This is a genomic window from Lachnospira eligens, assembly GCF_009680455.1.
In the GTDB taxonomy this organism is placed as follows: Bacteria; Bacillota; Clostridia; order Lachnospirales; family Lachnospiraceae; genus Lachnospira; species Lachnospira eligens_A.
In genome coordinates this window covers 1-57,671 of sequence record NZ_WKRD01000004.1, presented here as the reverse complement: position 1 = coordinate 57,671, position 57,671 = coordinate 1, and the positions used below count along the sequence as shown (strand labels likewise).

Annotated in this window: 55 protein-coding genes (1 of these 55 running past the window's edge); 42 read left to right on the top strand and 13 right to left on the bottom strand. The window is 34.7% G+C overall.

All coding sequences use genetic code 11. From position 1 onward, the window contains the following. The 6 genes from GKE48_RS05845 to GKE48_RS05820 all read right to left on the bottom strand — a co-directional run. Positions 1-836, bottom strand: partial view of a DUF4317 domain-containing protein gene (locus GKE48_RS05845; RefSeq protein WP_243083482.1) — the 5' portion only. It extends 337 nt beyond the left edge of the window; 836 of the gene's 1,173 nt are visible here — the first part of the coding sequence; the start codon lies at positions 834-836; the stop codon falls past the left edge of the window. Between the two features lie 424 nt (positions 837-1,260). After that, positions 1,261-2,142 (bottom strand): L-serine ammonia-lyase, iron-sulfur-dependent, subunit alpha, encoded by an 882-nt coding sequence (gene sdaAA, locus GKE48_RS05840; RefSeq protein WP_055214141.1) that lies wholly within the window; start codon positions 2,140-2,142, stop codon positions 1,261-1,263. A gap of 51 nt (positions 2,143-2,193) precedes the next feature. After that, positions 2,194-2,853, bottom strand: coding sequence for an L-serine ammonia-lyase, iron-sulfur-dependent subunit beta (gene sdaAB, locus GKE48_RS05835; RefSeq protein WP_154300639.1), 660 nt, complete (start codon positions 2,851-2,853; stop codon positions 2,194-2,196). Between the two features lie 87 nt (positions 2,854-2,940). Continuing rightward, positions 2,941-4,281: an MATE family efflux transporter gene (locus GKE48_RS05830; RefSeq protein WP_154300638.1), complete on the bottom strand. Its 1,341-nt coding sequence runs from the start codon at positions 4,279-4,281 to the stop codon at positions 2,941-2,943. A gap of 2 nt (positions 4,282-4,283) precedes the next feature. Beyond that, positions 4,284-4,601 (bottom strand): hypothetical protein, encoded by a 318-nt coding sequence (locus tag GKE48_RS05825; protein ID WP_118264745.1) that lies wholly within the window; start codon positions 4,599-4,601, stop codon positions 4,284-4,286. Between the two features lie 82 nt (positions 4,602-4,683). Further along, complete coding sequence (locus GKE48_RS05820; protein WP_154300637.1) at positions 4,684-5,400, bottom strand: acyl-[acyl-carrier-protein] thioesterase; 717 nt, start codon at positions 5,398-5,400, stop codon at positions 4,684-4,686. Positions 5,401-6,019: 619 nt separating this feature from the next. On the opposite strand from GKE48_RS05820, the gene GKE48_RS05815 reads away from it, so the two are divergent. Further along, on the top strand, positions 6,020-6,847 hold the full coding sequence (locus tag GKE48_RS05815; protein ID WP_154300636.1) for a ParA family protein: 828 nt from the start codon (positions 6,020-6,022) through the stop codon (positions 6,845-6,847). A gap of 1 nt (position 6,848) precedes the next feature. Next, positions 6,849-8,045, top strand: coding sequence for a ParB/RepB/Spo0J family partition protein (locus GKE48_RS05810; RefSeq protein ID WP_154300635.1), 1,197 nt, complete (start codon positions 6,849-6,851; stop codon positions 8,043-8,045). Positions 8,046-8,620: 575 nt separating this feature from the next. Here GKE48_RS05810 and GKE48_RS05805 read toward each other — a convergent pair. After that, the gene (locus GKE48_RS05805; RefSeq protein ID WP_334296464.1) at positions 8,621-9,805 is read right to left on the bottom strand and encodes a hypothetical protein; all 1,185 of its coding nucleotides are present in this window, start codon (positions 9,803-9,805) and stop codon (positions 8,621-8,623) included. 727 nt (positions 9,806-10,532) lie between these two features. Next, positions 10,533-11,936, bottom strand: coding sequence for a hypothetical protein (locus GKE48_RS05800; protein ID WP_022097158.1), 1,404 nt, complete (start codon positions 11,934-11,936; stop codon positions 10,533-10,535). 225 nt (positions 11,937-12,161) lie between these two features. On the opposite strand from GKE48_RS05800, the gene GKE48_RS05795 reads away from it, so the two are divergent. Continuing rightward, entirely contained in the window at positions 12,162-13,097 is a 936-nt protein-coding gene (locus GKE48_RS05795; protein ID WP_154300633.1) for a tyrosine-type recombinase/integrase, read from the top strand. 66 nt (positions 13,098-13,163) lie between these two features. Then, positions 13,164-13,583, top strand: coding sequence for an acyl-CoA thioesterase (locus GKE48_RS05790; protein ID WP_154300632.1), 420 nt, complete (start codon positions 13,164-13,166; stop codon positions 13,581-13,583). A gap of 69 nt (positions 13,584-13,652) precedes the next feature. On the opposite strand, the gene fucO is transcribed toward GKE48_RS05790, so the two are convergent. Next, positions 13,653-14,801, bottom strand: a complete 1,149-nt coding sequence (fucO, locus tag GKE48_RS05785) for a lactaldehyde reductase (protein WP_022097155.1) — start codon at positions 14,799-14,801, stop codon at positions 13,653-13,655. Between the two features lie 221 nt (positions 14,802-15,022). Here fucO and GKE48_RS05780 point away from each other — a divergent pair, with 221 nt between their 5' ends. The 5 genes from GKE48_RS05780 to GKE48_RS05760 are packed head-to-tail and all read left to right on the top strand — an operon-like array spanning position 15,023 to position 21,715. Then, positions 15,023-16,180: an FprA family A-type flavoprotein gene (locus GKE48_RS05780; protein ID WP_022097154.1), complete on the top strand. Its 1,158-nt coding sequence runs from the start codon at positions 15,023-15,025 to the stop codon at positions 16,178-16,180. 53 nt (positions 16,181-16,233) lie between these two features. Beyond that, complete coding sequence (locus GKE48_RS05775) at positions 16,234-18,564, top strand: coiled-coil domain-containing protein (RefSeq protein WP_154300631.1); 2,331 nt, start codon at positions 16,234-16,236, stop codon at positions 18,562-18,564. Between the two features lie 37 nt (positions 18,565-18,601). Next, positions 18,602-20,002, top strand: coding sequence for an alanine/glycine:cation symporter family protein (locus GKE48_RS05770; RefSeq protein ID WP_022097152.1), 1,401 nt, complete (start codon positions 18,602-18,604; stop codon positions 20,000-20,002). Next, a complete protein-coding gene (locus tag GKE48_RS05765) occupies positions 19,999-20,970 on the top strand; it encodes an asparaginase (RefSeq protein WP_022097151.1) in 972 nt (323 codons plus the stop codon). The genes GKE48_RS05770 and GKE48_RS05765 overlap by 4 nt, the downstream gene beginning before the upstream one ends. A 4-nt stretch (positions 20,971-20,974) precedes the next feature. Beyond that, complete coding sequence (locus tag GKE48_RS05760; protein ID WP_055287517.1) at positions 20,975-21,715, top strand: DeoR/GlpR family DNA-binding transcription regulator; 741 nt, start codon at positions 20,975-20,977, stop codon at positions 21,713-21,715. Positions 21,716-21,727: 12 nt separating this feature from the next. Here the strand turns inward: GKE48_RS05760 and GKE48_RS05755 are convergent, their stop codons facing one another. Then, a complete protein-coding gene (locus GKE48_RS05755) occupies positions 21,728-23,503 on the bottom strand; it encodes a GGDEF domain-containing protein (RefSeq protein WP_055287520.1) in 1,776 nt (591 codons plus the stop codon). Positions 23,504-23,663: 160 nt separating this feature from the next. On the opposite strand from GKE48_RS05755, the gene GKE48_RS05750 reads away from it, so the two are divergent. The 28 genes from GKE48_RS05750 (at position 23,664) to GKE48_RS05615 (ending at position 48,874) form a co-directional block, all read left to right on the top strand. After that, positions 23,664-24,377 (top strand): LytR/AlgR family response regulator transcription factor, encoded by a 714-nt coding sequence (locus GKE48_RS05750; protein WP_022098757.1) that lies wholly within the window; start codon positions 23,664-23,666, stop codon positions 24,375-24,377. Between the two features lie 11 nt (positions 24,378-24,388). Continuing rightward, a complete protein-coding gene (locus tag GKE48_RS05745; protein WP_022098756.1) occupies positions 24,389-25,486 on the top strand; it encodes a sensor histidine kinase in 1,098 nt (365 codons plus the stop codon). Between the two features lie 176 nt (positions 25,487-25,662). Next, positions 25,663-26,088: a hypothetical protein gene (locus tag GKE48_RS05740; protein WP_154300630.1), complete on the top strand. Its 426-nt coding sequence runs from the start codon at positions 25,663-25,665 to the stop codon at positions 26,086-26,088. 12 nt (positions 26,089-26,100) lie between these two features. Then, the gene (locus tag GKE48_RS05735) at positions 26,101-26,868 is read left to right on the top strand and encodes a hypothetical protein (RefSeq protein WP_154300629.1); all 768 of its coding nucleotides are present in this window, start codon (positions 26,101-26,103) and stop codon (positions 26,866-26,868) included. A gap of 181 nt (positions 26,869-27,049) precedes the next feature. Next, positions 27,050-27,478: a hypothetical protein gene (locus GKE48_RS05730; protein ID WP_022098754.1), complete on the top strand. Its 429-nt coding sequence runs from the start codon at positions 27,050-27,052 to the stop codon at positions 27,476-27,478. Positions 27,479-27,490: 12 nt separating this feature from the next. After that, a complete protein-coding gene (locus GKE48_RS05725) occupies positions 27,491-28,261 on the top strand; it encodes a hypothetical protein (RefSeq protein WP_154300628.1) in 771 nt (256 codons plus the stop codon). A 348-nt stretch (positions 28,262-28,609) separates the two neighbouring features. After that, the gene (locus tag GKE48_RS05720) at positions 28,610-29,191 is read left to right on the top strand and encodes a hypothetical protein (RefSeq protein ID WP_022097306.1); all 582 of its coding nucleotides are present in this window, start codon (positions 28,610-28,612) and stop codon (positions 29,189-29,191) included. 162 nt (positions 29,192-29,353) lie between these two features. Further along, the gene (locus GKE48_RS05715) at positions 29,354-29,782 is read left to right on the top strand and encodes a hypothetical protein (RefSeq protein ID WP_055287528.1); all 429 of its coding nucleotides are present in this window, start codon (positions 29,354-29,356) and stop codon (positions 29,780-29,782) included. Positions 29,783-29,794: 12 nt separating this feature from the next. Then, positions 29,795-30,565 carry a hypothetical protein gene (locus GKE48_RS05710; RefSeq protein WP_055287531.1) on the top strand — a complete coding sequence of 257 codons (771 nt, stop codon included), beginning with the start codon at positions 29,795-29,797 and terminating at the stop codon, positions 30,563-30,565. Between the two features lie 31 nt (positions 30,566-30,596). Further along, the gene (locus GKE48_RS05705) at positions 30,597-31,031 is read left to right on the top strand and encodes a hypothetical protein (RefSeq protein ID WP_154300627.1); all 435 of its coding nucleotides are present in this window, start codon (positions 30,597-30,599) and stop codon (positions 31,029-31,031) included. Positions 31,032-31,184: 153 nt separating this feature from the next. Next, positions 31,185-31,946, top strand: a complete 762-nt coding sequence (locus GKE48_RS05700; protein ID WP_022097309.1) for a hypothetical protein — start codon at positions 31,185-31,187, stop codon at positions 31,944-31,946. A 165-nt stretch (positions 31,947-32,111) separates the two neighbouring features. Then, on the top strand, positions 32,112-32,537 hold the full coding sequence (locus GKE48_RS05695) for a hypothetical protein (protein WP_022097308.1): 426 nt from the start codon (positions 32,112-32,114) through the stop codon (positions 32,535-32,537). A gap of 12 nt (positions 32,538-32,549) precedes the next feature. Next, positions 32,550-33,314 carry a hypothetical protein gene (locus tag GKE48_RS05690; RefSeq protein WP_055214190.1) on the top strand — a complete coding sequence of 255 codons (765 nt, stop codon included), beginning with the start codon at positions 32,550-32,552 and terminating at the stop codon, positions 33,312-33,314. 29 nt (positions 33,315-33,343) lie between these two features. Next, positions 33,344-33,778 carry a hypothetical protein gene (locus tag GKE48_RS05685; RefSeq protein WP_055214192.1) on the top strand — a complete coding sequence of 145 codons (435 nt, stop codon included), beginning with the start codon at positions 33,344-33,346 and terminating at the stop codon, positions 33,776-33,778. A 113-nt stretch (positions 33,779-33,891) separates the two neighbouring features. Beyond that, positions 33,892-34,656 (top strand): hypothetical protein, encoded by a 765-nt coding sequence (locus GKE48_RS05680; RefSeq protein ID WP_022098751.1) that lies wholly within the window; start codon positions 33,892-33,894, stop codon positions 34,654-34,656. 43 nt (positions 34,657-34,699) lie between these two features. Further along, positions 34,700-35,545 (top strand): hypothetical protein, encoded by an 846-nt coding sequence (locus GKE48_RS05675; protein ID WP_022098750.1) that lies wholly within the window; start codon positions 34,700-34,702, stop codon positions 35,543-35,545. Then, positions 35,532-36,077: a hypothetical protein gene (locus tag GKE48_RS05670; protein ID WP_022098749.1), complete on the top strand. Its 546-nt coding sequence runs from the start codon at positions 35,532-35,534 to the stop codon at positions 36,075-36,077. The genes GKE48_RS05675 and GKE48_RS05670 overlap by 14 nt, the downstream gene beginning before the upstream one ends. 14 nt (positions 36,078-36,091) lie before the next feature. Next, positions 36,092-36,862 carry a hypothetical protein gene (locus tag GKE48_RS05665; RefSeq protein ID WP_154300626.1) on the top strand — a complete coding sequence of 257 codons (771 nt, stop codon included), beginning with the start codon at positions 36,092-36,094 and terminating at the stop codon, positions 36,860-36,862. 68 nt (positions 36,863-36,930) lie between these two features. Next, entirely contained in the window at positions 36,931-37,680 is a 750-nt protein-coding gene (locus tag GKE48_RS05660; RefSeq protein WP_154300625.1) for a hypothetical protein, read from the top strand. Between the two features lie 11 nt (positions 37,681-37,691). Beyond that, positions 37,692-38,342, top strand: coding sequence for an ATP-binding cassette domain-containing protein (locus GKE48_RS05655; RefSeq protein ID WP_022098746.1), 651 nt, complete (start codon positions 37,692-37,694; stop codon positions 38,340-38,342). Between the two features lie 105 nt (positions 38,343-38,447). Then, entirely contained in the window at positions 38,448-39,284 is an 837-nt protein-coding gene (locus GKE48_RS05650; RefSeq protein WP_055287539.1) for a Cof-type HAD-IIB family hydrolase, read from the top strand. A 349-nt stretch (positions 39,285-39,633) separates the two neighbouring features. Further along, on the top strand, positions 39,634-41,292 hold the full coding sequence (gene gltX / locus GKE48_RS05645) for a glutamate--tRNA ligase (RefSeq protein ID WP_012740630.1): 1,659 nt from the start codon (positions 39,634-39,636) through the stop codon (positions 41,290-41,292). A gap of 44 nt (positions 41,293-41,336) precedes the next feature. Next, positions 41,337-42,194 (top strand): NAD(P)/FAD-dependent oxidoreductase, encoded by an 858-nt coding sequence (locus tag GKE48_RS05640; RefSeq protein WP_012740631.1) that lies wholly within the window; start codon positions 41,337-41,339, stop codon positions 42,192-42,194. A 21-nt stretch (positions 42,195-42,215) separates the two neighbouring features. Beyond that, a complete protein-coding gene (locus tag GKE48_RS05635) occupies positions 42,216-42,719 on the top strand; it encodes an NUDIX hydrolase (RefSeq protein WP_022098743.1) in 504 nt (167 codons plus the stop codon). Between the two features lie 25 nt (positions 42,720-42,744). Then, positions 42,745-44,472, top strand: a complete 1,728-nt coding sequence (locus tag GKE48_RS05630) for an ABC transporter ATP-binding protein (protein ID WP_154300624.1) — start codon at positions 42,745-42,747, stop codon at positions 44,470-44,472. A gap of 47 nt (positions 44,473-44,519) precedes the next feature. Then, positions 44,520-46,343 carry an ABC transporter ATP-binding protein gene (locus tag GKE48_RS05625; protein ID WP_022098741.1) on the top strand — a complete coding sequence of 608 codons (1,824 nt, stop codon included), beginning with the start codon at positions 44,520-44,522 and terminating at the stop codon, positions 46,341-46,343. A gap of 27 nt (positions 46,344-46,370) precedes the next feature. Continuing rightward, positions 46,371-47,945, top strand: a complete 1,575-nt coding sequence (gene cls, locus GKE48_RS05620) for a cardiolipin synthase (protein ID WP_154300623.1) — start codon at positions 46,371-46,373, stop codon at positions 47,943-47,945. A gap of 56 nt (positions 47,946-48,001) precedes the next feature. After that, on the top strand, positions 48,002-48,874 hold the full coding sequence (locus GKE48_RS05615) for an NUDIX hydrolase (RefSeq protein ID WP_012740636.1): 873 nt from the start codon (positions 48,002-48,004) through the stop codon (positions 48,872-48,874). Here the strand turns inward: GKE48_RS05615 and GKE48_RS05610 are convergent. Then, entirely contained in the window at positions 48,817-49,710 is an 894-nt protein-coding gene (locus GKE48_RS05610; RefSeq protein ID WP_243138451.1) for a DegV family protein, read from the bottom strand. The genes GKE48_RS05615 and GKE48_RS05610 overlap by 58 nt on opposite strands. Positions 49,711-49,947: 237 nt before the next feature. Between GKE48_RS05610 and GKE48_RS05605 the strand changes: the two genes are divergently transcribed. Then, a complete protein-coding gene (locus GKE48_RS05605; protein WP_012740638.1) occupies positions 49,948-50,580 on the top strand; it encodes an MBL fold metallo-hydrolase in 633 nt (210 codons plus the stop codon). A 127-nt stretch (positions 50,581-50,707) separates the two neighbouring features. Continuing rightward, a complete protein-coding gene (locus GKE48_RS05600) occupies positions 50,708-52,045 on the top strand; it encodes an MATE family efflux transporter (protein ID WP_154300621.1) in 1,338 nt (445 codons plus the stop codon). A 44-nt stretch (positions 52,046-52,089) separates the two neighbouring features. Here GKE48_RS05600 and GKE48_RS05595 read toward each other — a convergent pair whose 3' ends face one another. After that, complete coding sequence (locus GKE48_RS05595) at positions 52,090-53,085, bottom strand: zf-HC2 domain-containing protein (protein ID WP_022098735.1); 996 nt, start codon at positions 53,083-53,085, stop codon at positions 52,090-52,092. Positions 53,086-53,087: 2 nt separating this feature from the next. Further along, a complete protein-coding gene (locus GKE48_RS05590; protein WP_416388733.1) occupies positions 53,088-53,543 on the bottom strand; it encodes an RNA polymerase sigma factor in 456 nt (151 codons plus the stop codon). 186 nt (positions 53,544-53,729) lie between these two features. Here GKE48_RS05590 and thiE point away from each other — a divergent pair, with 186 nt between their 5' ends. From thiE to GKE48_RS05575, 3 genes are read left to right on the top strand one after another with little or no spacing between them, the layout of a single operon-like run. Next, positions 53,730-54,992 carry a thiamine phosphate synthase gene (gene thiE, locus GKE48_RS05585; protein ID WP_243138450.1) on the top strand — a complete coding sequence of 421 codons (1,263 nt, stop codon included), beginning with the start codon at positions 53,730-53,732 and terminating at the stop codon, positions 54,990-54,992. A gap of 9 nt (positions 54,993-55,001) precedes the next feature. Continuing rightward, on the top strand, positions 55,002-56,069 hold the full coding sequence (gene mnmA / locus GKE48_RS05580; RefSeq protein ID WP_154300619.1) for a tRNA 2-thiouridine(34) synthase MnmA: 1,068 nt from the start codon (positions 55,002-55,004) through the stop codon (positions 56,067-56,069). A gap of 28 nt (positions 56,070-56,097) precedes the next feature. After that, entirely contained in the window at positions 56,098-57,297 is a 1,200-nt protein-coding gene (locus GKE48_RS05575; protein ID WP_154300618.1) for a cysteine desulfurase family protein, read from the top strand. Positions 57,298-57,671 lie beyond the last annotated feature (374 nt).

The window sequence follows — 57,671 nt, the reverse complement described above, 5'->3', positions numbered from 1 at the left end:
ATAACCGGTGCCGGACTTTCCTGCTTCTTCTCTTCTATAATCTGCTCAAGATTCTCATGAATATTCTTCACAATCTCAAGGTCAGCCTCTTCACCAAGTGCCTCATTAACAAGTGATGTAAATGTTTCCTTCTGCTGCTTTGCAGGAAGCGGAACCGCACAGTCAAGCAGGCAGTCGATAAGCCCGTCCTCAAACTCACTGACATCTTTAGTATAGAAAAGAGTCATATCCTCATCTGCACTTCTTTTATTAAATGCCGGGAACAGAAATCCGACATCCGGTACATCTACCATATGATTCTGCTTCTTATCGTGGAAATTATTGTCCTCCTCATCATACCCAAGCCCCGGCTTAGAAAGATTTACATGACATATACTGCATAAAATGTAGCTGTAAACCTCATCAGATGCATCATCCATCTCTATATTATCAGTAGTAACCGCCGGAATATCATATACCTGATTAATTAGAAGAATCAGATAATTACCAACATAGCTGTAATTATTGATAATCCTGTCATAGAATTCGTTAAGAAGTCTGTCATCCTTAAGTCCGCTGTCTCTTAAGTTCATTAAAAATGTTCTTGCGCCCTCATCAGCATACGCATCGACATTAAACTTCATATCAACCAGATTCTTTCCTGGTGTTCCTGAAAGAGTCTTCTTAAATATATCAAAATATTTATGCTTCTCCTCTTCCGGAAGATTAAGAAAATTCTCATTAAACTGTGTTATCTTATTTCGCTCGCCATCAACATAACAGCCGCATAACCTTAATATTCCACAGTCCTCTAATGTATATTGTGATTTAATTTCATTAAGTTCTTTTCGTGTCATAACTAACTCCATCCTCTGATTATTTATTCACTCATAGCCAATATTATCTGAATGTAAACATATTGTGTAATTATAGCATATACTGATGCGCAGATGTAGAAAAATGTTTTAATTCATGCAAGCATGATTACAGCGCATTTTTATATTCTTCTCGCTATCCGCACATAAAAAACTTCCCCGGTTCTGGGGGAACCGGGGATGAGTAGAGGGGATAGAAATATAGTCAAATATAAGGAATTATGGAGTTATCCTTATATCTGTGTGTAATGTTAATTGTAAAATCATTCAAATTCATTCAAACAAATTCAATCTCTTTTACAATCATCTATATTATAGCATATTATTTTTGTCAATCAACAGATTTTTTGCCATTTTTTTAAAAAAAACAGTATTTTTTGTCAGTTTTTCGTCAACTTTTGTGACATTAGTTGTCAATATTATTTAACTTTTGCTTATACACTTTTGCAGTTGGTGTTATTGCCAGTCCCCCTTCACCTGTTTCTTTAAGACATACCGGCATATCATTACCGATTCTTCTCATGGAATCTATAACCTCGTCTGCAGGAATTACGCTCTTTATACCTGCCATTGTCATCTGTGCCGCCGTAATTGCGTTGACTGCCCCAGAAACATTTCTCTTTATACATGGAACCTCAACTAATCCGCAAACCGGATCACATGTCAGCCCCAGCATACTCTTTAAAGCAAGTGCCAGGGCATTTGCACATCCTTCACTATCTGCTCCCTGCATATAAGCCAGTCCCGCCGCTGCCATTGCACTTGCCGAACCAATCTCTGCCTGACAGCCACCTGCTGCTCCTGCAATAGATGCATTTTCAGCAATTACCGCACCTATTCCTGCCGCAATTAATAACGCTTTTACACATTCATCTTCTGTAACACCAAAACATTTTTCATAAGACAGTAATACAGCTGGAATAACACCGCATGAACCTGCTGTAGGAGCTGCTACAATTCTCTTCATGCATGCATTCGATTCCCCCATCTTTAATGCTTTTTCCATAACCACACCAATAAAATCACCACATATATTTCTGCCAGACTCATTATAAATGCGCATTTTATATCCATCACCACCAGCCATTTTACTTGGTGACCTCAACTGCTGGTCATATTGCTCATCTGCGCTCTTCATAGCCTGATACATCTTTTTCATCTGTGCAAATACATCTCTTTCAGACATAAGCTTGTCATGTGCCTGTCCCGTAAGAACAACCTGCCATAATTCCTGCTTATTATTAATACTTAATTTCACAAGGTCACTGATTGAATGATATTCTGCCATAAATCCTCCATTTTTCACCAATAATTATGCTAATCAAATTCTGCATTATGATTATTCCAAGCCAAGATAAGTCACCTTGACAACACCTTCTGCATGTCTTAACCAGTTAATTCCCTCCTCTGGCACTTCCTGGTCACACTCAAGCACCATAACTGAATTGCCGCCTCTGCCAGCCCTGTACAACTGCATGGCAGCAATATTAACTGATTTGTGTGCAAGCATTGATGTAACTTCTGCAACATGTCCAGGCTGATCCATGTTATGCACAACAATTGTCGGATAATCACCTGAAAAATTCGTAGATATTCCGTCAATCTGAGCAATATTAATTCGTGATCCTCCAAGTGATTCACCAACAACTTCAAGCTTCTTATCAGTTACAGATGTCAGGAAAATCTGGGCTGTATTCGGATGTGCATCTCTTAATGCTGATTCTCCGAAAGCAACCTCTATGCCATGCTCCTTAGCAATCTCAAAACTGTCCGGAATTCTCATATCATCCGGTTTCATTCCAAGAAGTCCGGCAACGAGCGCCTTTCTTGTTCCATGTCCTTTTCCTGTTGCCAGAAACGAACCATATAAAAGGATTTCTGCTTTTGCAATTGGCTCTCCCATAAGTTTTCCTGCAATATAACCAATTCTGACAGCACCTGCTGTATGTGAGCTTGACGGACCAACCATCACAGGTCCTATTATGTCAAATATATCCATAAATTATCCTTCTTTCCAAGATTTTAAAAAAGCCACCGCTCCCTATACAGAAGCGATGGCACCTTTGCTATCATTGTCTTTAGAATACTATTCCGGCAGTTTTTTGTAAAGTGTAAAATACATTGTTGTAAAGCTTGCCAGACCGCCTATTGCATTAGATACCGGCTCGGCAATAAACACTCCTTCAACTCCAAGTCCAAGCATAGGAAGAATAATTGTAAGCGGAACAACTATAATTACTTTCCTGAATATCGAGAAAAATACCGCCCTCTTTGCACAGCCAAGTGCTGTAAATGTCGACTGTCCCACAAACTGGAATGACATAAAAAAGAATCCAAAAAAATACAGCTTTAACGCATGTTCTCCTAAAACTATCATAGCCTTATCAGTCGTGAATACCGACAGAATCTCTTTCGGAAATATAATTACAGTAAGCCACGCAATGAGCATGTATAAAAATCCTATTGCCGCCGTGAATCTAATTGCTTTTCTGACTCTTTCATACTGCTTTGCACCATAATTGTAGCCAAGAACAGGCTGTGCACCACTTCCAAGCGTACTACCGGGAACAGAAAGAATCTCCCTGACTGAATTAATTACAGTCATAATTCCTACATACATATCCCCGCCATACATAAACAGCATTTTATTACATACAACCTGTACGAGGCAGTTAGTTCCCTGCATAACAAATCCTGATATTCCAAGAGATGTAATCTTTCCAACCATCCCTGCTTTAAGAATCAGATTTTCCTCTTTTATATGGTAAAATGTTTTCTTTCCCATAAAAAAGCTTAAAACCCACATAAAAGACACACCCTGGCTTATTACTGTGGCTATTGCTGCACCATAAACTCCCATATGAAGCCCATATATGAACACTGGATCAAGAATGAGATTAATAATTGCACCAAGCATAACTGTCATCATGCCCTTTTTAGGATATCCCTGTGCATTAATAAATCCGTTAAGTCCCGTTGAAAGCACTGAAAATATCGTTCCCAGAAGATATATTTTAAGATACTGGTCAGCATATACATAAGTTTCTTCACTTGCTCCGAAAAGGAACAGTACTGGTCTTTTAAATATATAGCATAACGCCATAAGTGCCAGCGATGTAACAAAAAGCAATGATACAACCTGTCCTAGTATAAGTTCCGCTTTCTTTTCTTCTTTTGCTCCTCTTGCCATAGAAAAGAGCGGCACACCACCTGTTGAAAACAGATTTGTAAATGCCGCAACAAGTGTTGTAATAGGAAAAACCAGCCCTATTCCTGTTAAAGCATTGCTTCCAATAACAGGAAGATGCCCAATGTATATCCGGTCAACAACATTATACAGAATCTGTATAAGCTGAGCGACCATAAGCGGAATTGCCTGATTAATAACATTTTTCCAGACTTTTCCCTGTGAAAAATCACTTTGCATTACTATTCCTCATCACTTACATGTTCTTTAATATCTTTGGCATCTACAATGATATCTGGTGCTGTGCTGCCTGTAGAAGAAGTACCTGAAGAAGTACCTCCCGCCTTACTTTTATAACCTGCCACGATTTCTCCTGCAACCTCTCCAATCTTATTTCCTGCTATTTTGATACCTTTTTCGGCAGTTTTCGCAGCTTTCATAGCTTTCTTGTCAATTTCCTTTTCTTTGACAAATGAAGAAGCCTTATCTGCTGCTTTGTTAGTAACATCTACAGCCTTTCCTACACCATTTAAAACCTTTTCTTTATTAATCAAACTCATAAAAATACTCCTTTCAAAACAGCTAATCCCCAATATAACTAATATATACTGGACTCCAGCAGTTTTATATAACTGTCTTTCGCTAATATTTCAGTGTAATTACTGAATTTATCTTTTCCGTATTTAATGATATTATACATCCGTTGTCAATTCGGTAAAAATGTGCTTTTACTTCGTCATTTTTCAATAATTCTTTACAATAATCGATACTTATATAGTTAAATTGTGGACCATTAAAGTATTCTTCTGGCATAATCTCATATGCCGCATCAAGATAACTTATATTATGCATATGTCCAAGATAATCGACATCTCTTCTTAAAATATTATACGAAATCTCTTTATATTTTGTATCGGGAATCTCATTTTTAGTAATTTCTTCTGAGAACACACGTCTTTCTGGCTCAGATTCATACCTATCCATAATTTCAGCGGTTATTCTGACTGGTCTTCTTTTGTTAATATCCATATATATCCATCGTGAAGTTGCAATAATAACTGTCTCACCATTATTATCAAGCACTTTAAAATCTCTATCAGCAAAAAGCTTATTTGCAGATGTTGACCATGTATAAACATTTAATTCATCATTATATTCTGGACGCTTGATAATCTGTACCTGCCATTTCAAAATCACCCACGCACAGCCTGTTTTATTAATTTCATTGAGTCCAAGTCCTACTGTTGCTGAATGTAAGCCTGCAATATCCTCAAGAATTGTAAGAATTGCTTTGTTAGTAGCTTCATTTTCTTTCCCGCAATCTTCAAGTCCAATTCTGTATGTATGATTAAATACCATAATAACCTCATTAATCTGTTTTTTATTCAATATTTTTGTTAATTATACAGTCACAATTACAATAACTCAAGAGATGTAATAAAGAATTGTGGTTACAGATTCCCTCAAATACTATATATAGTAATAATGTTTCACATGAAACATGCAGAACTCATGTTCTATTGACCTACTTGTGTTTATATAAAATTTGAACTCAGTTCATTTTTTATATAATTTTTTAATATACCAGTATTTAGTTATATTTTGAACTGAGTTCAAATTTTATTGAGTAATAATATTTTATGCACTTTTATATTATAAATATAATTTGAACTCAGTTCAAAGTGTTTTAATAATATCTTTTGTGTTCTTACTTATCTTGTCTTATATAATTTTTTATATAATAAATCTTTATTATATAATTATTAATTAAGACATAAATTTCAGGATATAATATATCTATCTTAAAAATTAATCCATATATTAATTATTGAACTTAGTGCAAAGTTATTATAAAAAGTATAATTATGTCAAAAAATGAACTCAGTTCAAATATTTCTCAAAAACATTTCTAAAAGCAATTGAAAAGAAACCAAAATGTTGTATAATAAACTTATATTAATATGCGAAAGGAAAAACTATGACAGAAGTAATTAGTTTGATTAATGAAAAGGGTGGAGTAGGCAAATCAACATCAGCAATTACAATAGCACAGATTCTTGCTATCTCAGAATACAAAGTATTGCTTATTGACCTTGATCCACAGATGAATACAACCAAAATGTATGGTCAGGCAGAAGCTAATCCAGATATAGATTACGAACGTCTGTTTTGTGAAAAACAAAAAAATAAAAATGAAGTAATGAGCTACATAACTGAAACTGAATATAAAAACATTTCTATACTTACAGCATCACGAGAACTTAACAGTCTTATTTACAAAATATATGACAAAATGAAAGAGATTAATGTTGAATTATATTTACGCTATAACTTGAATTTAATTAAGGACGAGTTTGATTACATAATTATAGATAATTCTCCGTTCAAATCATATCTAACATCATGTGCAATGTGTGCCAGTGATAAGATTATTACTCCAATTTGTGTAGATAATTTCTCGTATGATGGTCTTATGTCACTTTTCGATACTATAGAAGAACTAAACGATAAATATGCTTTAAGTATTGAATTTGCCGGTATCTTTATGACAAGGGTGGCAGGAAGAACAACTCTTTTCAGACAGATGTATGAGAGTTATGAAAATATGTTCGGTGATAGATTTCTTCCAATATCTATCAGAAACTGTATAGCTGTTAATGAATCAAATACGACATTTGAACCATTATTATCATACGATAAAAAGTGTCCTGCATCTCTTGATTACGTTGAACTTGTAAACTATCTTGGACTTATGGACACAGCTCATTACCGCAAGCTTGCAAAATATCTGAAAGGAGAGAAGTAATATGGCTAAGAAAAATTTTAGTGCTGGATCAACAAAATCTGGTGTACTTAATAATGATGGTGGAGAAAAACTCAGAGAAATCCAAGCTAAGACACAATACAATTTTAAATATATTCCAAAAGATAAGATTATTCCTAATCCTAAGAATGAACAGTATACACAAGACGGAATAGAAGCACTTAAAGAAAGTATTCTTGTTAATGGCCTCCGTCATAACCTTTCAGTTTTATATGATGCAGAAACAGATCAATATCGTCTTATATCTGGTGAACGAAGATACCATGCTATATGCCAGATGACAGATAAAGAATATCGTGATAATTTTCCTGCAGGAATTCCTTGTAAAGTAGAGAAATCCGATATATCAGATATTGACGAAGAGATTATGCTTATCTCTGCAAATCATGATGTTAGAGAATCAAGCATGGAAGTGAAGCGATGGGAAGTAAGCAGACTATTAGAGCTTTATGAAGCCAAGAAGCTTAAAGGTGAAATTAAGAATATTCATGCTGAAATAGCCAGCCAGCTTAACATATCTGAACGACAGGCAAGAAAATACACAACAGCAGAAAAACTGATTCCAGAATTATCTGAACTTCTTAATTCTAATGGCATTGATCTTAATCAGGCTGATAAATTTGGTAAACTTGATGAAGATGCTCAGAAGACAATACTTTCAATTATTCAGAAAAACGGTACAATTGAAAATGCTGAATTCCAATCTATTAAGAAACTTTCTGAAGAAAGAGCAGATGAAGCGAGACAGTATAAAAAGCAGCTTGATTCTGCTACAAAAGAAATAGAAGATAAGAAACATACAATTGAATTACTGGAACAAAGAATAAATGATTTTCAAAGCAATAGTAACTCTACAGAAAAAGGACCTGATAAGGACGAGATGGTTAAATTTGCAATGCAAGCAAAAGAAAAAGCAGAACGTGAAAAAGCAAAGATGGAAGCTCAGGTTGAAAAACTTAAGCAGCAGCAGAAGGAAAAGGAACAACGTCAGACTTCAATCTCCGATTCTGAACTTAAAAGAATTAATTCGATTGCAAAACTGGAACAGTCACTTAGTTTATTAGAAAATAATTTTGATGTATTAAAAAATAATAAATCAATCATAAAAAACGATGCGGAATTAAAAATACGTGTTGAAATTTTAAAGGACAGAATTGTTGATTTAATTGACAACCTTTAATATGACCATATATGACTTTTTATGATATAGATACATATTTGTATTATGACATCATAAAAATCGTTGTTTGGTCAAATTACAAAGTCAATTTTTGACGGATATTATGCATGAAATACTATTTATGCATTAATATCCGTCTTTTTTATATAAATGTATATATATATTATTAACAAATTAACATATATTGATAAATGAGAAATCTGCAAAGACAGATGATTACTGATTTTGAGGATAATTAAGACGTATATGTTTTTCAGAAATGATGAATTTTTATTTAAATCAAACATATAATTTTTTTTAAAAAAGTCTTTTTGTATTTTTATAAGAATTTTTATTTCAGAAAAAGGTTTTTATTTTAAGTATTTAGTCTTTTTTAAGTCATTTATCGTCGTTTTTTTTCCATAAATTATTAATATATTAGTCATTATTGCCACTTTTTATAATAACTTTTATCATAATTTTTAATAAATGACATATATTTAACTTAAGAAACGAAAATCAGGTAAGGGGTGAGAAAGAATCTTTAGATAATTTATGAAGAGTTTTGATAAAAAGACACAGAAAAAAGACTGTTTTCAGGCAGCCTTTTTAAGATTATTAAATTGAGCTCGAATTATTGTCGACATAAGACCTGCAAGATTATTTATAGTCTTTTCGTACATATAATATTCTTTATAAACGACAGAGAGAGCATTCATCACAATTTCATAAGAATAGTGTAAGGAAAGACTTGCAATATCATCAATTTCAATATCAGTGAGCTTCATAAGTTTATAAGAAGCAACTGAAGTTTTAATATTAAAAAATGAGCTGAATTTTGCAGAAACAGTTTCACCGGAATTAACATAAGCAACATTCTGATTAAATTCCCATATAAAATTCTGCAGGATTCCTACATATTCCTCATGTACATAAGCTTTCTGGTTCTTTGGGATATATGCTTTATCGATCTCAAACCGGACAACATCATCTTTGAATGTAACATTGAATATATCGGAGTTTTTCGTAAGCTTTGCTTTAATAACCGAAGGCTTGCAGTAAGATGGAAGCGTATTACGTATATCGCGTATGTTCTTGTAATCAACACTTGCAACACCTTTTAATTCAGGAGAATCAAGACTTAAAAGTTCCCTTATAAAGATACGGAGTGATACCAGGGAATCTGTTGAATTAAGTTTTGTTAGCAACTCCTTTGACATGACAAGAAAACCTCGCCCACCTTTATTGGCAGGAAGGTAATAATTTTCATAATCATTGAGGATAACATTAATAAGCCCATACTCATTCTTTGAATATGAGATATATGTATATTCTTCAAGTACCTTAAGATTATTCCATATAGTTCTTACATTACACCCGATAACAGACGCAAGTTCACATGCTTCCAGATTATATACAATTCCGTTATTATCAGGGTGATAAAAATGCAATAACAAAAACAGTTTAATGGCATTAGCCTTAAGCATAGGTCTGTAACCATAACGATTTTTTTCATTATGGTAGATTTTTTTATACACGTTCTTCTGGATTAATGTCTTATGTGGACAACTTGCACAGGAAGCACAGGCATCAGCATAAGGCTTGCTATTTTCATCAAATGTATTGATGATAGCTTTGTATTTACATGTTGAACAAGCTGTATTACTATAATCAATGGCATCTACAGTAGTTTCAATTACTTCTGTGTAATTCTTCTGAATACCTAAAGACTGGATTATAGCTGCTTTGCCAATATTCGCAAAATTATCCAAACATTTCACCCCCTTTTAGCCCATAATTTAACAGTATTTGGGGCTAAAATCAAATTTGCCTTTTTACTCCATTTTTGTCCACATTATATTTATTTTCATATTATTTTACTCTGAATTTATCTACATTTTTTAAAAAGATACTTGTTTTACTCCGTTTTTATCTACGAAATTTCTTGTGATTTTTTTTTGTAGACTTCAAATTACATATTTTGTATGTTTTACTCCAAATTTATCTACATTTGGGTGTTATTGATTTATATATAAAGACAATAAATCCCGAATATCTAGTATTTAAGCCAAAAATGTAGACATTGACAATGATTTTTTGAAAAAAAAATGTAGAAAAACACTTCTTTGTGTAGTGTTAATATATCATTAAGCATAGTTTTGGGGCGATTTTTTTATAAAAATGAATTAAATTACTCCAAAAATATCTACATTTCATTAAATTACTCCAAAAATATCTACATTCTGATAGTGATGTATTACTGATTTACTCCAAATTTATCTACATTTTTTAGAAGCAGGTTACACGGGAATATCAATTATCTCGTTTATTTTTATTAAAATGCCTTAAATAGGGGAGTAAAGCACATTTTCTATACTAAAAAATAAAAATAAACGACAAAATGTGAATAAATCGCATGGTTGAGGCAAATAAAAAAAGGATAATTGAAATTAATCAATTATCCTTCAGTATTCTACATCAATTTTTTAAATACGAAAATGTAGACATTTATCCAAGGGTGTCAATCAACAGTCCTTTGTCATTCTTATCATTGTCAGAATTAAGATCTTCTATTTCAGCATCAGACAACGGCAGGAAAGTTATGATAAATACACCATTCTTTAATTCAAACTTTTCTATTGCAATATGGTTATCAACAAACTCCTGAAGACTTTCCTGGATAAGCTGCAGATTCTTCTTTTTGTTCTTCAACTTGAATCTTACAATCTTCTGGAAGTATGTATAACTGTATTCATTAACTCTTGTTTCCTGATTAGCAATCTGTTCACGCTTTATCGCATAGCATATAATCTTTGAAAGATTATTATCAAGAACATCATAAGAAGCAGAAGTAATGGAGATAAGCTTCTTCTGAATAATTGCGTTGCTTAGAATTTCTCCAAATTGTGCTATGGCATATGGGCGTTCAGCATCTTCTTTAATAACAATATTATCGAACAGGTTGAAATATATCTTACTGCCTTCAGCTTCATAAGAGAAGTTATACTCTACAAGTTTACGGCAGGAATTACTTATCTTGTTAAGAACGTTCTTACCTACATGATAATCTACAACCTCTTTACCCAGAGTATTAAGATCAACAATAACAGATTTCTCCTTAGAGAACTCCTGCATGTTAATATTAGAGATAAATGCATTAACCAGCTTAAGGTCATCAGTATCCATAGACTTTGGTGGTGTCAGCTTACCATTATCAACAGTGACCTCTAACAGTTCATCTCCATCATCATCTGTGATAATTTCCTTTAACAAATTATTGGAAGCTGTTTCCATCATCAGAGTAAAAGAAGATGGGCTGAATAATGGTTTATCAACAAGGTCAACAGGATACATTCTTAGGTAGGAATCAATGTTACCAGCAAGTTCACTTTCTATATACTTCCATGCACTTATAATTAGATCATTCTTAAGAGAATTATATATTGAATTATTAGTGAAAGAGTAGAGTCCTGGAAAATCAATCAGAAGACTTCCGGAATCGTTCTTCCATTTATTAGCAGCTTCTTTTTTATCTTTGATAATATCATCAAGTTCTTTATCTCCATAAAGCTTGGCATACTCGTCAGGTCTTAATGATCTGGCCAGAGAAATAAAACTGGCGAGAGGATGTTTGGGATCATCAAGATTCATATTATCAATGTCATTGTTGTATGCCTTATACCATCTGGCGCGTTTCTGAAGACGCGACTTTTTAATCTTGTTAATAATAGGCATTAAATCTTCACGGCTCGTTTTACCTTCAAGATACTCCATCAATGTTTCGTCTATAAGCTCTGCAGCATTATCAGTAGGAAAGTTCATCAGATTTTTCTTTTTATTGAAAAATTCTAGAATCGTTGGGTTGATATGCTTGGCAAGCTCTTCTATAAATCGCCTAGAATACTGTTCCATATTAACTCCTTCAATATAAATATAAATACATTATACGGACTTTCGACATAAAAAGCAAATGTGAACTGAGTTCAGTCAGGAAGCTTTTCTTAATTATTTTGGTTTTTGTTTTATTTTGTTTTGATTTTTTGGTGGAGGGATGATATTATTTGTATGTGATTTAGACATATGTCGTCATATATAACCAAACTATACCACACCACTGCTTTTGAGAAAGGATAACATATGATTTCAGCAAAATTCGAAGATGAGATATGGATATATTTCCAGACAAATTTACGTGCAAGAACACGAAAAGAATATTGGAATGTTATAAGTAGCTTTGATAAATTAACAGGACACGACCCACTTAAATTAACAAGAAAAGATGCAATGAATTATTACAACAACCTTATAGAGAAAGTTAACTCTGGCAGATTGTCATATAATACTGCAGTAATGCGTCTTTCAGTTATGAAATCTGTATGCACATTTATAGAAACTTATACTATTAATCATGGCAAACGATATGTTAATTATTTTGAAAGTATGTCTCTTCCAGAACAGGATAAAATATTGCCAAAAGATGCAATACCTGATACTAAAGAAATTGATAATCTTCTGAGTGCGGCATTAGATGCCAATGACAATAAAGCATTTTTAATATTTTCACTTGTAATTAAGATGGGGCTTACCAATCAGGAAATATGTAATCTGAACAAAGAATATATATGCCGAAATCAGACAGGGCACCTATGTATTAATATGCCACCAAAGAATCATATAAGCAGATTTCTTATTATACCTGATGACCTTGGTACAATTCTTGATACATATATTGTGGCTGAAAATATACAGAGCGGCGCATTATTTACAAATATACGAAAAAACCGTATTAAAATGCGCGATACAGAACGTCTTCTTGCTTCATACACAGATAAACTTGTGAAAGCCAAAAAATTACGAAAGCATTATACCATGCAGACACTTCGTCATGCAGCTATAAGCTATATGCTAATGGGAGGAGCATCTAAAGATGAAGTTGCTTCATACACTGGAGTAACAGGAAAATGGATGAACAGATATGATAAAATAATAGCTGACAATGTAATAAATGTAGCTGCTAATTATAATGTAATTAATATCAACCTTTCTAAAATTGACAAAAATGTATCTGAATAACTATAATTACACAATGAATAAAATTCATAACTGTGGATTATACAGAAACATGTCAGGAGGGATATTATGATATATAAACCATACAAACATCTGGTTCAGTATTATGAAACAGACCAGATGGGAATAGTTCATCATTCTAATTACATAAGATGGTTTGAGGAAGCAAGGTCATTTCTTCTTGAAGAAAATGGCTTTGGCTATAAGAAAATGGAAGAATCAGGAATAATAAGTCCTGTATTATCAGTTAATGCCAGATATAAGTCTATGACTCATTACTATGATACTGTTATTATTAATGTCAAGGTTATTAAATACAATGGTGTAAAGATTACGCTTGAATATACTGTGATTGATGAAAAGACTGGAGAAGTAAGATGTACTGGCGAAAGTGAACACTGCTTCCTTGATACATCAGGCTGTCCTGTATCATTAAAAAGATCTTTACCAGAATTAAATGTAATGTTTATTAATATGACAGAAAATTAATAATATACATAAACCGCGATATAGCAATTTACTATACCGCGGTTTATTATTTACATATACATATATTACTTAGATAAGACTCTCATAAAGCTTTGTAATCTCTTCTACGCTTGTTTCTCTTGGATTACCTGGACGGCATGCATCATCATATGCTGACTGTGCAAGGAATGGAATATCCTCTGGCTTAACAATATCCTTAAGATCAGCAGGAATTCCAACATCAGCAGCAAGCTTCTTAACAGCATCAATAGCAGCTTTTCTGTATTCATCCTGAGTCATCTTTTCTGTGCCTTCAACACCCATTGCCTTGGCAATATCACGATATTTTTCACCAGTAGCAGGTGCATTATACTCCATGCCTGTTGGAAGAATAATAGCATTAGCTACACCATGTGGTGTATCATAAAGTGCTCCAAGTGGATGAGCCATAGAATGAACAATACCAAGACCTACATTAGAAAATCCCATACCAGCTATGTACTGACCTAAAGCCATTCCTTCTCTTCCTTCAGGAGTATTATCAACTGCACCTCTTAAACTCTTGGCAATAATCTCAATTGCCTTTAGATGGAACATATCAGACAATTCCCATGCACCAGCAGTAATATAACCCTCAATAGCATGTGTAAGAGCATCCATACCGGTAGCAGCAGTAAGACCCTTAGGCATGCTTGACATCATATCAGGATCTACAACAGCAACAACAGGAATATCATGAGGATCTACACATACCATCTTACGATTCTTCTCTGCATCAGTAATAACATAATTAATGGTAACTTCTGCGGCTGTACCAGCTGTAGTAGGAACTGCAATAATAGGAACTGCCGGATTCTTTGTATCAGCAACACCCTCAAGACTTCTTACATCAGCAAACTCAGGATTGTTGATTATAATACCGATTGCCTTGGCTGTATCCATAGAAGAACCACCACCAATAGCGATTAAGTAATCTGTTCCCGCATTCTTGAATGCTTCTACACCTGTCTGTACATTCTCAATTGTTGGATTAGGCTTGATGTTAGAATATAATTCATAAGAAAAACCATTATCATCAAGAACCTTAAGAACCTTTGCTGTCACACCAAACTTAACAAGATCAGGATCAGAACATACAAATGCTTTCTTAAACCCTCTTGACTTAACTTCTGTTGCAATCTCCTGAATTGCACCTGCTCCATGATAAGAAGTTCCGTTCAAAATAAATCTCTGTGCCATAAAAACGCCTCCATAAATATAAAATTGTTCACTTTTAAAAGTTGACTATATTTTACCACTATGACAAAATAATAACAAGTTGATTTTATTAAAAAAGCATAATAAAATCATGATTTCTTATAAACAATTACCATTTAACTTCTGTCAGATAAATGTTATACTTATAACAATTGATTTTATACAATTTAATAATTTCAGAATCAGAAAGTGAGGTACTAATTATGAATATATCAGATAAAATAAAATACATCGGAGTTGATGATACAACATTAGATCTTTTTGAAAGCCAGTATGCTGTTCCAGATGGTGTTTCATATAACTCATATGTAATTCTTGATGACAAAACAGCCATTATGGATACTGTCGACAAGCGTGGAATGAAAGACTGGGAAAACAATCTTCTTAATGCTCTGGATGGAAGGAATGCTGATTATGTAATTATACAGCATATGGAACCTGACCATGCTGGAAGCCTTGCCAGACTTATTGAACTTTTCCCTGAAATCACTGTAGTAGGTAATGCCAAGACATTTGTAATGATTAACCAGTTCTTTGAGAATATTAACATTAAGAATTCTCTTACTGTTAAAGAAGGAGATACTCTTAATCTTGGTTCCCACACTCTTACTTTTGTCATGGCGCCAATGGTTCACTGGCCTGAGGTTATGGTAACTTATGAAAGCAGTGAGAAGGTTCTGTTCTCAGCTGATGGGTTTGGAAAATTTGGGGCTCTGTCGCTTACTGAGAATGCGGACTGGGCATGTGAAGCAAGAAGATATTATTTTAACATAGTTGGTAAATATGGTGCTCCTGTCCAGACCTTACTTAAAAAAGCTTCGGCACTTGATATTAAGACTATATGTCCATTACATGGTCCTGTATTATCAGATAACCTCGGATATTACCTTGACTTATATAACACATGGAGCAGTTATCAGCCAGAAAGCAAAGGTGTATTTATAGCCTATGCTTCAATTCATGGCAATACTGCATATGCTGCCGAACAATTTGCAGAAATGCTTCGCAACAAAGGCGTTGATAATGTTGTTATTACTGACCTTTCAAGATGTGATATTGCTGAGGCAGTAGAAGATGCATTCAGATATGACAGAATGGTTCTGGCTGCCGCAAGTTATGATGCAGGTGTATTCCCAATTATGCAGGATTTCCTTCATCACCTTCAGGCAAAAGCATTCCAGAACAGAACAGTAGGACTTATTGAGAATGGCTCATGGGCACCTACAGCTGCAAAAACAATGCGAAACATACTTGAAACAATGAAAAATATAACAATTGTTGAACCTGTTGTCACAATTAAATCAGTTCTTAAAGAAACTGATATTCCTGCATTAGACCAGCTTGCTGATGCACTTAAATAAGTATTTCTTCATTATGATAATGAAATAACAATATAGTTAAAGAGGGTGTTTTTATGAACAATTTCGCTGTTATAACAAAAGCTGAACAGGACGTTGCTAAAGCAAAAGCACATTTATCTGTCCTTAAACAGAAGATTAACGATAGTAAAGCTAAGCTTGAAGATGCAAAGAAAGATTATGATGATAATATCAACACAGTATCATCAGATAATTCTGGTATTCATGAATATATACTTTCGGTTGATCTTATAAAAGTTGAATTGAATAAAGCAGAGGCATCCCTTTTGTCACTTAATGATGAGATTAATAATGCTAAAGAAGCTTCTAAAAAAGCATCAGAAGTTCATTCTGCGGCTAAACAGAAGACAATTGAAATGGGAGACAGATTCTATAATATAAAAAAGAAAGCTGATACTTTTAAAGACAGTATCAGCAAAGTAGAAGAGAATCTCAATGCAAAAAAAGCCGTATATGATGAGTATATTGATGCGGCTGATAAATCACAGGATAAGATAGACGAAGCAAAAGCCCTGCTTAAAGAATTGGAAGATAAATATAATAAGGCTGTAGCTTCTATTCAGGATTTACAGGAAGAATACAATCGTAATTCTTCATTAATATCAGGCAGAAAGACGATGCTTGAAAAAGCAGAGGCTGAAGAAGCTGATAAGAAAAAAGACTATGAACAGATTCATTCAATTGAAACAATTAAAAAAGTTGCATATGACCGTACAATAGAGGCACGAAACCGCCTTAAGCCGGCGTATGATGAAGCTGTTAACGCAGAGAAATATGCAAAAGAAGAATATGAAGATGCTGCAAAATTATTAGAAGAAGCACATACTGCATATGACAATGCTGTCAATGATGAAGCTGCTAAAGAAAAAAAATATAACTCGCAGGTAGATATTGGCAGAGATTCTCACAATAATGACTATGATGCTGTGCTTGATAATCTTAGAGCTGAAGAAAAGAGCATTTCATTAATAACTGATTTTACAATTAATAATCCAGATATTCAGGATTATTGCAAGCACCTGATTCTTTATAATCTGACAGTACATGATTACAAAGACATATCATTTGGAGAATGGATTGTTAATCTTAAGGGATTATCTGGACTTGCCTATATACCGGTAAGTTTCACAAAAAATGGGATCTCTGATAAAACTAATTATTCATGTGAATGCAAAAAAAATTCTGATAACAGAATTGATATATGTGAATGCGACATATCAGATATGTCGCATATTATTAAGAAACCATTCTTTACTGAAAAGGATTTTTTAAATGGAACAGATCTTTATCAGCTAAGCCTGAAATCTATTCAGGATGATATTAATAATGCAGAAATTGCCTATAACAAAGCAAAAACAACCACCGATAATGCAGCTGCGACTTTAGAGACACGAAAAGCAGTAGTTCCTGGTCTTAAGACAGAATACGAAAAAGCTGTAAAGAATGCTGAATCAATAAAAATGAATTTTAATACACAGCGTGCTATGGTAAATCGCTCTAAAACTGAATATGACGAAACAGCCAAAGCCGTTGCTGCTGCATATGAAATCTATGAACAGTATAAACAGAAAGCTGATGCATTATTAGAAGAATATAACAGAGTAACTTCTACAACCTCTTCAATTAATATAGAATATGAAAATGCCAGAAAAAGTGTAGATAAAATTCTTAATGATATTGACAATGCCAAAGATCATATAAAAAAACTTGAAGCATTAGATGAGGATTCAGCTTCTGTTCTTAATAATGCAAAGCTTGAATATGAGAACGCTAAAGCACAATACGATGAAGTCATTGCTGCACAACAGAATGCTGCAGCAAATATGCCTCAGGTTAAGGATGAACTTGACAAATGTATTGCTGATGAAGAAGCTAAGAAAAAAGCAATGGAAGATGCTCTTGCAGATGAGATGAATATCCACAAGAAAATCAACCAGACAAAAGAAAACATCAATCAGATACGCTTTAAACTACATGAAGCTGAAGAAAAACTTGGTAAAGCCCAGGCTAATTCTAATGAAAAAGGACGTACTTCTGAATCATTAAAGCTTGCATATGACAACGCTAAAACAGAATATGAAAAAGCCAATTATACATATACCCAAAGCAACAGCATATGTAACCAGCTTTCTAAAGTATTCTATAAATTAAATTATGAAGCAACAAGAAGTGATTATAATAAAGCTGATTATGATTCAGCCAAATCAGCATATGATTCTGTCCTTTATGAATTCAGTAAATTAACAGGATTAACATTTAATTATACTGATGAAACAGATACTACTATAGATGAGGTATCTGATAAATCTTCTGATACAAAAGAAAAAGGGCTGCTATCTAAATTCTTTGGGTCAAGAAAAAAATAACATATAATGACAACTATATAACAGGATGGACTAATTAATGCTTTCAACAATTGAATCAATAAACAGCGTAATCAATAACTTTATCTGGGGACTTCCTGCAATGATATGTATTATCGGCGTAGGAATTGTCTTAAGTGTAAAAACCAGATTTATCCAGATAAGGAAATTTCCTTATGCAATGAAAATAACTATCGGGCGCATGCTTAAGAAGCGTAAAGCTTCTGACGGCGCCCTTACGCCATTTCAAGCTGTCTGTACAGCTTTAGCAGCAACTGTAGGTACCGGTAATATAGCCGGAGTTGCTGGAGCAATTGCAATTGGAGGTCCAGGGGCTGTATTCTGGATGTGGATATCCGCAATACTTGGAATGTGTACTAAATTTTCCGAGGTGGTTCTTGCTGTACATTTCAGAGAAACTAATAATAATGGTGAGCTTGTTGGCGGTCCGATGTACTATATTAAAAATGGTCTTAAGAAGCACTGGCACTGGCTTGCTTATTTATTCTCAGCACTCGGTGTTCTCACCGTATTTGGGACAGGTAATGCAACACAGGTAAATACAATAACAGCCGCTCTAGACTCAGCATTAATTAATTATAATATTATATCTGCCGATTCAACTCATATGATTAATCTTATAATTGGGATAATAATTATGATTCTTATTGCACTTATAATGATTGGAGGAATAAAAAGAATTGGCAGAGTTACAGAAAAACTCATACCATTTATGGCCGTGTTATATATAATTCTTGCCATCGGAGTTGTACTTGTTAATATTAATAATGTTCCTGCTGTATTTAAATCAATATTTCAAGGTGCATTTTCTCCTGCATCAGTTACTGGTGGTGCAGTTGGAAGCTTCTTTATGAGTATGAAAAAAGGAGTATCAAGGGGCATCTTTTCTAATGAAGCCGGTCTTGGTACCGGGTCTATTGCACATGCATGTGCTGATACAAGTAAACCCGTAAAGCAGGGCTTTTTCGGAATATTTGAAGTATTTGTAGATACAATTGTAATATGTACACTGACTGCTCTTGTTATATTATGTAGTGGTGTTCCGGTAGGATATGGTCAGGCTGCTGGTGCAGAACTTACAATATCAGGTTTTACATCTACATATGGAGGGTGGGTATCAATATTTACAGCTGTTGCAATGTGCTGTTTCGCCTTTTCAACAGTTATAGGATGGGGACTCTATGGACAAAGATGCATAGAATTTCTTTTGGGTCCTAAAGCAACTAAACCATTCATGGCTGCTTACTCACTTGTTGCTGTAGTTGGTGCAACAATGAATTTAGGTCTGATGTGGAGCATTGCTGAAACTTTTAACGGACTTATGGTGATTCCTAATCTAATAGCAGTATTCCTGCTTTCAAACACCGTTGTACAACTTTTAAAAGATTATTTTAATGGAGAAGGTAAGAAGGTAAAATGAAGAATATTTTACTGATAGCTACTGGCGGCACAATTGCTTCAAAAGATAATGGCAATGGTCTTACGCCATCAATTGATGTTAATGTTTTACTTGACTATATTCCGGTAATCAGGCAAAAGTGCCATGTTACCGGAATATCATTAATGAATATCGATAGTAGTAATATGGATACATCTCACATTAGTTCCATTTCAGAATGCATTATGAACAATTACAATGACTATGATGGATTTGTTATAACACATGGAACAGATACATGTGCTTACACTGCAGCTGCTTTATCTTATCAGCTTATAAATCTTTCAAAGCCTGTCATTCTTACCGGTTCACAGTTACCCATTGATGTGGAAAAAACTGATGCAGTCATGAATTTAACAAATGCATTTATTTATTCATGTGAAGACATTTCTGGAGTATTTCTTGCATTTTCTGAAAAACTTATAAAAGGAACATGTGCTAAGAAAATCAAGACGAAAAGTTTTGATGCATTTGAAAGTATTAATTTTCCATATATTGCAGCAATCAGAAACAATATCGTTAAATATAACATTAATACAATTCAAAATATTATGACATCAGACAACGGCTTTCATATCAAAACTGATATGTGTACTGATATAGCAGTTATCAGACTTTTTCCTGGAATGAATTATAATATTTTTGATTATCTTAATTCATCGTGCAGAGGCGTAATTATTGAGGGTTTTGGCATCGGAGGAATGCCAGATAATATTACAGAACACATTCACAGACTTACAGTTAATGGTATATGTGTTGTTGTTACAACACAATGTCTCTATGAAGGTGTTAATTGGGAGATATATGAAGTCGGTCGTAATCTTACAAAGGAAAATGTCATAAATGGAAAATCCATGACAATTGAAAACCTTACAATGAAACTCATGTGGTCGCTTGCACATTATAAAAACATTACTGATATAAAAGATTTTATGGAAAAGGAGTTATAACAATATGCTTACAGAACAAAGACACGAAATAATTCTTAATCTGCTATCTGAAAAAGGAAGCATTACCGTAACTGAACTAAAAGACATTCTTAATACTTCTGAATCAACAATAAGACGTGATCTTAATACACTTGATGAACAGGGTCGGCTTACAAAGGTATTTGGAGGAGCTGTTGAAAAGATCAATGGTGTATCTACTACCGAATTATCCGTTTCACAAAAAGCTGATGTAAACACAGAAGAAAAGAAAAAAATTGCAATGTATGCTGCAAGACTTGTAGTACCTAATGATTTCATATATATCGATGCTGGAACTACCACAGAATATCTTATTGATTATCTTGAAGAGAAAACCGCAACTTATGTAACTAATGCTGTTACACATGCAAGAAAACTTGCAATTGCAGGCTTTAAAGTAATACTTATTGGCGGAGAACTTAAAGGAATAACTGAAGCTGTCGTTGGTAATCAGGCAATTATTACTATAGACAGAATGAATTTTAATAAAGGATTCTTTGGAACTAATGGAATAACTGAAAAATCAGGCTTCACAACTCCTGATATTAATGAAGCACTTGTTAAAGAAACAGCATTTGCACATTGTCATTTCAAATATATTCTTACAGACAGTTCCAAATTCGGAGAAACAAGTGCAGTAACATTTGGAAGTATTAACGAAGCAACTATTATTACAGACAAAAAAATTGGCAGCTTTGCAAAGCTGCCAAACATAATAACAGTATAATTATATCTAATATTATAGCACGCTGGCAATGATTTTACTTATAATAAGAACAAAGTTCCTATCAGAATCATTCCAGCGGCTTTTATGATTAAACACATCGTAGAAGAAATAATATCTTCTATATTTAAATTCAAACCATGCACTGATGAATGCCATTATATTACTGTCTGATAACTCATTATATAATTCCTTATGCCATGCCTCCACAGATGAAACAATACCGATTGACATAGAATTATTCTTATTATATCTAGATAAAAATGCCTTATCATTAAGAATATTCGTCATATCCGGCATTCTCTTATATTCACCACAAGAATATATAAGCTCGGAATTATCATTATATATTCTCAGTCCATCAATCTCAAACTGCTCTAAAATATTATTGGCAACATCATCAATTGCATCTTTTCCTCTGGATACAAGTTCAAGAATTATGTCAGATACCACGCCTGACATATATTCTGAATGATCAGACAAATCAAGAATTTTATGAATATGCCTGCTATTATTCTCAAGTGAACCATGTTTGCTTTCATTATATATAATAAATCTGTTTCGTCCTTTTTCTTTTGCAAGGTACAGGCATTTATCAGCTTTTCTGAAAAGTTCCTCGTAATCCGTTCCATCTTTAGGAAACAGACTTACACCAACAGAAAGAGTAACTCCAAAATCTTCAATTCTGCTGTCAAATGCATATTGTAATTCCTTACGCATAGTTGTGAGAAGAATCCTCAAAGCCTCTTCGTCTTTAATATTATTAGTGAATATATAGAATTCATCTCCACCAAATCTTCCAGCAATTCCTCGTCCGTTAAGGTTAGCATTAATAATGCCTGCTATCTTACTTAATACTTCATCACCAAAAAGATGACCATATGTATCATTAATGCTCTTGAAATTATCAACATCAAACATAATCATATAATGAATCTTATCATCTTTGGATGCAATTACCGATTTAGTATATTCCATGCATGCACGTTTATTAAGAAGTCCAGTGGCAGAATCAACAGCTTCACTTGTTGCATAATAAGGAATAACATCCGAAACACATCCATCAACAGTCTCAAGATAACCTGCAACAACAGACGTTTTATTTATTGAAAACAGGCTGTCGCCATTCACTTTGAACTTGTACAGTTCATCGTTATGCTCGTCAAGCGGCAGGTAAACCATACAGCTGAACATGTTAGAACCATTCTTTAAATAATTATAAAATGTAGCAAACTCCTTACGCTCTGAATCAGACCGCAATATTCTTAACATTCTTTCCCTGAACTGTTCCAAAGTTCCCTTAATAGGTGCATTGCACTGATTACCACGATACAGATATATTGTAAACATATCCGTGTAAGAATTATAATCAAACAAATAATTTCTGTATGTAGAAAGTATTGTCCTGTACTTATTGACATTGTCCAAAGCCAAAAGATACCTGCTCTCAACTGCTGAAAGAAAATAACATCTGACTTCAATTACATTCTCACCTGACAGAATCTTCCCATTATTAGAAATCACCATATCTGTCCAGTAATATTCACCAATTCCATTTCTTAACAGAATCAGCATTCTACAATTCTCACCTGGTTTAATCGTCTCAAAAGCCATCTTAAAATCCTTAAGATTATCCTGATGAACAATATCAAGAAAATTAATACCAACAAGTTTTTCTACAAAATGATAGAAATGTTCATCCGCATTAATAACTTCATAATTTCTTCTGATTAAAACATCACAATATGCAACACAATTCTCTTTTCCAAAATGATTCTCTGATATAATCATAGTTCACGTCTCCATCCCGATATATTATTATCATTGTAACACGAATATAACGAATTATCTAGTGAAAAATATATTAACTTATAAATGTATATTTACTTGAAAAACACATTTTAAAAATGTATTCTATTAGTACATTTAGTACATACATCAGGGGGTATATATGGAGTACAAAGTAGCATTATGTGACGATGACGAAAAAATTGCCAGTAAGATAATGGAGGCATTTAATAATGAACTTCATGCGCATAATCTTGAAGCCACAATTGATTACTATTCATCAGGGGATGTATTAATTGAGGCTGCAAAAGAAAAGCATTATAATCTCGCCTTGCTTGATATAGACATGACTCCGCTTAACGGATTTGACACAGCACAATCTATATGTTCCATTTCATCAGATACAAGAATAGTTTTCGTAACTTCACATGAAGAACTTGTATTTGATACATTTGAATATACACCATTCTACTTTATCAGAAAGAAATATTATGAAAACGGTGTGAAGAAGCTTGTAAACAAACTTACACATACAGACCTGCTCACCACTTCGGTTCATCTTGAAAAAAACGGTTCAATCACAAGCATTGACTCTGTAAGTATCAAGTACGCGGTCAGTCAGGATCATATGCTCAATATATATACAACCTCTGGAAATTATCAACTTAGGAAAAAGCTTTCGGACCTTGAAAATGAACTCGCCGGATATAATTTCATAAGAGTACATAAAAGCTGCCTGATTAACTACATGCATGTAAGAAGATTCGATGCTGTCAGTTCAGAAGTTATTATGAAAGACGGCTTCAGGATAAAAGTCGGACGCTCCTATAAAGATACATTTAAGAAAGGCTTTGTACAATACCGCCGTACAATGTAAGATAACATACTATGTTTCCATACATTTCATTTAATTATTCGCAATACATTCTTTTACTGGCTGTTGCAATAATATTTTACAATAATTCGCTTAATATAATCGGCAAAAAGAAGAGAGTATATCCATATATAATCCAGCTTATTGTAACGATTGCAGTACCGCTGCTTACATATCAGGCACAGAAAATGCTTTCGATATATTCATATCCAGTAATGCCATATGTCATATTCTCACTTATAATATATGTTCTGTTAATTATTGTCCTTAAATCATTCGCGTCAATAAGAAACGGCATGTTTAATATTCGTGATATCATAATTCTTGCATTGACTTTGATTACCGTATGTGCCGTATTTACAGTGACTATGAAAATGCAGCTTACATCGGGCAGTCTGCTGATTCTTCTTTTATTGTGCATACTGATATTTCTTATATACGAACTGGCTTTGTCACTATATATGGCAAACAGCAATAAAAAATATGCGGATAAACTTCAGGAGCAATTAACATCGGGAGAAGATTACATCAAAAATGTAAGCATGCTTGACCGTCAGATACGCTCAATAAAACATGACATGAACAATCAGCTTCAGGTGTTAAGCGGGCTTATTAATAACGGACAATTTAATGAAGCATCAGATTTTTTAAAACAGTACGGTATCGGTCTTGAAAAAACAATTGATTATATTAACACCAATAATCCGGTCATCAATACATTAATTAACAGCAAAATTGCATATGCCAAAAGCGAAAATATAATAACAGCAATTGATATTACTAAAGACATCAAACCTATGACCGGCAATGACCTGTGTTCTATTATTGGAAATGTGATAGATAACGCAATAGAAGCAGAGCTTCACGAGGAAGAGTCTCTGCGCCAGCTTCATATTCAGGCATACTGGGACGATGAAGAAATGGTATTCCATGTAAGCAATTACATTAATGAAACAGTTCTTGACAGGAACTCTGGTCTTGCTACAACCAAAGAGGATAAGAACTCCCATGGTCTCGGAACTAACATTGTAAAATCACTTGCTAAAAGGAATTATGGAACATGTGATTATTACGAAACAGAGAATGAATTTCACTGTGAAATACGATGGTAAAATGCATTTTTCTGCTTGTTTCCACAGCTATACTAATAAAATATGTAACTTACGTCGTTAAACATGCATCTTACGACAAACCGCAGAATAACAGTCTTGTACTTTAAGTACGGGGCTGTTATTCTGTTTTAAAGAGATAAGTACTTATTCAAAATAATTTAACAGGAGAATAAGAAATGGTTCACAAACATTTTATTAAAAATGCTGTTATATTTACAGCAATGCTATTAATTGTCGGGGTTAACTCAACACCTATAATGTCTAAAGCTGGCAATGACTTTGGTGTGGCATTTAGTGTGGATGGTGAAACAAGATTTACAGGCAGTCAAGATAAATATACATCTTCGTCCGTTCAGATGTCATGCACTGATAAAGATATAGACGGTTCATATTATTATGGCAAAGTATATGCAGAAGAAAATAATGAATATTATGATGTATCACATGGATATGAATATTACTTTGATGTCAATGAAACTCATAACATGCTTAACTGGGTAAATGAAGAAGGCTATACACAAGCTGTCATACAATGTGAAGGATATTCCGTTGATGATTATCATGGTGCTTGGTTTGGCGGTTACTGGTATCCAGATATCTAGGAGGCTTGATAATTGAAAACAAAAAAAGCAATTATCTTTTTAGTGTTATTAACTGTGTTGTGCGGCTGCACAACACAGACTTCCAATAATACTGATGATATGTTAGAAACAAAAACTTACTTATATAGTTATGATTATGAAACTGAGCCTGATGGTGAATTAAGTACAGCTTATCACGAAGAGAAGCCATCCGTTAATCAGAATGAATCCAGAGATGTTGTAAAAGCAACTGTTAATTTCAGAAATAAAAACGCTATTACCTACATAAAAATGAATGAAAAATATTCATTTGGAAATTGTGAGTGTTCAATTACAGATGCAATTGTAACTTCAAATTCAAATTACTTTTATACCTTAGTTAATGAAAAATATCATACAATATTATCAACTGAAATTTCTAAAAGACAATATATTTCAAAAGAAACGGGAAAACATATTCGTGATACTTCTCGTTTTGTTTGTGTTAAAGTTCATATGAAATATTCTGGACAAAAACCTGTTAATATGGATATTTATTCTGTATTATTTAGCAAACAGCCTGATAATCAAATATTTTCGTCTGGTCATTTAATGTTTATAGACAAATCATTTAGTATAAATAAAAGTGATAATATTTATCTAGAACCTAATGAAGAATATGAAATGTGGTTCTTTTATAATCTTTCTCTTTTTTCAACTGAAAACACTTATTATGTAAAAGGAAATTTTCAGAATTACAATGATAATGACAGTTACAACGGTTATTTAATTGAACTAAATGAATTGACTGAAATAGATTAGTCTTACAACTTTAAGAAGATATATTTCCGCAACTATACTAATAAAATATGTAACTTGCGTCGTTAAACATGCATCTTACGACAAACCGCAGAATAACCGTCTTGTACTTTAAGTACAGGGCTGTTATTCTGTTTTTAAAAGATAAGTACTTATTCAAAATAATTTAACAGGAGGACAAGAAATGGTTCACAAACATTTTATTAAAAATGCTGTTATATTTACAGCAATGCTATTAATTGTCGGGGTTAACTCAGCACCTATAATGTCTAAAGCTGGCAATGACTTTGGTGTGGCATTTAGTGTGGATGGTGAAACTACATTTACAGGTACACAAGAAAAATGGACTTCTTCATCTGTTCAGATGTTATGCACTGATAAGGACATAGACGGTTCATACTACTATGGTAAAGTATACGCAATTGATGACAATGACGATCCGGTTGATGTCTCACATGGATATGAATATTACTTTGATGTCAACGAAACTCATAACATGCTTAACTGGGTAAATGAGGAAGGCTATACACGCGCTGCTGTAAGATGTGAAGCGTATTCTGTAGATGATTATCATGGTGCATGGTTTGGTGGTTACTGGTATCCAGATATCTAGGAGGCTTAATAATTGAAACTGAAAAAAACAACTGTCTTTTCACTATTATTAACTGTGTTGTGCGGCTGCACAGCACAGCCTTCTATTGATACCAATAACATGTTAGAAACCAAAACATATCTATACAGCTATGATTATGAAACAGAACCTAATGGAGAGTTAAGCACAGCTTATCATGAGGAAAAGCCATCCGTTGATTTGAATGAATCCAGAAATGTTGAAAAAGGAACTGTCAATTTCAAAAATAAAAACGCTATTACATACATAAAAATGAATGAAACATTTTCAAAAGGAAATTATGAATGTACCGTAACAGAAGCTTATAAAACAATATCTTCTGATTTTTTCTATACATTAGTTGATGAACAATATTACGAAGCTCTAGAAAAAGAAATATTCAAAAGACGATATATTTCAAAAGATACAGGAAAATTAATTAATGAGAAAAATTCTTTTTTCTGTGTAAAAATTCATTTGAAATATACTGGTTCTCAACCAACTAATATGACCTTTTATACGACTGGCTACTCAAAACAGACTGATAATTTAATGTATGATCCGGGTTTACTTATTTTTATAGATAAAGCTTTAGCAAATGAGGAAAAAGATGTTTTATATCTCGAACCTGGAAAAGAGTATGATTTATGGTTTTTCTATCATGTATTAGGAACATATTCCAGTGAAAATACTTATTATATTCAGGGCGATTTTCAAAATTATAATGATCATAAAAGTTACACTGGTTATCTAATTGAACTAAATGATTTGACTGAAATTGATTAGTCTTACTACTTTAAGAGGAGATATTTAATATGAAATTTAAATATTCCTTGTAATAACTGCGTTGTGCAACTGCACAACGCAGCTTTCTAATAATAATGAATATTTTATAAAACATAATAGACTTGAAAACATATACAATAATTTTATGGGAGGGAAAGATTATTGAAAAAGAAAATAGTAGTTATTAGTTTTATATTAATAACAACTTTATGTGGTTGTTCATCACCACAAGTAAATAAAACAGATGATATAACAGAAACTAAAACTTATCTTTACAGTTACGATTACTAAACAGAAACCAATGGTGAAGTAAGTACTGCTTATCATGAAGAAAAACCATCTGTTGATTTGAATGAATCTCATAGAGAAGTTGAACCTATTGTCAATTTCAGAAGTAAAGCTGGTCTTACCTTTATTAAAATGAATGAGACTTATACCTCGGGAACACTTGAATGTACAGTTTTAAAAGCTTATTCAACAGTTTCAAAACAATTTGCTGCTGATACATTCGGAGAAGAATATTCTCAATTATTACTTGATAAGATAAATAAATTTCAAGGCTATTATGATGAAAATGGCAATCTATATAACGAAGGACATCGTTTCTTTCTTATCAAGATGCATCTGAAATATTTAGGTAAAAATACTTCAAAAATTCAATTTGATTCCCCAATAATATGTAAATATCCAGATGGTACATATTATTCCCTTGGAGGAATTGATTACATTGACAAAGCTTTGCTAGAAAATGAATCTCATCACATAACCTTAAATCCAGGTGATGAATTCGATTCATGGTTTCTTTATGAAGCTTATCGATATAGCCATGATAAGACCTACTATTTAAGAGGTTCATTTCAAAACTATATTGATGACGACAGCTATAGTGGTTATCTTGTCAAACTTAACGACATTGAAGATGTCGAATAAATCCATGTTTTTATAATTATACTAATAAAATATGTAACTTACGACGTTAAACATGCATCTTACGACAAACCTCAAAATAACAGTCTTGTACTTTGAGTACGGGGCTGTTATTCTGTTTTTAAGAGATAAGTACTTATAAATAATTTTGCAGGAGGATAAGAAATGGTTCACAAACATTTTATTAAAAATGCTGTTATATTTACAGCAATGCTATTAATTGTCGGGGTTAACTCAGCACCTATAATGTCTAAAGCTGGCAATGACTTTGGTGTGGCATTTAGTGTGGATGGTGAAACTAAATTTACAGGTAGCCAAAATAAATATACCTCTTCTTCAGTTCAGATGTCATGCACTGATAAAGATATTGATGGTTCTTATTACTATGGTAAAGTATACGCAATTGATGGCAATAGCGATCCGGTTGATGTATCACATGGCTATGAATATTATTATGATGTCAATGAAACTCATAACATGCTTAACTGGGTAAATGATGAAGGCTATACACATGCTACTATAAGATGCGAAGCGTATTCGGTTGATGATTACCATGGAGCATGGTTTGGCGGTTACTGGTATCCAGATATCTAGGAGGCATAATAATTGAAACAGAAAAAAGTAACTTTTTTTTTACTATTATTAACTGTGTTGTGTGGTTGCACAACACAGCCTTCTAATGATACCAATAACATGTTAGAAACTAAAACATATCTATATAGTTATGATTATGAAACAGAACCTAATGGAGAGTTAAGCACAGCTTATCATGAGGAAAAGCCATCCGTTGATTTGAATGAATCCAGAAATGTTGAAAAAGGAACTGTCAATTTCAAAAATAAAAACGCTATTACATACATAAAAATGAATGAAACATTTTCAAAGGGAAATTATGAATGTACCGTAACAAAAGCTTATAAAACTATATCTTCTGATTTTTTCTATACATTAGTTGATGAGCAATATCATGAAGCTCTAGCAAAAGAAATTGCTAAGCCTAATTATATTTCAAAAGATACAGGAAAATTAATTGATGAGAAAAATTCTTTTTTTTGTGTGAAAATCCATTTGAAATATACTGGTTCTCAACCAACTAATATGAGCTTTTATACCACTGGATTTTCAAAAAGAACTGATAATTTGATTTATGCTTCAGGTTTTCTTTTCTTTATAGATAAAGCTTTATCAAATAAAGAAAAAGATACTTTATATCTTGAACCTGGTAAAGAGTATGATTTATGGTTTTTCTATCATGTATTAGGAACATACTCCAGTGATAATACTTATTATATCCAAGGTGATTTTTACAATTATAACGATTATGATAGTTATAATGGCTACTTGATTGAACTAAATGATTTGACTGAAATTGATTAGTCTTACTACTTTAAGATAAGAGATATTTAATATGAAATTTAAAAAGATAATTAAAAACACAATAATATTTGCTACTATGATGCTGGTTATTGGTGTGTATACTGCACCTGTGATATCAAAAGCTGGAGATGATGTTTGGTACGGAGCATCCTTTGATTTTGATGGTCATGAAAAATATTTACCATCACAATTTAAATACACATCATCATCTGTGTGGATGTCTTGTACTGATAAGGATATTGATGGTTCATATTATTATGCACGTGTTAATGCTGTTAATGTATCTGATAATCCTGTTGATGTATCGCATGGATATGAATATTATTTTGATGTTAATGAAACTCATACTATGTTAAATTGGGTTTATGAAGAACATTACAATAAAGCAACTGTTAAATGTACTGGCTATTCCGTTGACGATTATCACAGTGCATGGTTTGGAGGTTACTGGAATCCAGATATTTAAAATTATAAATATTGAAATATAAGCTTATATATTCTCTATTTTATACTAGCTGCGTTGTGCGACTGCACAACGCAGCTTCCTAATAATAAATATCTTATAAAGCTTACCGAATTTGTAAATATAAACAATAATTTTATTGGGAGGAAAAAATTATTGAAAAAGAAAATAATAATTATTTTTATAATGTTATTCACTTTAAGTGGCTGTTCATCATCTACATCAAATAAAACAGATGACATAACAGAAACTAAAACCTTTCTATACAACTACGATTATGAAACAGATTCCAATGGTGAAGTACATACAGATTACCATGAAGAAAAACCCTCTGTTGATTTGAATGAATCACACGAAGAAGTTGAACCTACTGTTAATTTCAAAAAAGGTGCTGTCACATATGTGAAAATGAATGAAACTTATAATTCGGGTGCATGTGAATGTACTGTCTTAAAAGCATATTCAACTGTTTCCAAGCAGTTTTGCGCTGATACATTTGGAGAAGAATATTCACAGCTATTACTTGACTATCTAAATAAATTTCGTGGCTATTATGATGAAAATGGTAATCTATTCAACGAAGGACATAGATTCTTTCTTGTTAAGATGCATTTAAAATATTCAGGTAAAACTACTTCAAAAATTCAATTTACATCACCAATTATATGTAAATATCCAGACGGTACATATTATTCTCTTGGATTACTTGGTTTCATTGACAGAGCTTTGTCAGAAAATTCCACATGTCATTTAACATTAAACCCAGATGATGAATTTGACGCATGGTTTCTCTATGAAGCTTCCCGATATAGTCATGATAAGACCTACTATTTAAGAGGTTCTTTTCAAAACTATATTGATGATGACAGCTATACTGGTTACCTTGTCGAACTTAACGACATCGAAGATGTCGAATAAATCCATGTTTTTGCAACTATACTAATAAAATATGTAACTTACGTCGTTAAACATGCATCTTACGACAAACCGCAAAATAACAGTCTTGTGCTTTAAGTACGGGGCTGTTATTCTGTTTTTAAGAGATAAATACTTATTTAAAATAATTTAACAGGAGGACAAAATATGATATGTAAAAAAGCCATTAAAAATGCTGTCATATTCACAGCAATGCTGCTAATTGTTGGTATTAATTCAACACCATTAATATCCAAAGCAGGCAACAGCTTTGGTGTTGCTTTTAGTGTAGATGGTGAAACTACTTTTACAGATACACAATCCAAAAGCACATCATCTTCAGTTCAGATGTTATGCACCGATAAAGATATTGATGGTTCATATTATTACGGCAAAGTATATGCTTATAAAAGTGGACAATATTATGATGTCTCACATGGCTATGAATATTATTTCGATGTTAACGAAACTCATAATATGCTTAACTGGGTAAACGAGGAAGGCTATACACGCGCTGCTGTAAGATGTGAGGCGTATTCTGTAGACGATTATCATGGTGCATGGTTTGGTGGTTACTGGTATCCAGATATCTAGGAGGCTTAATAATTGAAACTGAAAAAAATAACTGTCTTTTCACTATTATTAACTGTGTTGTGTGGCTGCACAACACAGCCTTCTAATGATACCAATAATATGTTAGAAACTAAAACATATCTATATAGTTATGATTATGAAACAGAACCTAATGGAGAATTAAGCACAGCATATCATGAGGAAAAACCATCTGTTGATTTGAATGAACCCAGAGATGTTGTAAGAGCAACTGTCAATTTCAAAAAAAATGCTGTTACATACATAAAAATGAATGAAAAATATTCATTTGGAAGTTGTGAATGTGCTATTACACAAGCCTATGTCACCTCGAATTCTAATTATTTTTACACATTAGTTAATGAAAATTATCACAATATTTTATCAGATGAAATTTCAAAACAACGCGATATTTCTAAAGAAACTGGAAAACTCATTGACGATACTTCTCGCTTTTTCTGTGTAAAAGTACATATGAAGTATACCGGTAAAGAAGCCATGACTATGGATATATACTCTACAATATTCAGCAAAGACACTAATAACGAAATACTTTTTTTAGGTTTTTTAATGTTTATTGATAAATCTTTTTCTATCCATAAACTTGATAATATTTATCTTGAACCTAATGAAGAATATGACATGTGGTTTTTCTATAATCTTTCAAATTATTCTAGTGACAACACTTATTATGTTAAAGGTAATTTTCAAAATTATAACGACAATAATAGTTATAATGGCTACTTGATTGAACTAAATGATTTGACTGAAATTGATTAGTCTTACTACTTTAAGAGGAGATATTTAATATGAAATTTAAAAAGATAATTAAAAACACAATAATATTTGCTACTATGATGCTGGTTATTGGTGTGTATACTGCACCTGTGATATCAAAAGCTGGAGATGATGTTTGGTACGGAGCATCCTTTGATTTTGATGGAGACACATATTACACAGATAGAAAAAGTAAAAACACGTCATCATCTGTTTGGATGTCTTGCACGGACAAAGATATTGATGGTTCTTATTACTATGCAAAAGTTTATGCTTTAAATTCAGCGGGAACAAGAATAGATGTCTCTCATGGATACGAGTATTATTTTGATGTAAATGACTCACATAATATGCTTAACTGGGTATATGAAGAACATTACAATATGACTTGTGTAAGATGTGAGGGATATTCAGTTGATGATTATCATGGTGCATGGTTTGGAGGCTATTGGAATCCAGACATTTAAAACAAATCACATATAAATTAGTATTTATATATGATTTATTATTAAAGCTACGTTGTGTCTATGCACAACGTAGTCTTCTAATTGTAAAAAAGTTAACCTATGGAGGTCAATAATTGAAAAAAAAATATATAATAATTATACCACTATTATTAACTGCCTTATGTGGCTGCGCAACAAATACCAATAACAACACAAATGACATAGCCGAAACCAAAACTTATCTTTATAACTACGATTATGAAACAGATTCCAATGGTGAAGTAAGCACTGCTTACAATGAAGAGAAACCTTCTGTTGATGCGAATGAACCCCAAATAACAGAAGAACCAATCGTAAAATTAAACAAAAATTCTATAAAATACATAAAAATGAATGAAACATATAATACAGGCTCATTTGATTATACGATATTAAAAGTATATTCAACTATATCTAAATCATTTGCCACCGAATTAGTTGACGAAGAATATATCCAGCCTGTAATGAATCAGCTTAATCTATATAGGGGAATTTATGATGAAAATGGCAATCTATTTTATGAGGGACATAGATTTTTCTGGATAAAGGTTCATATTAAATATTTAGGAGAAACAACTTCAAAATTTCAATTTACATCAACAATTATAGCTGAATATCCTGACGGGACAACATATGAATTAGGAGGTATAAATTTTATAGACAGGTCTTTAGCTGAAAACAACGAGCAACACCTGACTTTGAACCCTGGCGATGAATTTGATAGCTGGTTTTTATATGAAGCATACCGTTATTCTGATACAAATAAATATTATATTCAAGGTTCGTTTCAGAAACTTCTTGGCGGAAACCATTACAGTGGTTACCTTGTCGAACTTAACGACATTGAAGAAGTTGAATAAATTATAACTAACATCACTACACTTACTTTTATGGGGGAGGATTATGCGCGATATTTTAATTCTGTTAAGAATAGAACTTAAACGATTATTTAAAAGCAAATTATTTTATGTAAGTCTTTTTATAGGACTTGCCTTATCTGTCGGGGGATTTATTGAGTGTGCGAAGCCGCATCTTAATATTACTAATGGCTTTAACGGGGGAGTGGAAACATATCCGTTCTCTGTATTTAATTCGTGGATGGGAATGTTTATGGGGCTTAAGCCTATATCTACATCTTATCTGTATATATTTATGCTGCTTGCAGCACTTCCGTATTGTGGATTCTTCTGCAGAGATAACAAGAACCAGTACATTCTGCAATATTACAGCAGAATGTCAAAGAATAAGATTCATGCTGCCAGATTCATTGCAACATTTATCTCAGGAGGACTTGTAACTATGCTTCCTCTTTTACTGAATCTATGCGCAACTATGATGTTTATTCCTGCATTGAAGCCATCCGGCAACGGCTTATTTATTCATTCAGGTGCGTATATAATGGGAAATCTTTTCTGTGAACATCCGCTTATCTATGTATTGATATATGTATTACAGTTCTTTATATATGGCGGTTCATTTGCACTTGTTTCACTTGCGGTTTCATTCTTTATCGACAATACATTTTTAGTAATAATATCTCCATTCGTTACCTATTACGGACTTGGTATTATCTCTACATTATGTAAAAGCGTAATGAATATTTATTCATTCAATCCTATGGCTCTGCTTTCACCTGCAACCAAGCTGCAGGACGGAATGTTATTTGCCTACATATGTGAACCAATTATCATCTGTGTTATATGTGGAATTATATTTTTTATGAAAGGAAAGAATAATGAAGCGTTATAGAATAATAATTATTGGAGCAATAACTCTGCTTATTGCAATATTTATAGGATTCACCGTGAGAATCAATATGATTTTTCCTAATGCCAAAGATGTAACTTACACATCTGATAATCCTCCTATTATTGACGGTTTAAAGATTACTCCTGTTGATTATAATGTATATACAATCGACGAATACCGCGAGAAATCAGGTCAGCAGCTTAATATGCGTGAGGAAACTGCCCGTAAGAGCCGTATTGTGGTTATGACTATAGAATTAGAAAATGTATCCGATAAGGTTGTTAATTTCTCACCATCAATATTCGTTTTCTTGTCTGACGAGCTTAATGCACACAACGGAGTAACTATGTATTCATCAAAAGATTCACGTATTGTAGTTGTTCCCGGTGAAAAGAAAGAAGTGCGCCTGCAATGCACATTAGGAAGTTCCATGGTTAAAGAAAGTAAACTTGACAAGATAGATTCTTCTGATATCAGTCTTGTATATTCTTTCTATCCAAAAAGGCTGCGCATTGTATTTGACCGTCATTGATAAGAGGCTTGCCTATGATTAAAGAACGACATAAACATTATATTAAAATATTAATTATATATACAATTGTAATTGCAATATTAATCAGGACTCTGCCATACACAAGCAGATATTTTGATAACGCAGTACCTTGTGTTTCGGATTTCTTTTTGTTTTTTTATGATTTTCCAAACAACATTTTTCTATGCAATCTCGAACTTGTTGTTGCAGCTTTCATGATTATATCCATTGTCAGATATGAAATGTCTGATTTCAGGGTTGTACTGTATTCTTCAATGTCGAAGCTGTGGCTTAACTGTGTAAAAAAATGTGCATGGATAAGTATTGTATTTCCTCTGATTAATTCAGTGGTACTGACAGGCTGTGCATTATCTTATCCTTCAGTTATTAACTGTAACTGGCTGGAAGAGGGCAGTGTTGCAAGAAATTTTATACCTAATGGAAATATTACGACTGAGAACACATTTGTAATAATTCTTATCTGCTTCCTGCTTGATATTCTGCGTGTTCAGATAACAATTCTTACAATCTGTGCGCTGCACTGGCTTATAAGAAATCCGGTTGCTGATTTTATTATCACTTACGCATGTATATTTACTACTTATGTATCTGTTCTGCCTTTTGAGAACTTCTATAGAAAGATGTGTCTTAATCAGTCAGATGTGTACATATCCGGTATCTATTATGCTGATGATGTTATAACTCCGTTTATTATATGGATTGATATGATTCTGATAAGCTGGGCTGTAATTAAATTCTATAGAAAGGACATGCTTAAGAATTAATGAATACTTTCTTATGTATTTTAAAGGCTGATATCAGACGCTTCTGGTCGATGTGCTGGAAATTCTATATGGTTTTCTATATATATTGCGTATTTCAGGCTGTATCGTATTTTTCAAATGTATACAGATGTATTAAGAATTCCAGAATCAGCAGTATTTCTCTTGGAGATTCCCTGCTGTATGTATTCAGAGGTGCAAAAGAATTCTCTCCCGGCATGCAGATTGACATTCCGCTGTTTGAGATTCTTATAGTGCTGTATATCACATTTATAATAACTTATTACATAACGGCTGACCAGAAAGCTGTCGGAAAGAATATTCTTGTTATCTCAGGTTCAGCTTCCGGCTGGTGGCTCAGCAAATATATCACTATGTTACTGGCTGTAATTATATATATGGCAGGTATATTTGCTGCTAACACAATTGTTGGTCTGATTATGACTGGCAGCAGATTTTCAATGTCACTTAACATTACAGGCACCGAGGCAGTAAGAATATTTTTACAGACTAAGCTTGAACTTGATTTCAATATGCCTCTGGTTATTATACTGTGTTTTGTGTGTCTCGTAACTATGACGGGCATAAGCCTTCTGCTTGCTTATATCAGCAATGCGGTATTCGGATTCGTTGTTAATCTGTTCTTCTTTATTGTGAGTATATGCAGTATGAAATGGTTCTTTTTCTATAATTATTTCATGACTATCCGCATACCTCATGTATACAACAGATGGCCGTACGGTCTGTGCTTAATGCTGGCAATCAATATATTACTGGTTGCAACCGGTATTATTTATTCAAAGAAAAAAGACTTTATCTAAGGGGGATTAATATGTATATTCAGCTTACAAATGTTTCAAAGAAAATTAAGAGCAATGATATCCTTAAAGATATCAATCTGCGCATGGAATCAGGCAAAATATATGGTTTCAAGGGAAAGAACGGCTGTGGTAAAACTATGCTTATGAGAGCTATATCAGGTCTTATCAAGGTTAAGGGTACTGTTGATATTAATGGACAGATTATCGGAAAAGATATTATGTTTCCGCCAAGTATCGGATTATTAATTGAAAATCCGTCTTTTATTAATAATTACACTGCATTTGAGAATCTTAAAACACTTGCATCTATCCGCAGGCGTATTGATGATAACCGCATACGCGAGACTCTTACCGAGATTGGTCTTGATCCTGATGATAAGAGAACTTTCCATAAGTTCTCACTTGGTATGAAACAGAGACTTGGAATTGCTGCTGCCATCATGGAGAATCCCGATATCATTATCCTTGATGAACCAATCAATGCACTTGATGATACAGGTACAGAGCAGATTCGTGACATACTCATCAGGCACAGGGAAAGAGGTGCTTTAATTATAATTGCCTGCCACGACGCAGACGAGCTTAATTTCTTATCTGATGAAATTATCGAAATCGTTCAGGGGCAGATTAAGCCATCGAAAGATGATAAAAAATCCGCTTAAAATATTGACATATCATCACTATACATATAAGGTTGTCCTTAAAGGGACAGCCTTATTTATTTATAATGGCTATTCTATGAAAAGTACGAAAACAAGGTGATTATTATGAATACAGATATTAAACTTGTGGCTCTTGATTTAGACAGGACAACTCTTAATTCAGAAAGCCATCTATCAGAAGTAAACAGACAGGCATTAATTGATGCTATAAGCAACGGAGTACATGTATGTATCGCAAGCGGACGTGCATTTGACACACTGCCTGAGGATGTCATATCAGTTCCCGGAATTGAATATGCAATAACAAGCAATGGTGCTGCCATATACCGTATTGCAGGCAAAGAGTGCCTTAAATCCTATGTTCTTACACCGGAATCAGTAAAGACAATACTTAAACTCACAGAGAATGATATTGTGACATATGAAGCATTTATAAAAGGACAGGCCTTCGCTTCAACAGAATATACTGCACATCCTGAAAAATACGGTGCTACAGAACACTCACTTAACTATGTAAAGAAAACAAGAATTCTTAAAGACGACATTGTATCCTTCATACTTGAACACTGCCATGAATTAGACAGTATTGACATAGTAGTCGGTGATGAAGAATTAAAGAAAAACATAATGGACAGAATAAGAAAAGCCACAGACGAAGTCTACATGACAAGTTCAATAAGCCAGCTCCTTGAGATATCATATAAAGACGCCGGCAAGAAATCAGGTGTTAAGTTCTTAACAGAATACCTAGGTCTGTCCCGTGAAAATGTAGCAGCCTTCGGTGACGCAGACAACGACACAGACATGATAGAATACGCCGGAACCGGAATCGCAATGGAAAACGCCGCCCCACACCTTAAAGAAATAGCCGACCACGTAACGCTGCACCACGATAAAGACGGCGTAGCATACGCATTCCGCAATATACTTAATATATGTTAATCTTGGGCTTTTTCAATATAGTTATATGCATATATGCCTGTCTATAGCTCACAAGCGACTATTGACGAGCTGTGTATGAGTTAATACCGCTATATACAAAAGTTCGGTGTGTGAAGTCTCGTTCAAGCGAAGCGCGTTTGACTTCGCACACCGTAATAAACTATGTAGATAGCGGTATTTACTCATACTAAGCGAGGAAATCGGAGATTGTGAGCTATAGACAGGCATATATGCATTTTAAATACAATAAAAATCCCAGAATTACCACAGATTAATTTCAAGGTTGAAATGCGTCTGCAAAATGTGTAAAATATTATGAGATTTATTTAGCAATATAAGGAGATTAATAATGAACGAACAGGATTGTAAGAAATTAGCAGAGCTCTTATTCCCTGATGTGGATAAGACACCTGATTATTATGAGGAGAAATACCCATATAGAAAACTTCCTAATAAGGCAGAAGTAACAAGATTAGGTCCAAGCCCTACAGGCTTTATCCATCTTGGCAATCTCTACAGTGCTTTGGCTGATGAGAGAATTGCACATAAGAACGGCGGTGTATTCTACTTAAGAATTGAAGATACTGATGCCAAGAGAACTGTTGAAGGTGCTGTTGACCTTGTAATCAATTCTTTAAGATATTTTGATATTGAATTTGATGAAGGTGCAGGCTTCCCGGATTCTGACCCGGTTAATGCATACGGACCATATTATCAAACACAGAGAGTTGATATCTATCATACATTTGCAAAGGAGCTTGTACTTAAAGGTCTTGCTTACCCTTGCTTCTGTACAGAGGAAGAGCTTGAGGCTGTAAGATTACAGCAGGAGACTGATAAGGTTCTTACTGGATATTATGGCAAATATGCTGTATGCCGTGACCTTTCTTTAGAGACTATCGAGGAAAATCTTAAGGCAGGAAAGCCTTATGTGCTTAGACTTCGTTCACAGGGAAGTCCTGAGAATGAAATCACATTTACAGACAGCATTAAGGGAGAGATTAAGCTTCCAGAGAATATCCATGATGTAGTTCTTCTTAAGAAAGATGGTATTCCAACATATCATTTTGCACACGCAATTGATGACCACTTTATGAGAACTACTACAGTTGTACGTGGCGGTGAATGGCTTGCTTCTGTTCCTATCCACTATGAATTATTCCATGTATTAGGCTTTAAGATGCCAAAATACGCACATACAGCACATCTTATGAAGTTTGATGAGGAAACAGGTGGAAAGAGAAAGTTATCTAAGAGAAAAGATCCGGAGCTTTCACTTGATTACTACAGAAAAGACGGATATCATCCATATACAATGAAGGTCTATCTTCTTACACTCCTTAACTCTAACTTTGAGGAATGGCATGAGAAGTTCCCTGACAAGGATATCAATGAATTCCCATTCTCAGTAGATAAGATGAGTGTTTCAGGTGCCTTATTTGATAAAGAAAAGCTTCATAACATCTGTAAGAATGAGCTTTCCAAGTTATCAGAGGATGATTTATATGAATTCCTTCACAACTGGGCATTAGAGAATGAACCTGAGATGGAAAAGGTATGGTTTGCTGACAAAGAGAAGTTACTTGCTATATTAAGACTTTACATGGGTGTTGGTGCTAAGAGAAGAAGAAAAGACTTCATGTATGCTAAGCAGATATTTGAACTTATCAGCTTCTTCTTTGATGGCGAGTCTGGTGAAAGAGATGAATTCAGATTAGTTGATGACGAGGTTAAGGCTATTCTTAATGATTACCTTGCAGCTTATGACCATAATGATGATAACAGCATGTGGTTTAACAAGCTTAAGGAAATAGCTGACAAGAACGGCTATGCTTCTGATATGAAGGCTTACAAGGCTAATCCGGAGAACTTCAAGGGTAATGTATCAGACGTTGCAGAGGTTGTAAGAATTGCTGTAACCGGCAGAGCTAATACACCTGATTTATGGACTATCGTTCATATCATGGGCGAAGAGCAGATGAAAGAGCGTATAAGCCGTTTCCTTTAATTAATACTAGTTTATAAGTCAACATAATAAGGAGGCTATGTAATATGTATGACCTTATGATAATCGGCAGCGGACCTGCTGGAATATCTGCTGCACTCACTGCTAAAGCAAGAAATCTTAACTTTATATGGTTTGGTTCAAGAGCACTAAGCACTAAGATAGAGAAAGCCGAGAAAATCATGAATTATCCTGGACTTCCTGCTGTTACAGGAAGCGAAATGCAGTCTGTGTTCTTAAAGCAGATTGACGACTGTGGCATTACTATAACAGAGTCACAGGTTAATTCCATATATGACTGCGGCGGTTATTTTGCAGCCGGTGCTGATAATGAGATATATGAAGCCAAAGCTGTCATAATGACTGTTGGTATGACAACAACAAGAGAGATTGAAGGTGAAGCAAGGCTTTTAGGTTGTGGCGTAAGTTATTGTGCTACATGTGATGGAGCATTATATAAGAATAAGGATATTGCTGTTATATGTGCATCACCTAAATTCGAGGATGAAGTAACATTTTTAGCAGGACTTGCTAATCATATATATCTTTTCACACCTTATAAGGAAACCACGTTACAATATGATAACATAACGCATTTTAACGGACTTCCTGCAAGTGTTGACGGAGATAAGAAGGTTGCTTCAGTAACTTTCAAGGGAGAAGCTATCCCTGTAAGCGGAGCTTTCTTCTTAAAGGATTCTATCAATCCGGGTGTATTATTATCAGGACTTGATATGGCTGGTGGACATATTATTGTTGACAGAACTCAGATGACTAACATTGATGGTGTATATGCAGCAGGTGACTGTACAGGCAGACCTTATCAGTATGCCAAGGCTGTTGGTGAAGGAAATGTTGCTGTACACAGCGTACTTGAATATCTTAAAGAACATAAAGATAATTAGTTTAACAGGAGACGATTAATAATGGGCGAGATATGGGATATCTATGATGTCGATAAACAACTTACAGGCCGTACTATGAAACGTAATGACTGGAACATGAAAGATGGGGACTATCACCTGACTGTTCTTGGCATAATCAAAAGACCTGATAATACATTTTTAATAACACAGAGAGTCTTAACTAAAGCATGGGCACCGGGGCACTGGGAAGTCTCAGGCGGTGCATGCCAGGCTGGAGAGACATCTTTTCAGGCTGTCTGCCGTGAAGTATTAGAAGAAACCGGTGTTGATGTATCACAGGCTGATGGCGGCTTTGAATTTTCTTACAGAAGAGATAATCCTGAAGAAAAGGATAATTATTTTGTTGATATCTATAAGTTTAACATGGATATTACAGAAGCAGATATACATTTACAGACAGAAGAAACTGCCGGTTTCAGATTTGCTACAGCAGACGAAATCAAGGTTATCGCTGACAGGGGAGAATTTCTTCATTACGACAGCATAAGGAAGGTTTTTGAATAATTAGTTTAAAGACAGGGAGTTTTATATGCTGAAATATCTTAAAAAATACTGGCTTTTTGCCATTCTTGCACCTTTATTCATGGTGGGCGAGGTTCTTGCGGACCTCGTTCAGCCTCGTTTAATGAGCACCATCGTGGATGAAGGTGTTTTAGGTTTATCAAATAACGGTGTTGGGAATCTGAATCTTGTACTTACCGAAGGACTCAAGATGATAATATTCGTAATTCTTGGCGGATTATCTGGTATCTTATGTGGTGTGTGTTCTAATATTGCATCACAGAATTTCGGTAATGATCTAAGAAAAGACGCATTCAAAAAGATTATGTCATTCTCATTCGAACAGACTGACAAATTCTCTACAGGTTCACTTATCACAAGAGTTACCAACGATATAACGCAGTTACAGAATTTTATCCAGATGAGCATGCGTGGTTTTATAAGGACATTCATGCTTTTTGCTGGCGGCATAATATGCATGTTATCCCTTAACCTAAGCTTTGGTGCAGTAATCGCGTGCGCCCTGCCGCTTGTAATTATATGTGTTATATATTTTCTTTCTAAAGCTAATCCACTTTTTTCCAGGCTTCAGCAGAAGCTCGACAATGTTAATAATGTGATGCAGGAAAATGTATCAGGCTTCCGTGTTGTCAAAGCATATGTTAAAGAAGATTACGAAAAAGAGCGGTTCGGAAAATCCAATGACGACCTTGTAAATACTCAGCTTAATGTGCTGATGATTTTCTCATATATGCAGCCAATTATGAATATTATTCTCAACCTGTCTGTAGTTGCAGTTATCAAGGTCGGTGGTATTCAGGTTTCCAGCGGTTCTGTTACACCAGGTAATGTCATGGCAGCAATTACATATGTCACGCAGTCACTTAATGCGGTTATGAGAATGACTAATATGTTCCAGACTGCTTCAAGAGGTATTGCTTCAGGCAGACGAATTAATGAGGTGCTTGCCTGCGAGCCTTCTATCAAAAACGGTTCATTTGACGGAAAACCTTCAGTTAAGGGTAAGATTGAATTTAAAAATGTAACATTTGCATATCCATTAACTGGCGATAAGAAGATTCTTGATAATATTAATCTTGTTATCAATCCCAGCGAAACTATCGGTATTCTTGGTGAAACCGGCTGTGGTAAAACAAGTCTTATTAACCTGATTCCAAGATTCTATGATGTATGCGAAGGAAGCGTGCTTGTTGATGATATTGATGTAAGGGAATATAACCTTAAGAATCTGCGTGAGCGTATATCTGTCGCTCTGCAGAAAAGTGAAATATTCCAGAGCACTATTAAAGAGAACATCCAGTGGGGCCGTGAAAACGCAACTGACAATGACATTGCAAATGCAGCTTCTATCGCACAGGCTATAGAATTTATCAGTACTTCAGCAGATGGATTTGACACTCTTGTAACACAACAGGGAACGAGTCTTTCCGGCGGTCAGAAGCAGAGAGTTGCCATAAGCCGTACAATTCTTAAACAGGCAGAGATTATTATATTTGATGATGCAACAAGTGCACTTGACTTAAAGACAGAAGCTAATCTGTATTCAATGCTTAAAAATGCATATCCGGACACTACTAAGATTATTATTGCACAGCGAATTGCCTCTGTTAAAGATGCTGACAGAATTGTAATTCTTGATGACGGACATATAAGTGCTGTCGGTACTCATGAGGAGCTGCTGAAAAACAGTGCTATATATCAGGATATATATAATTCGCAGTTGAATAAGAAGTAGGCTTTACAAAATGTAAGTTAGAATCTAATCAAGGAGATAGAAATATTATGGCTGAGGATAAGAATACTTCACAAGTTAATATGAAAATTCCCGGCATGAAGGGAGGACCTAGAAACAGGGGGGCAGCTGTCGAAAAGCCTGTCAACGGCAAGGAAACATTTATGCGCCTTATGCAGTATTTTGCTAAAGAAATACCTGTGATTATCGCTCTTTTCATCGCTGTAGTTGTAATGGTTGTATGCTCTGTCTATGCTCCAAAGCTTCAGAGTCAGGCAATTGATTATATTTCTTTAAGAAAATTTAATAATTTAAACCATATACTTATCTTCATGTTGGTGGTATACATAATATACAGTATATGTACATTTATACAGACAAGACTAAGTGCCATATTAAGCCAGAGAATTGTAAAGCATATGAGACAGGATCTTTTTGATAAGATTGTCGGCATGTCTGTCAAGTATCTTGACCAGCATTCACATGGCGACATTATGAGCCGGATGACTAATGATGTTGAGAATATCTCCAACACTGTATCACAGTCCATGAGTTCGTTATTCTCAGGTGTTCTCACTATTATTGGAACTGTCATTATGATGGTTGCTTTATCCCCACAGCTTGCATTATGTTCCTGCACAACAATAATTCTTACTATATTTGCAACTAAGAATTTGTCTAAAGCTATGAGAAAATTCTATTCCAGACGACAGGTTCTTTTAGGCCAGCTTAATGGAACTGTTGAGGAGATGGCCACTGGTATCAAGACTGTTACAGCATTTGACAGACAGGAAAATGTATGCAGTGATTTTGATAAAACTTCCGACGAACTGACTAAGGTTGGTATTAAAGCTGAGATTCTTGGTGGTTCTATGGGACCTGTTATGAATGTCATTAACAATATCGGCTTTGTCATTATTGCCGCAGCCGGAGGATATTTTGCAATTAAAGGATATGTATCTATCGGTGTAATATCAGCATTTATCGTATATGCCAAGCAGTTTGGCAGACCTATTGACGAGCTTGCCAATATATGGGGTCAGATTCAGACTGCAATAGCCGGTGCTGAGCGAGTATTTGCTGTTCTTGATGAACCTTCCGAGGACAAATCAGGTGAATTTACAATGGATAATTCTACCGGCAACATTGAATTTAACCATGTTGATTTCTCTTATATTCCGGGGAAACAAGTATTACATGATTTCAACCTTAAGGTTAAAGCAGGACAGAAGGTTGCACTTGTAGGAAGCACCGGAAGCGGCAAGACTACTGTTGTCAATCTTCTTATGAGATTCTACGATATTGACAACGGCAGTATAACCATTGATGGTGTTAATATTAAAGATATCGACTGTGAGAATCTTAGGAAGAATACTGCAATTGTTTTACAGGATACTGTTCTTTTTGCCGACACTGTAAAGAATAATCTTCTATATTCAAGACAGGATGCAACGGATACTGAAATCATTGCTGCTGCAAAGAAGGCTAACTGCCATAATATGATTATGCATCTTCCTGACGGATATGATTCCATGCTTGCCAAAGATGGACAGAATCTGTCACAGGGACAACGCCAGTTACTATCAATTGCAAGAGCATTTGTTGCCAGTCCTAAGATTCTTATACTCGATGAAGCAACCTCAAGTGTTGATACACGAACAGAAAAAAAGATTCAGGATGCAATGACTAATCTTATGAAGAACAGAACAAGCCTTATTATTGCACACCGACTGTCAACTATTCAGGACGCTGACGTCATAGTTGTTATGGATAATGGAAGAGTTGTCGAGACAGGTAAGCATGAGTCTCTGCTTGCTGCTAAAGGCAGATATTATGAGCTGTATATGACACAGTTTGCTGGAAAGGCAATCTGATTAATAGGACAAGGAGATAAGAAAATTATGGATAATCGCAAGCATATGAGAACCGAAAAGAAAACAGCCGTAAAAAACAGTTTTGGACGGCTTCTGGCTACAGGTATATTTGTACTTATCCAGGTTGCGTGGCTGGCTTATCTTTTATTATATTTTTACAGGGACTACGCATGGATTTCATTATTAAGCACATTTATTGCAATTATTCTTGTGCTTAAGATATACGGAACATCTACTAATTCAGCCATGAAAATGCCATGGATAATTGTAATTCTTGCATTTCCTATACTTGGTATACTTATTTATCTGCTTTTTGGACGTTCCATTGTTACAAGGGCGGTAAAGAAAAGGTTCAATTCAATAGAAGAATCCTATAAAAAATCTCTTTCTCAGGATGAAAACATTCTTAAAGAGGTTAAAGATAAGGATATCTATATATATAACCAGTTCCATTATCTTAGTGATCATGAAGGATATCCTGTATATAAGAATACAGATATTGAATTTTATTCTATAGGTGAGGAAGGCCTTGAAGCACAGCTTACAGAACTTGAAAAAGCTGAGAAGTTCATATTTATGGAATATCACGCTATTGAAGAGGCTTCCAGCTTTGACAGAATTAAGGACGTTCTTATAAAAAAGGCTGCTGCAGGCGTTGAAGTCCGTTTATTCTATGATGATGTAGGAAGTATCTTCTTCCTTAACAAGGATTTCATCAAGGAAATGCGTGCAAATGGCATTGACTGCCGTGTATTTAATCCAATCAAGCTTGCATTTAACATGTTCATGAATAACCGTGATCACAGAAAAATTACCGTAATTGACGGTAAGGTCGGATTCACTGGAGGTTATAATCTTGCTGACGAGTACTTTAACATAACACACCCATATGGGGAGTGGAAGGATACCGGTCTTAAACTGACCGGCGATGCCGTTAAGACTCTTACAATGCTGTTTCTTTCTATGTGGAACTCTATTAAGAAAACAGACGAGCCTCAGGATGATTATGTCAAATATATTAAAGCCTCTGACTATGGCTACAAGGCTGTTAATAATAATCAGTATGTTGTTCCTTACGCTGACAGTCCACTTAATAACAACAGGGTTGCTGAAAATGTTTATCTTAATATTATTAAGAGTGCCAAGCATTATCTTTACATTACAACACCATATCTGCTTATTACAGAAGAGATGTCCAGAGAGCTTGCAATGGCAGCAATGAGAGGTGTTGATGTTAGAATTGTAACACCTGGTATTCCTGATAAGAAGCTTACTTACAGCCTCACAAGATCATATTATGCAGATCTCGTAAGATACGGCGTAAGAATATACGAATACACACCGGGCTTCATTCATGCAAAACAGTGGGTAAGCGATGGAGAAGTATCTGTTGTAGGCACAATCAACATGGACTTCAGAAGTCTTTACCTTCACTTTGAAAATGCTGCATATGTATATGGCAAGGAAACTGCTGCTGACATACTTAATGATTTCTACAACATTTTCAGAAGAAGTGAGGAAGTAACCGACAAGTACATCAATAAGCCGAGAATTCTGAGATTCGGACAATGTATATTAAGACTGGTTGCACCTTTGTTCTAATTGGTGTATATTCATATTTGTATATCAAATTAATAAACATTTAACAAGGAGATATAATGAGAGAAGAAACTGTAACCGTGAAAATCGACCACCCATTAGGTAGCACTGATGAAGATAACCCCTCGGTGGTCTATCCTATTAATTGTGGCTATGTAGATGTCGAAAGAACAGCCGGATTTTCTGAGCTTGATAAACAGAGAGTTTATCTGTTAGGTGTAGATGTTGCCGTTGATGAATATATCGGAGAACTTATTGCTGTAGCAAGACGCCGTGATGATCCTGAAACAGTCTGGATAATAGCACCTGAAAATATATCTTACACAATCCAGCAGATTGAAGAAATGATATATTTCGAAGAGCAGTATTACGACAGTTTTGTTGAAATAGTTGACGAGGAATTATGGGATGCCTATGATGAGAATGAAAAGCTGTTAGGTTTCGATTTAAAAAGAAGCCAGGCAAAATCTTTACCTGATGGGGTATATCATGTCATTGTCAATGTCTATACTATGACTAAGGATGGTAAGCTTCTTACGACAGAACGTTCACGAAATAAAACATACCCTCTTAAGTGGGAAGTTACAGGTGGTTCTATACTTAAAGGTGAAACAGCGGCTGAAGGTGCGGTTCGTGAGTTATATGAAGAGACAGGCATTAAGATTTCTACTGAAGACCTCATTGTACTCTACAGCTATGTGGATAAGCCTAAGCATGCCATATATCACAGTTACCTTAATTTAATAGAAAAAGAAGTCCATGTTACCCTTCAGGAAGGAGAAACCATGGACTACATGTATGTTCCGTATAAGGAATTTGATGAGCTTGTTAATTCTGACAGATTCGTTCCATCAGAACAGCGACGCTATAAGAATCAGGCCGTCTTTACGATGCTTTCACGATTCATTCCTGATTCAGCGGCTTCTACATAAGCAATTCCATATGTTCCTGGACCTACATGAGTTCCAACAGAACAGCCAATAGAGCTTACACCAACATTTCCATTAACATCAGATATGTAAGTAAGACTCTTATTAATAAATGTTTCTAAGGATTCAGAGCAGTTGATATGACCAAACATGAAATCTCTTGTAAGACTTAATCCGTCTTTGGTGAGCTTATCATGCATAAGTTTTTCAGCTGCTTTTTTTCCTCTTGTTTTTCCAATCACAACAACTTTTCCATCTTCAATACTTACAACCGGTGTTATATGAAGCATTGTTCCTGCAAATGCAGCAGCTCCTGAAAGTCTGCCACCCATTTTAAGATATTTAAGTGAACCGACAACTGCTGTAAGCTTGATGTATTTTGACATCCCTGTACATGCAGCAGCGATATCAGCCGCATTTACACCAGCATCTCTTAACTTTACTGCCTCTCTGATTAGGAGGGCTGTTCCAATCGAAGCACTTCTTGAATCTACCATGTATAGTTTCTTTCCTGTTTCTTCTTCAACATCTAAAGCAGCAAGGCAGGCACTCTGATATGTTCCTGATAAATCAGAAGATATGAATATTCCAAGTACATCATCCCCGGCAGCAACAGCTTCATTAAATACTTTCATGAATGTATCAGGGCTTGGCTGTGAAGTCTTAGGTAATTCATCACATTCAGCAAGTCTTGTATAGAATTCCTCGTGTGTTATCTCAACTCCATCTAAGAATTCTTCATTCCCAAACCTTACAGATATAGGAACAATCTGAATCCCCATTTTTCTTGCATCTTCTTTTGATATATCACATGTGCTGTCAGCAATAATTCTTAACATAATCATTCTCCTTTAAAGATTTTGATATATTTTGATATTCAAAGTTTCTTGTTGAATGTTATCATTTAATTAAATAATTGTCAAGGGTATTTTGATATTCAAAGTTTCAACAGGAAATTCTTGAATAAAAATATGTGATTTAAATATCATCATGTGTTTTTTTAGTATTTATATATACACAGAATTGATATAATCAATATAAATATATTCTCATAAAAATGGGGTGTGTAAAGAATTATGAATATTACAAAACTAGTATTGGGTGCATGCAGCACAAATGTATATATTGTTTCTTCGAATAAGAAAAATGCAATTCTGATTGACCCAGCAGATAATGCTGCTGAAATTATTAAAACAATTGAAGAAAATGGATTATGTCTTAAATACATTTTTATAACACATGGTCATACAGATCATATTTTAGCATTAAAAGAAGTGAAAGAATATTTTAATGTACCTGTTATTATATCTAAAATTGATGCCGGACGACTTGAAGACGAAGAACTCATTAATGAAAGACCTTATGTTAAAATACCTTATAAAGCTGTAAAAGCCGATATATTAATTTGTGAGGACGATATAATTAATCTTGATGAGTTATCATTTTCTTTCTTAGGTATGCCAGGACATACAGACGGTTCAATGGCAATCATTGTTAATGATAATATTTTCTCTGGTGACACCATTATGTTTGAAAAACATGGTAAAACTTCTTTACCTGGTGGAAATGAGAAATTACTTATTTCATCAATAGAAAAAATGATGAACACTTTAATTGGCGATTATAAAATATACCCCGGTCACAGACAAGAGACATCTCTTGATTATGAACGTAAGTGCAGACTAAGTACTGTTATTACAGGTTATTAATTTTTTATCTTAATTTGCGGCTTGTAATTGTAAATAATATATTTCTTGACATATTTAAAAATAAGCATTAAAATCAAGCACTTGGACAGTATCATTTACGAAATTCACACAAGAGGTTTCATCAATTATGGCAAAAGATTTAACTCAGGGCAGAATTATGCCTATGTTAATTAAATTCACAATTCCACTTATACTAGGAAATATATTTCAGCTTACTTATAATGCGGTTGACTCTATTATTGTCGGAAGATTTGTTGGAAAAGAAGCACTGGCTGCTGTTGGAATATGCAATCCAATAACTACACTCATTATTCTTTTCCTTAACGGATTATGTATGGGTGCAAGTATTCTTATGGGTAATTATTTCGGCGGTAAGAAAATGGACACACTTTCCCGCCAGATAAGTACAACTATGATATCAGGTATGATATTCTCACTTGCACTTACACTGATTGCAATAGTATTTACAAGACCTATTCTTATGCTTGTTCAGGTTGACAGATCAATTATGACACTTACAACCCAGTACTTAAGAATAATCATGTTAGGACTCATCTTCACATTCCTTTATAACTTTTTCTCAAGCACTTTAAGGGCATTGGGAGATAGTGCAACACCACTGTATTTTCTTATCATAAGTGCAGTTTTAAATGTATTTGGTGACCTTTTCTTTGTTGTTGTCCTGAAAGCCGGCAGCAATGGATGTGCAGTTGCAACTGTAGTGAGCGAGGCTCTCTGCTGTGTATTCTGCATGATATATATTAAATTCAAAGTACCGATTCTGTGTCTTGGCAAGAAGTGGCTTGTATTTGACCACTCACTGCTTAAGAAAACTATAAGCTACGGCTGGGCATCTGCTATGCAGCAGGCTACTGTACAACTTGGTAAAATAGGAATACAGGCTATTATTAACACTATGGGCGTTTCGGTTTCAGCCGCATTTGCAGTAGTAAACAGAATTGATGACTATGCATATACACCCGAGCAGAATATTGCACACGGAATGACAGCTATGATGGCACAGAACAAAGGTGCCAGAAGAGACGACAGAGTAATCAAAGGCTTTAAAGCCGGTATTATTCTTGAGATAATATATGGAATCTTCATATTCTTTGTATGTTTTGTATTTGCAAGACCACTTATGAAACTGTTCACTTCGGATACTGAGGTTATAAGACACGGTGTAATCTACCTTAAGCTTATCTCTATAATGTACATACTTCCTGCCATCACTAATGGTATTCAGGGATATTTCAGAGGAATCGGCGACTTAAAGATTACACTGCTTTCAAGCTTTATCAATATGGGTGTCCGCGTGCTTGCCGCAATTCCACTTGTATTTGCGTTAGGCATGGGAATAGAAGCACTTCCTTTCTCTTATCTTGCTGGCTGGATTGGCATGCTTATTGCGGAAGTGCCATTGCTTGTTAAGAATTATAGGGCATATATTAAAAGTATAAGATAGTTATAATCCCCTCACAAAGCATCAGCCTTGTGAGGGGATTATTATTATCTCATCTTCTGAACATTTTTCTTTCTCATAAGCAACGCACCAATACCTATAAGTACCAAGCCTATTGCACAGCCAGACACTAAAGTAATAAAAAATATATTTCCATTAATACTAAGAGCCGTGCTCCAATCAGACAGATTCATATGACTTATTGTAAGCACCTTCCTTTTGTAGAGAATAAACTCAAGAAAATCATCGGCAAAAACAACCCATAATACAGATATTATCGTACTAATTCCGGCTCTCATCAGTCCATGGACAGGAAGATATCTGATCACAAGAAATACAAGCCATACACCAAGCATAAGTACAACAGCTACTGTATATCCGTCTTTCATACCTGTAAAACCAGAATGATAATACACTATAAACATTGTAAGGAATAGCCACAATGTATCCCATGTCATTGTTATAAGTGCTTTCTTGTCACTAAGTACCGGTGGAAGTGACACAAGACATATCACTATCGGAAACAGCACTATTGATATACCAAATACTGTAGGTATAGCCCAAAAAAGGAAGTTTCCTCCGCCATTCATCCGGTCAACGAAAAACAATATAAGCATAAGTGATGCAACGCCTGCAAGAATACATTTTAACAGACGATTATTCGTAGACATAAGCGGAACTACCGTAAGTGCTGCAACAAGCATCATAGAAGCAGTAACAACCGAAAATACGCCTAAACCCATACCAGTTGCAAGCTGTACTATAAATGTAATGACAATTGGCAGTAGAAGTATTGCGGCAATCACAACTCCTGCCTTGTATGCTGCATTACGCTCTTTTTTTGCATGTCTTTCAAGTACTCCTTTTGATTCCTTTGCAAGCACTTCATCAACGTTGTTTTCCTGTAATTCATTATATATCTTCTGGCAGTCACTACAGCCTGCCATATGCTTTTCAACAAAGCTGCAGCTTGCCTCACTGCAGGCTTTGTCATAATAAAGGGGCAGTAAGTCCTGCACGATTTCACATTCTTTATTACTCATATCTAATCAATCCTTTCTTTTATTTTCAGTCTGGCCCTATGATAAGTTACTCTGGCCCAGTTCTCAGTTTTTCCAAATACCATTCCAATCTGTGCAAATGTGAGTTCTCCAAAAACTCTCAACTGAAATACCTCTTTATACGGCTCCGGTAGTTCATGAAGAACCATATGAATCTGCAAAGCAGAATCTGTATCTGAAACTTTATCCGCCAGATCAGCCGTCTGCTGCGGTAAAGTCTCATCAAGCTCAGAAAACTTCTTATTTTTCCTGCATTCATCAATTGCGAGATTCTTAGCAATACTGCAAAGCCATGTGAGCTCACCCGCCTTGCCCTCATACGGACGTTTGGCAGTCATGGCTTTGTAAAAAGTATTTTGTGTGATTTCTTCAGCAAGAGACTGATTCTTTACTATAGTAACCACATAAGAATACACCTGCATATAATAGGAATTGTACAATTTTTCGTAATTCAGAACTGGTCACCTCCTTCCGTCTTACATAGGTTAGACGCACGAAATGGATTTTCGTTACAACATTTTTCAAGATATTTTATAGAAATTTTTAAAATGTGTCAAAAAATGTATGCCAAAGGTACAGGCAGATGTGTTATTATACATATTGAATTTCATTCAGGAGAATTAATTATGATTAGAAAAGAACAGCTGCGTCTATACGCAATCACAGATACAAGCTGGCTTAACGGAGCCAGTCTCATTGATGTTGTTGAAAATGTATTAAAAAATGGAGCAACATTTTTACAATTAAGAGAAAAGAATGCAACACATGAAGAAATTGTTGCAAAAGCAAAAGCAATTAAGCCAATTGCACGAAAATATGGAATACCATTCGTTATTGATGATGATGTGCAGGCGGCACTTGAAGCTGACGCTGACGGAGTACATATCGGACAGAGTGACACTGACTATATGACTGCAAGAAGTATTCTTGGAGATAATAAGATTATCGGCATGACCGCCAAGACAGTAGAACAAGCGAAAGAAGCCGAAAGACTTGGTGCAGATTATATCGGAACCGGTGCTGTATTTGGCTCAAGTACCAAAAAGGATGCTGTATACATGCCTCGTGAGCGACTGATTGAGGTTGCAGGTTCAGTTAATATCCCTGTCGTTGCAATCGGCGGTATTGATTACGACAACTGCGGTGAGCTTGCAGGCACTGGTGTTGACGGGATTGCTGTTGTTTCAGCTATATTTGCCGCTGATGATCCTGGACTTGCTACGAAAGAGCTTTACTTAAAGACTGGCCGTGTATTTAATTATCACAGGGATTTCATATTTGACATGGACGGAACTATTCTTGATTCTATGCCCTACTGGAGAAATGTTTCCAAGGAATACGCCATGCAGTATGTTGATAAGTTACCTGATGACTTTGACGAGCGTACTTATGTAATGGACCTTGATGAATGTTCTGCTTATTTCCGTGATGAATTAGGCATAAACACTGATGCAACAACTATGAGGCAGACTGCTGTGGATATTATGACAAGACACTACAGCACAGATATTCCGGCTAAAGATGGAATGCTTGAATTAATCAGACGTGAGCATGAAGCTGGATCTGACATGTGCATATTTACAAGCTCTGACAGAGGCTGTGTTGACGCTGCACTTAACCGTCTTGGAATAACTGACTGTTTTAACAACATTTTTACAGTATATGACATTCCATATAATAAAAAGAATCCGGAAAGCTACAAGCTTATCGCTGAAAAAATGCATTTTAAACCGGAAGATACATGGGTATATGAAGATGTTCTTCACGGCATTGAATCTGCCAGACAGGGTGGATTTAAGATATGTGCTGTATATGATGAGGATTCTAAGAAGCATTGGAACGAAATCTGCGCATTTGCAGACGAAATAAGAGATATAAGAAATGATTGAGGATTAGTAATGAAGAAAAAAGTTGTTGTCGGCATGTCAGGGGGCGTTGATTCCTCTGTTGCCGCTTATCTATTAAAGGAACAGGGCTATGATGTAATAGGTGTGACTATGCAGATATGGCAGGACGATGCAACAGAAGCCGCTGAGAACGGCTGCTGCGGTATCAGTGCTGTTGATGATGCAAGACGTGTTGCAGGTCAGCTTGACATCCCATATTATGTAATGAATTTTAAGAATGAGTTCAAATGTAATGTAATCGACTATTTTGTTGATGAATATAAAAAAGGCCGTACACCTAATCCATGTATTGCCTGCAACCGTTATGTAAAGTGGGAATCTCTTCTTAAGAGAAGTCTTGAAATAGGAGCAGATTACATTGCAACAGGACACTATGCAAGAATCCACCAGCTTCCTAATGGCAGATACACTATATGCAATTCAGTAACTGCCAGGAAAGACCAGACCTACGCCCTTTATAATCTTACACAGGATCAGTTATCACACACACTTCTTCCTATTGGTGACTATACTAAGGATCAGGTCCGTGAAATTGCATCTAAGATTGGTATCACTGTTGCCAAGAAGCCTGACAGTATGGAAATATGCTTTATTCCTGATAATGACTATGCAGGCTTTATAACACGTGAAACAGGCTATACTTCTGTTCCCGGTAATTTCATTGACGTCAATGGCAATGTAATTGGAAGACATCAAGGTATCATACACTACACAGTTGGTCAGAGAAAAGGTCTTGGACTTGCTCTTGGAAAGCCGGCATTTGTTGTTGCTATACGACCTGAAACCAACGAGGTTGTAATCGGTGATAATTCAGATGTGTTCTCACCTAAGCTTTACGCCAACAACCTTAATTTCATGTCGATACCTTCACTTGAAGGTGAAATGCATGCCAAAGGTAAAATCCGTTACAGCCATGAGGGTGCTATGTGTACTATAAGAATGTTTGATGAAAATACTCTTGAATGTACATTTGACGAGCCTGTTCGTGCCGTAACACCAGGTCAGGCGCTTGTATTATATGACGGGGACAATGTACTTGGCGGTGGAACTATTATTTAATTATTTTTTAATTAATAAGGACAATATTATGGAAAAACTTATATATATGGATAACGCAGCAACTACATCAACCGCACCAGAGGTTGTGTCTGCAATGCTTCCATTCTTTACTGAATATTACGGCAATCCTTCTTCTGTATATAATTTTGCCCAGAAAAGCAAGATGGCTATTGAAGATGCAAGGGAAATTATAGCTGACAGTATTGGAGCTGCAAAAAGCAATGAAATATATTTTACAGGCGGTGGAAGCGAGTCTGATAACTGGGCTTTAAAGTCTGCTGCATTCGGCCTTAGAGATAAAGGAAACCACATAATAACAACTAAGATAGAGCATCATGCAATTCTTAATACATGTGCATATCTTGAAAAGAACGGATTCGAGGTAACTTACCTTGATGTTGACAGCGAGGGATTTGTTTCATTAGAAGATGTCGAGAATGCCATCACTGACAAAACAATTCTTATAAGTGTTATGTTTGCCAACAATGAAATCGGAACAATTGAACCTGTCCGAGAAATAGGTGAGATTGCACATAAGCATGGCATTCTTTTTCACACTGATGCAGTTCAGGCTATGTGTCATGTCCCAATTAATGTCACAGAGATGAATATTGACCTGTTAAGTGCAAGCGCACACAAGTTCCACGGTCCTAAAGGCGTCGGTTTCATGTACATGAAGAATACCGCTAAGTTAGAGCCTTTCATCCATGGCGGGGCACAAGAGCGTGCAAGACGCGCTGGAACAAGCAATGTTCCAGGCATTGTCGGCATGGGTCAGGCTGTAAAGCTTGCCTTAGGTACACTTGATAAAGATACACATACAATTATTAATATGCGTAATTATATTGTTGACAGAATTCTTGGTGAGATTCCTGACGTTACTTTTGATGGACCTTGTATTGATGCTAATGCCGATGTCAATGCTGTTTCGGTAGGTTTGCCCATGTGCAGCCTGAAGCGTCTTCCGTCTAATATGCATTTCTGCTTTAAAGATGTTTCGGGTGATTCTTTACTTATTATGCTTGATATGAACGGTATATGTGCATCCAGCGGTTCAGCATGTGCTGCAGGCTCAATCGACCCTTCACATGTGCTTCTTGCTATCGGACGAAGCAAAGGTGAAACTAAAGGTGCTTTAAGATTAAGCATAGATAAGGATTTAACCAAGGAAGATGCTGACTATACAATAGATGCACTGAAAGCCGCTGTTGCAAGGCTGCGTAGGTAGACTTTGCGGATAACCTGCCAGAGTATACTTCGCTATTAATCTGCACTGATAATGGATAACAACTTAGTTAGCATGAATTATTTGGAATACCTACTAACCAACTATGAATTCTTAATTGAGTAGGTTTTTATTACAGCTGATGTTTCTGTTGAATAGCATAAAGACCCACTCATACAACTTTTCTATATATTTTAGTGGGTCTTTTTCGCTATCTAAGCTATTTTATCAGCACATTTGCAACACTTTTTCTTCAAAATAACCCACGAAACATATATTAACTTCCCTTCTAGTAGGTTTTGAAGTGGTAATCTAAAAGTAGACACCAACCCAATTATTGTAGACATTATTTATATATAAGAGTACCATTTTTTATA

Excerpts from the sequence above, each read along its gene's own strand:
- mnmA (WP_154300619.1), top strand. The coding sequence starts at position 55,002 with ATGAAGAAAAAAGTTGTTGTCGGCATGTCAGGGGGCGTTGATTCCTCT.
- GKE48_RS05705 (WP_154300627.1), top strand. The coding sequence starts at position 30,597 with ATGAAATTTAAAAAGATAATTAAAAACACAATAATATTTGCTACTATG.
- GKE48_RS05715 (WP_055287528.1), top strand. The coding sequence starts at position 29,354 with ATGGTTCACAAACATTTTATTAAAAATGCTGTTATATTTACAGCAATG.
- GKE48_RS05760 (WP_055287517.1), top strand. The coding sequence starts at position 20,975 with ATGCTTACAGAACAAAGACACGAAATAATTCTTAATCTGCTATCTGAA.
- GKE48_RS05740 (WP_154300630.1), top strand. The coding sequence starts at position 25,663 with ATGGTTCACAAACATTTTATTAAAAATGCTGTTATATTTACAGCAATG.
- GKE48_RS05825 (WP_118264745.1), bottom strand. The coding sequence starts at position 4,601 with ATGAGTTTGATTAATAAAGAAAAGGTTTTAAATGGTGTAGGAAAGGCT.
- thiE (WP_243138450.1), top strand. The coding sequence starts at position 53,730 with ATGATTAGAAAAGAACAGCTGCGTCTATACGCAATCACAGATACAAGC.
- GKE48_RS05695 (WP_022097308.1), top strand. The coding sequence starts at position 32,112 with ATGATATGTAAAAAAGCCATTAAAAATGCTGTCATATTCACAGCAATG.
- GKE48_RS05685 (WP_055214192.1), top strand. The coding sequence starts at position 33,344 with ATGAAATTTAAAAAGATAATTAAAAACACAATAATATTTGCTACTATG.
- GKE48_RS05640 (WP_012740631.1), top strand. The coding sequence starts at position 41,337 with ATGTATGACCTTATGATAATCGGCAGCGGACCTGCTGGAATATCTGCT.
- GKE48_RS05780 (WP_022097154.1), top strand. The coding sequence starts at position 15,023 with ATGAATATATCAGATAAAATAAAATACATCGGAGTTGATGATACAACA.
- cls (WP_154300623.1), top strand. The coding sequence starts at position 46,371 with ATGGATAATCGCAAGCATATGAGAACCGAAAAGAAAACAGCCGTAAAA.
- GKE48_RS05615 (WP_012740636.1), top strand. The coding sequence starts at position 48,002 with ATGAGAGAAGAAACTGTAACCGTGAAAATCGACCACCCATTAGGTAGC.
- GKE48_RS05665 (WP_154300626.1), top strand. The coding sequence starts at position 36,092 with ATGATTAAAGAACGACATAAACATTATATTAAAATATTAATTATATAT.
- GKE48_RS05765 (WP_022097151.1), top strand. The coding sequence starts at position 19,999 with ATGAAGAATATTTTACTGATAGCTACTGGCGGCACAATTGCTTCAAAA.
- GKE48_RS05730 (WP_022098754.1), top strand. The coding sequence starts at position 27,050 with ATGGTTCACAAACATTTTATTAAAAATGCTGTTATATTTACAGCAATG.
- GKE48_RS05790 (WP_154300632.1), top strand. The coding sequence starts at position 13,164 with ATGATATATAAACCATACAAACATCTGGTTCAGTATTATGAAACAGAC.
- GKE48_RS05810 (WP_154300635.1), top strand. The coding sequence starts at position 6,849 with ATGGCTAAGAAAAATTTTAGTGCTGGATCAACAAAATCTGGTGTACTT.
- GKE48_RS05670 (WP_022098749.1), top strand. The coding sequence starts at position 35,532 with ATGAAGCGTTATAGAATAATAATTATTGGAGCAATAACTCTGCTTATT.
- GKE48_RS05820 (WP_154300637.1), bottom strand. The coding sequence starts at position 5,400 with ATGGTATTTAATCATACATACAGAATTGGACTTGAAGATTGCGGGAAA.
- GKE48_RS05610 (WP_243138451.1), bottom strand. The coding sequence starts at position 49,710 with ATGTTAAGAATTATTGCTGACAGCACATGTGATATATCAAAAGAAGAT.
- GKE48_RS05575 (WP_154300618.1), top strand. The coding sequence starts at position 56,098 with ATGGAAAAACTTATATATATGGATAACGCAGCAACTACATCAACCGCA.
- GKE48_RS05635 (WP_022098743.1), top strand. The coding sequence starts at position 42,216 with ATGGGCGAGATATGGGATATCTATGATGTCGATAAACAACTTACAGGC.
- GKE48_RS05630 (WP_154300624.1), top strand. The coding sequence starts at position 42,745 with ATGCTGAAATATCTTAAAAAATACTGGCTTTTTGCCATTCTTGCACCT.
- GKE48_RS05600 (WP_154300621.1), top strand. The coding sequence starts at position 50,708 with ATGGCAAAAGATTTAACTCAGGGCAGAATTATGCCTATGTTAATTAAA.
- GKE48_RS05755 (WP_055287520.1), bottom strand. The coding sequence starts at position 23,503 with ATGATTATATCAGAGAATCATTTTGGAAAAGAGAATTGTGTTGCATAT.
- GKE48_RS05650 (WP_055287539.1), top strand. The coding sequence starts at position 38,448 with ATGAATACAGATATTAAACTTGTGGCTCTTGATTTAGACAGGACAACT.
- GKE48_RS05605 (WP_012740638.1), top strand. The coding sequence starts at position 49,948 with ATGAATATTACAAAACTAGTATTGGGTGCATGCAGCACAAATGTATAT.
- GKE48_RS05745 (WP_022098756.1), top strand. The coding sequence starts at position 24,389 with ATGTTTCCATACATTTCATTTAATTATTCGCAATACATTCTTTTACTG.
- GKE48_RS05595 (WP_022098735.1), bottom strand. The coding sequence starts at position 53,085 with ATGAGTAATAAAGAATGTGAAATCGTGCAGGACTTACTGCCCCTTTAT.
- GKE48_RS05775 (WP_154300631.1), top strand. The coding sequence starts at position 16,234 with ATGAACAATTTCGCTGTTATAACAAAAGCTGAACAGGACGTTGCTAAA.
- GKE48_RS05655 (WP_022098746.1), top strand. The coding sequence starts at position 37,692 with ATGTATATTCAGCTTACAAATGTTTCAAAGAAAATTAAGAGCAATGAT.
- GKE48_RS05800 (WP_022097158.1), bottom strand. The coding sequence starts at position 11,936 with ATGGAACAGTATTCTAGGCGATTTATAGAAGAGCTTGCCAAGCATATC.
- GKE48_RS05660 (WP_154300625.1), top strand. The coding sequence starts at position 36,931 with ATGGTTTTCTATATATATTGCGTATTTCAGGCTGTATCGTATTTTTCA.
- sdaAA (WP_055214141.1), bottom strand. The coding sequence starts at position 2,142 with ATGGCAGAATATCATTCAATCAGTGACCTTGTGAAATTAAGTATTAAT.
- sdaAB (WP_154300639.1), bottom strand. The coding sequence starts at position 2,853 with ATGGATATATTTGACATAATAGGACCTGTGATGGTTGGTCCGTCAAGC.
- GKE48_RS05830 (WP_154300638.1), bottom strand. The coding sequence starts at position 4,281 with ATGCAAAGTGATTTTTCACAGGGAAAAGTCTGGAAAAATGTTATTAAT.
- GKE48_RS05750 (WP_022098757.1), top strand. The coding sequence starts at position 23,664 with ATGGAGTACAAAGTAGCATTATGTGACGATGACGAAAAAATTGCCAGT.
- GKE48_RS05675 (WP_022098750.1), top strand. The coding sequence starts at position 34,700 with ATGCGCGATATTTTAATTCTGTTAAGAATAGAACTTAAACGATTATTT.
- fucO (WP_022097155.1), bottom strand. The coding sequence starts at position 14,801 with ATGGCACAGAGATTTATTTTGAACGGAACTTCTTATCATGGAGCAGGT.
- gltX (WP_012740630.1), top strand. The coding sequence starts at position 39,634 with ATGAACGAACAGGATTGTAAGAAATTAGCAGAGCTCTTATTCCCTGAT.
- GKE48_RS05770 (WP_022097152.1), top strand. The coding sequence starts at position 18,602 with ATGCTTTCAACAATTGAATCAATAAACAGCGTAATCAATAACTTTATC.
- GKE48_RS05625 (WP_022098741.1), top strand. The coding sequence starts at position 44,520 with ATGGCTGAGGATAAGAATACTTCACAAGTTAATATGAAAATTCCCGGC.
- GKE48_RS05795 (WP_154300633.1), top strand. The coding sequence starts at position 12,162 with ATGATTTCAGCAAAATTCGAAGATGAGATATGGATATATTTCCAGACA.
- GKE48_RS05815 (WP_154300636.1), top strand. The coding sequence starts at position 6,020 with ATGACAGAAGTAATTAGTTTGATTAATGAAAAGGGTGGAGTAGGCAAA.